Origin of the sequence: Mesorhizobium sp. B1-1-5, assembly GCF_006443065.1 — a bacterium.
Classification (GTDB): Bacteria; Pseudomonadota; Alphaproteobacteria; order Rhizobiales; family Rhizobiaceae; genus Mesorhizobium.
Genome location: NZ_VFWS01000007.1, coordinates 57,672 through 109,595, shown reverse-complemented (window position 1 = coordinate 109,595; position 51,924 = coordinate 57,672). Strand labels below are relative to the sequence as shown.

Below are 51,924 nucleotides of genomic sequence, written 5' to 3'. Positions count from 1 at the left end.
CAGTGAAAGCATCATGAACAGCCTCGATCTCCCTCGCCGCCCCGAAGAAACCCGCGTCGTCGTCGCGATGTCGGGTGGTGTCGATTCCTCGGTGGTTGCCGGCATCCTCAGGCGCGAAGGCTATGACGTCGTCGGTGTGACGCTGCAGCTTTACGACCATGGCGCGGCCACCCATCGTGCCGGCTCCTGCTGTGCCGGACAGGATATCGATGATGCGCGTCGCGTCTCGGAGACGCTCGGCATCCCACATTACGTGCTCGACTACGAGGAACGTTTCCGCAAGGCGGTCATCGATCCCTTCGCCGAAAGCTATGTCGCCGGCGAGACCCCCATCCCTTGCGTGTCCTGCAACCAGACTGTGAAGTTTGCCGATCTTTTGGCGACTGCCCAGGATCTCGGCGCCGACGCCTTGGCCACCGGCCATTACATTCGTTCGCGCGCCAATGGCGCGCATCGTGCGCTTTACCGGCCGGTCGACGCCGACCGCGACCAGAGCTATTTCCTGTTTGCCACCACGCAGGCGCAGATCGATTATCTGCGCTTTCCGCTCGGCGGCCTGTCGAAGCCGCAGGTCCGCGCCATTGCCGAGGAAATGGGCCTGACCGTCGCCGCCAAGCAGGACAGCCAGGACATTTGCTTCGTGCCGCAGGGCAAGTATTCCGACATCATCGCCAGGCTGAAGCCGGCCGCCGCCAACCCTGGCGACATCGTCCATATCGACGGCCGCGTGCTCGGCCGCCATGAAGGCATCCTGCGCTATACGATCGGCCAGCGCCGCGGCATCGGCATCGCCTCTGGCGAGCCGCTCTATGTCGTCCACCTCGACGCCGATCGGGCGCGCGTTATCGTCGGCCCGCGCGAGGCGCTGGAGACGCACAAGATCTATCTGCGCAACATGAACTGGCTGGGCGACGGACTGTTGTCGGATGTTCCGGCCGGCGGTATCGAGCTCTTTGCCAAGGTCCGCTCGACCAGGCCGCCGCGTCCGGCCGTGCTGCATCACCGCGACGGCGTGACCTCTGTCGAGCTGGCCGACGGCGAGTCGGGCATCGCGCCGGGGCAGGCCTGCGTGCTCTATTCAGACGACGGCAACGAGGCGCGCGTCTTCGGCGGCGGCTTCATCGAGCGCTCCGAGCGCGGCGCCGAGGCCGAGGCCATGCTGTCCCGGCTTGCCGCCAGGCCGGCGCAAATCCCGGCCGAGTGACCTAGCTCGCCTTTCCACCAATTTCGTTGAAGGTCAGATCCTCGCCGCAGGTGCATTGAGATTCAGGTCAGGCCGGCATCACCTGAATATCAACGTGCCTCAGGCGGACGATCCTGTATGGATCACCGTGCCGGCGGTCAGGATGCGCAGCACTCTTATCGCTTCCTCGCCGTCGGTGCGCGGTTCGGCGCGCGTCTCGATGCATTGCATGAAATGGGCAAGCTCGCGCGTCAGCGGCATGCCCTCGCCGACGGCCACATAGGCAGGCTCGTTGGCGGTGAAGGCCCACTGGCCGCTGTCCTGCCACACCGCGTGGCGGTAGACGGCAAGCTTGCGCTCCCAGGGCTCGACGTCGTCGAACACCGCCATCGCCTTGGTGCCGACGACCGTCAGCCGCCGCTCGCGATAGGGATTGAGTCGCGAGGCGAAGAGATGGCTGCGCAATCCATTCGGGAAGCGCATATGCAGATGCGCGAAGTCGCTGAGATTGTCGAGGAGTGCTGCCCCCTCGCCCCTCACTTCGATCGGCTCGGTGCCGGTGATGGCGAGGATCATCGACAAATCGTGCGGCGCCAGGTCCCAGAGAGCGTCATTCTCGGTATGAAACTTGCCAAGGCCGAGCCGGTGCGAATGGATATATCGCACCTCGCCGAGCTCGCCATTGTCGATCAGCGCCTTGAGCGTCTCGAATGCGGGATGAAAGCGCAACACATGGCCGACCATGAAGACGCGGCCATTGTCCTTTGCCGCCTTCACCGCGCGCTCGGCGTCGGCGACCGTCAGCGCGATCGGCTTTTCCACCAGCACGTCCTTGCCGCTTTCGACGGCCTGCACCGCGGTGTCGGCATGGAATTGCGGCGGCAGCGCCATGACGATGGCGTCGATGTCGTTACGCTCGAACAGCCTGTCCGGCTCGATTGCCAGGCAATCCTGCTCGCTGGCGAAACCTTCGGCGCGGGCGCGGTTGGCGTCGGAAACGGCATGGAGCGCGCCAAGCGCCTTGAGGGTGCGAATATGGTTGCTTCCCCAGTATCCGCAACCGAGGACGGCGATGCGCGGCTTCATTCGCTCAAACTCTAGAATTTCATGGCCGAGACATAACGACGTGCCCCGACGAACTCAACCCCGGGGCAGACCCTGAGTGTCTGTCCGGCAAAGCTTTTCTGGGATGAGATCATGACGGCCGGATTATGCCTGCATGTCGGCCGCTTCGAAGCTTGACAGGCCGACCCTCCCAACCTTATATCCGCGCGACCTCGGCGAACGCCTTGAAACAACCCATCCGTCCAGGACGGTTTTTCGGGCCATTTGCCACCCTGGCGGGGTAGCTCAGTTGGTTAGAGCACGGGAATCATAATCCTGGGGTCGGGGGTTCAAGTCCCTCTCCCGCTACCAGCCTTTCACTAGCCGTTGATTTCACTAGTAAAAATTGGCCGTCAAGGCCAAACTGGCCGCAACGCAGAGATTAGCTAAGTCTTTGATTTTGCGTTGTTCAGCGAAAGCCGACCCTTCAAGGGACGCGCTTTTGATTCACATCGTCTCCCAAAACCGCTGCGCACCTTTGGGCGACATGCATCAGCTTGGGCAGAAAGCCGAATGCAGCGCCTCGATAACAGTCAGCACTTCCGGCCTGGTGATGCGGTAATAGACGGTCGTCCCTTCGCGACGGGCTTCGACCAGCCCATCGGCCCTGAGCCGCATAAGCTGTTGCGACATCGGCACCTGGTCGATGTCGAGAAGTTCTCGCAATTCGGCCACCGAGCGCTCCTCGTTGCCGAGTGCGCATAGCACGAGCAAACGCTGTGGATGGGACAGGCTCCGAAGCAGCTCGGCCGCCCTGCCTGAGGCCGGGATCAAATCTCTTACATTCATGTTCTTGAATTTATAATCTTTGAATGTTACATGCAAGCTTGCCATTCGGGCTCTTCGACGCCGTCACCTTACAATTGCGTCGCCCCGTTTGGAAATTGAGCCCGATCAACGCGGAACGCGACTTTCCCGCGCAGGATGCCACGAAGATCGAACCAACGGGAGGGTATCATGTCCCACATCGTCGTCCTCGGAGCAGGTCTCGGCGGCACGATCATGGCATACGAAATGCGCGAAAAGCTGCGCCGAGATGACCGGCTGACCGTCGTCACGCTCGGCACGTCTTATTCCTTTGTGCCCTCCAATCCCTGGGTGGCCGTCGGCTGGCGGATGCGCGATGACGTCACCGTCGATCTGGTGGATATCTTCAAGCGTCGCGGCATCGCGCTGCGCCACGAGGGCGCGAAGAAGGTGCTTCCGAAGGAAAACCGCGTCGAACTCAATGACGGCTCCCTCGTCGACTACGACTATTTGATCATCGCGACCGGCCCCGACCTTGCCTTCGACGAAGTGCCGGGTCTCGGACCTGCCGACCATACCCAATCCATTTGCCACATCGATCATGCCGTCGCCACGCGGGCGAGGTTCGACGAATTGGTCCGCAAGCCCGGCCCGATAGTCGTGGGCGCGGTCCAGGGCGCGTCCTGCTACGGTCCGGCTTACGAATTCGCCTTCATCCTCGACACCGCGCTGCGCAAGGCCAAGGTGCGCGACCGCGTGCCGATGACCTTCGTCACGCCGGAGCCCTATATTGGCCATCTCGGCCTTGACGGCGTCGGCGATACCAAGGGCCTGCTCGAGAGCGCCATGCGCGATCGCCACATCAAGTGGGTCACCAACGCCAAGGTGACCTCGGTCGACGCCGGTGTCATGCATGTCGAGGAAGTCGACGACGACGGTGCGACCAAGGCCAAGCATGACCTGCCCTTCGCCTTGTCGATGATGCTGCCGGCGTTCCGGGGTGTCGACGCCGTCAAGGGCATTGAAGGCCTCGTCAATCCGCGCGGCTTCGTCACCATCGACAAACATCAGCGCAACCAGGCTTTTCCGAATGTCTTCGCGATCGGCGTCTGTGTGGCCATTCCGCCGGTCGGCAAGACGCCGCTTCCCGTGGGCGTGCCGAAGACGGGCTTCATGATCGAATCCATGGTCACGGCCACCGCCGAGAACATCGGCGCGCTTCTGCGCGGCGAGGAACCGAGGGCCGTCGCGACATGGAATGCGGTCTGCCTCGCCGATTTCGGCGATGAAGGCATAGCCTTTGTCGCGCAGCCGCAGATCCCTCCCCGCAACGTCAACTGGTCTTCACAGGGCAAGTGGGTGCACGCGGCGAAGGTCGGGTTCGAGAAATACTTCCTCCACAAGGTGCGACAAGGAAAGAGCGAGACCTTCTATGAGGGGCTGGCGCTCGACGTTCTCGGCATCAAGAAACTCAAGGCCATCCACATCGAGCCGGCCGAATAGGCACGGCGGTATCCAGGAGAAAAAGGATCATGACGATAGACAGGGCAGTTCTCATGTTCGCAGGCTTCATGGTGCTGATATCGCTCGCGCTCGGCATCTATTATTCGCCCTACTGGTTCCTGCTGACCGCATTCGCCGGGCTCAACATGATGCAGGCCTCTGTCACGGGTTTCTGCCCGGCGGCGATGGTCTTCAAGAAGCTCGGCTGCAAGTCGGGCGTGGCGTTCAAATAGCGGCACGTCATCGAGCAATTGGCCGCTAGCAGGAAGGCGGCTCAGTCGCCTCCCGGCCCGTTTCAATCGACGAGAGAAGCGTAATGAGAACCATACGATCGGCCCTCGCGAACATTGTTCTGATCGGCGCCGCCGGCCTTGTCGCGGTCGATGCACGTGCCGCCGATTTCATAGTCAAGGCCGCGGCCATCACCGAGATGAAGGCTGTGTATGGACAAGTGGAGAGCCGCACCATCCTGCCGGCCAGGGCGAGGATCTCGGGAACCGTCGCCTCCATCCGCGTCTCGGAGGGCGTCCAGGTAAGCAAGGGCGACGTGATCGCCACGGTTGTCGACGACAAGCTCGCCTTGCAACTCAGAGCCGCCGACGCCAAGATCGCGGCGCTGAATTCGCAACTCGATAGTGCCCGTACCGATCTGCAACGCGCGCAGGACCTGCTCGCCAAGGGTGCCGCCGCCCAAAGCCGGGTCGACGCCGCGAAGACGCAATTCGATGTCGTCACGAACCAGCTGGCGGCTGCGATTGCGGAGAAGGCGGTCATCGAGCAAAGCACCAGGGAAGGCGATATCCTGGCTCCGGCCGATGGCCGGGTGCTGACCGTGCCGGTCGCCACCGGCTCGGTGATCATGGCGGGCGAACCTGCGGCACGGGTGGCGTCGGGCCAGTACTATCTGCGACTGTCCTTGCCGGAGCGGCATGCCGTCGAAATAACGGAAGGCGCCCGCGTCGACATCGGCGAACGCGGCACGGGTACCAATGCCGGCTTCGTCAAGGCTAGCGAGGGGCGGATCGCCAAGATCTACCCCGAGATCGAGAATGGCCGCGTGATTGCCGACGTCGAAGTCGTCGATATCGGGACCTATTTCGTCAATGAGCGCACGCTCGTTTCTATACCGGTTGCCAAACGGATCATGCTGGGCGTTCCGCCCGAGGCACTCAGGACCGTCCACGGCATAGACTACGTCACGATCGAGACGGCGGACGGCCCGCTCGAGGCCGCGGTCGTGTTGGGCGGGAAATTCCAGGACGCCGGCCAGCCGCGCGTCGAAATCCTGAGTGGTCTTGCCGATGGCGACAAGGTCGTCCTGCCATGAAACTCGGCATCGCCGGCTGGCTTACCCGTTCCTTCATCGCATCGCCGCTGACGCCTCTGTTCCTGCTGGCCGCGCTGGCGCTTGGGCTTGTGGCCTTGGTCACGTTGCCGCGCGAGGAGGAGCCGCAGATCTCCGTGCCCATGGTCGACATCCACGTGTCCGCCAACGGCCTGAAGGCCGAGGATGCCGTCAAGCTCGTGACCGAGCCGCTGGAGACGATCATCAAGGGCATAGACGGCGTGGAGCACGTCTATTCCCAAACCATGGACGACGGCGCGCTGGTGACCGCGCGCTTCAAGGTCGGCACCAGCTCTGACGCCGCGATCTTGCGTGTCCACGACAAGGTCCGCGCCAACATGGATCGTATCCCTGTCGGGATTCCGGAGCCGCTGATCGTCGGGCGCGGCATAGATGACGTCGCCATAGTGGTGGTGACGCTGACGCCGGCGCCGCAAGCGGCGTCACGCTACGCTTCGGCGGACCTGACGCGTCTTGCGCATGAGCTGCAGGTCGAGGCCGCAAAGCTTCCCGACATCGGCCTCACCTACATAGTCGGGGAGCAGCCGGAAGAGATCCAGGTCGAGCCGGATCCGGAAAAGCTTTCGCTATATGGCATCACGCTGCAGCAGGTGACGAGCAAGATCGCGGGCGCCAACCGGTCTTTCCAAATCGGCACAGTGCGCGACCAGGGCAATCAGCGTGTGCTGGTGGCCGGCCAGACGCTGCAGGCTTTGTCCGACATCGGTAACCTGCTGCTGACGGCTCGCGACGGCCGGCCGGTCTATATCCGCGACGTGGCCAGTGTCGTGCTCGCGACGTCGCCGGCGGAAAACCGCGTCACCAACATCGTCAAGTCCGACACCGGTCTCGAGCGGACGCCGGCCGTGTCGGTTGCGATCGCGAAGCGACCAGGCACCAATGCGGTCGTCATCGCCGATACGATCGTCAAGCGCCTCGAGCAGGTGCGCGGCCAGGTCTTCCCGAAGGACGTGGAGATGCGCGTGACGCGCAACTACGGCGAGACGGCCAATGAGAAGGCCAACGAGTTGCTCTTCCATCTGGGGCTGGCGACCGTCTCCATCGTTCTCTTGGTCGCCGTCGCCATCGGCTGGCGGGAAGCTCTGGTGGTCGCCGTCGTGATACCCACGACGATCCTGCTGACCATGTTTGCATCGCGCATCATGGGCTACACGCTGAACCGCGTCAGCCTGTTTGCGCTGATCTTCTCCATCGGCATTCTCGTCGATGACGCGATCGTGATCATCGAGAACATCGCGCGCCACTGGGCGATGAACGATGGACGTTCGCGCACCCAGGCGGCGATCGACGCGGTCGCCGAGGTCGGCAATCCCACCATCGTGGCGACGCTGACCGTGGTGGCCGCGCTGCTTCCGATGCTGTTCGTCTCCGGCCTCATGGGTCCCTATATGAGCCCGATTCCGGCCAATGCCTCGGCGGCGATGCTTTTCTCCTTCTTCGTCGCGGTGATGCTGACGCCGTGGCTGATGCTGAAGTTCGGCGGAAAAACCGGCGCGCATGGCCATGCCGGCAGCGCGCATGGCGGCGTGCTGGGGCGGGTCTACATCGCGGTGGCGCGGCCGATCTTGAAGTCGCGCCTCCGGGCATGGACCTTCCTTCTGGTCGTGGGTATCGCCACGATTGGGTCCATGGCGCTGATCTACACCAAGCACGTAACGGTCAAGCTTCTGCCCTTCGACAACAAGACCGAACTCCAGATCGTGGCGGACCTGCCCCGGGGCTCGTCGGTCGAGGACACCAACCGGCTGCTGCAGGCAGCCGTGAACCGGCTGGCCTCGGTGCCGGAAGTGGTTTCGTTCCAGACCTACGCAGGCGCCTCCGCGCCTTTCAATTTCAACGGCCTGGTGCGCCACTACTACCTGCGATCGAGCCCCGAACAGGGCGACATCGCCGTCAACCTGCTTCCCAAGGGCGACCGCAACCGGGCCAGTCATGCCATTGCGCTCGACTTGCGCGATCGCTTGAAGGGAATGGCGATTCCGGCGGGCACGGTGCTGAAGGTGGTGGAGCCGCCGCCGGGGCCGCCGGTGCTCGGCACGTTGCTGGGCGAAATCTACGGCCCGGATGCCGAGACCCGCCGCGCGGTCGCAGCCAAGGTTCGCGAGACCTTCGCAAGCATCCCGTTCATCGTCGACATCGACGACAGCTTCCACAACCAGCCGGAACGGCTCCGGCTTTCGATCGACCAGGACAACCTGGAATATTACAAGGTCGAGCAGGCGGACGTGTACGACACGCTGAGCTATCTCTACGGCGGGACCACGGTCGGCTACTCGCACCGAGGCGGCGGACGCCTGCCGATCCCGATCCGCATCGCCTTGTCCAAGACAAACGGCGTGGTCGATCAGCGCGCCCTGGCAACGCCGGTGGCCGCAAACGCGCTGCCCGGCGCGCGCGATGTTGTCGAGCTTGGCGACGTCGTGCGGGTGAGCCGGGAGCCAGCCTCCTACCCGATCTTCCGCCACAACGGGCGCCCCGCCGAGATGGTGATCGGCGAACTGGCCGGCGCGTTCGAGGCGCCGGTCTATGGCATGCTCGCCGTGGACGATGCGATTGCCAAGGCGGACTGGGGCAACGTCCCAAAGCCGGCCATCGCGCTGCACGGCCAGCCGGACGACGAATCCAAACCCACTCTGTTGTGGGACGGCGAATGGGAGGTGACCTGGGTGACGTTCCGCGACATGGGAGCCGCCTTCATGGTGGCTATCCTCGGCATCTATATCCTGGTCGTCGCGCAGTTCGGATCATTCAAGCTGCCGCTGGTCATCCTGACCCCGATCCCGCTGACACTGATCGGCATCATGCTCGGCCACTGGGCCTTCGCCGCGCCCTTCACGGCAACCTCGATGATCGGCTTCATAGCGCTAGCCGGCATCATCGTGCGCAACTCGATCCTGCTGGTGGATTTCATCCGGCACGCCAGGGGGACCGACGGACCGCTCGTCGGTGTGCTGCTCAAGGCCGGCGCGATCCGCTTCAAGCCGATCCTGCTCACCGCGCTCGCGGCGATGATCGGCGCCGCGGTGATCCTGACCGATCCGATTTTCCAGGGCCTCGCCATATCCCTACTGTTCGGCCTTGCCTCCTCGACGCTGCTGACCGTGCTTGTCATCCCGGCGATCTATGTGGCGCTGCGCGGTGGCCCGCCCGCCGATGCTGGATACAGCGAAGCTGTTGCAGCACCGCTGACTGAGTATCCCGAGCCAGCAAACCGTTAGCAGAGCGTTTCACTGAAACGGCGAACCGCTCTATTTCTTTGTCCTGATGCGATTCCGGACGCAAAACGGTTTCATACTTTTCTTGGAATTTGCTCTAGCTGTGGCGGAACTCGCCGGAGACGCCGAACGCTATCAAGATCGCCGCCAAGACAATCAAAACCGATGGGCCTCCCGTCAAATTGACAATGGCTGCCCAAACACCCACGGCTCCGCCGGCAACGATGGAGCGCAGAATGATGTCAAGCCATTTCGGCACCGGCCGTTCTCCCATCCTGGGATTGGTTGGGGTCAAGCATCAAGCTATCGTGGAGCAGACGGTCCACGGCCGCAAACCGGTCGGACGAAAGATGAGACAGTTCGATTTCTCGGGCGAGATCGGCTGCAAATTCGCGGAACGCCGTGAGATTGATGGCGGGAACACCGATCAGCACCGGCACGGAAAGTTCCAGCGCCTTGGCGATCAAGCCCCTGAAGCCACCGCCTTCGACCTCGGTCTTGCCGAATTTGCAGAGAACCAGAAGATCGGTCTTGCCGGACAACCCTGCCCCGGCGGCTTCGCAGGCGCGGAGCAGGCTGTCGGTATTCAGAACGCAGCCTCGGGCATGGGGACCCCGATCGTCGGATATGCCGTGAAGCTTACCCGAAGCGAGATCCCGCAGATGCATGTCGCATTTCACCCGATCAGGCCTCTTTTCGCTTAGCTGAACAAGGCCGGCCAATCGCATCTCCCGCTCGGCCATGGCGGCAGTTGTTTCCTGCAGGAATGCCTCGAACTCCGTGCCGTCTGAATAGACGATCGCGGTGATGGGGCAGTCAGGACGAACGCCCTGCATCGGAATCTCCTTTGGTTTGATTTTGCCAGCCGGCAGCGGCGCTGGATCGCCCCAATGCGCCGGAATTGAAGGCATCCGACGGCGTCGGCCAACGGAACCATTTGCGATGGCTGTGCGTCGCGCCGCACGGCATTGCGCCTGCGCCGAAGCTGCTGTGGGGCAGTATTGCCGGCACGGTCATGCCTCGACGTCCGGCAGCGTCTTTTCGAGAATCGCGCGCATGGCCGCAAGGCCCGGATCCTGTGCGCGGTTCATGATACCGATGAGTTGCGTCCAAAGATCGTCGGATGCGGTGTCCACGAAATTGCGAACGGCCGAGCCGACGATATCGGCCGGCGAACGACCGGACGCATCCGCGGCGGCGGTCAGCAGCGCAGCCAAGGCCGGCTCATCGAACGCGGCGACGACGGCCATGGCCGATTTCGGATCCTCCAGCGAGGCGATGATATCTCCGAGCATCGCATCCGCCTCACTGCACCAGCGGCGAGGATGCGCCCTCGATGGCAATCCCGACGATGTCCGCCCGGCCGACAAGCAGCGCGACGTATTGCGCCGTCGCCTGCCGGCTGACGTGCTCGGCCAGGTAGGACGCGATGCGTTCGCGCACGTGCTCGAACGGAAGCTGGCGGCCATCGATGCGCCGCGTCAGCCGAATGAGGTGGACGCCGTAACGCGTCTCCACCGGCAAAGAAATCTCACCCGGTGCAAGATCGCCGAGGGCAGCCTCGAATTCCGGCGTCGTGTCGCCGGGCCCGATCTGGCCGAGGCTGCCGCCAACGGTCGCCGATGGGCAATCCGAGCAATCCCGCGCCAGCGCCGCGAAACGCTCGGGCGCCGAGGCCAGGCCGGATCTGAGTGACAGCGCCTTTTCACGCGCGGCGGCAAAGGCCTCTTTGTCATCGCGACAAGCCGCTATGAGAATATGATCGGCTTCAAGGAGCGGCGGCGGCACGAAGCGGCGAAAATTGTTCTCGTAGAAGCGCCGCAGCATCACCTCGTCAGCCTCGGGAACGTGGACCTCGCGCTCGATCAGGCCGCGCACCAGCGCGTCTTCGACGGTCTCCCGGCGTCCATCCTGATCGGCCTGCTGCTCGGGGGCGATACCGAGACGCCGGGCCTCCTGCAGGAGCAGCTCGCGGATGACGAGCGCGCGGGTCGCGGCACGCCAGCCCTCGCCGGGATTGCGGGCGGGAAAATTCTGCACCTCGGCGGCGATCGCCTTGCGCGATATCGCCACACCGTTGACGGTCACCGGCGGCATCGCCACGCGTTCGCCGGATGGCGTCGTGTCGGGAGTCGCGGGCCGGTGTTCGTGCGGATGTTCGGACGATTTGCGCCCGGCCGAATGGTCGATGACGAGGGCGGCCATGGTCTACTCCGCAGGCTGGTGGGAAGGAATGGCGACGGGTCGCCGCGCCGGCGCGGCGGATCGCACCGCCGGCACCGGCGCGGGCGACCGGCGGGTCGACAAGCGTGTGCGCACGACCTGGTAGCCGGGACGGCCGAGATACCAGACCGGCGCGCTCCAGACATGAACCAGCCTCGTGAACGGGAAGACCAGGAAGATCGTCATGCCGAGCAGCAGATGCGCCTTGAAGATCGGGTTGACGTCGGCGACATAGGCTGCGGCCGCCGGCTGCAAGGTGAGAATGCCTTGCGCCCAGTTCATGAATTTCACCATCTCGTGGCCGTCCATGTGGCCGAGCGAGACGAAGATGGTCGAAAGGCCAAGCGCGAGCTGAACCCAGAGCAGCAGCAAAATCGCGATGTCGCCGGGCGCGGACGTTTTGCGGATGCGGGCATCGAACAGCCGGCGATGGGCAAGAAGCGCGATACCGATGAAGCAGGCCACACCGGCGATGCCGCCGGCGGTGATGGCAAGACCCTGTTTGAAGCTGTGCGAAACGCCGAGCGCATCGAACACCCAGATCGGTGTCAGCAGGCCGACGAAATGGCCGCCGAAGATCGCCAGAATGCCCACATGGAACAGGTTGGAGCCCCAGCGGAGCTGGCGCCGCCGCAGCAGCTGGGAGGAACCCGTCTTCCAGGTATACTGCTCGCGATCGAAGCGGATCAGGCTGCCGAGCAGGAAAATGGTCAGGCAGAAATAGGGATACCAGCCAAAGAGCGCGTGGTTGATCGTGTCGGACATGGCTTGCCTCCGTCAGGCCGCATTGTTGCGCGCATCGCGATTGGCGGCGCGCATCTGGATTCTCAGCCGGTCGACGGAACAGCCGTCCGTCGCGTTTCCGGGGCCGAATGCGACCGCGGTCTCTTCCCAGGCTGCGTCGATAGCCGCCAGGTCGTCGGGCTCGTCGATTTCGGCAGCGTCCGCGACCATGGCAGGCTTGCCGGCAAGCGAGCATATGGCCGTGAACAGGGCGGCATAGCCGCCGTTGCGCTTGGCGAGCCGCTCCTCCAGCAGCGAGAAGATGTGGCCGGCTTCATTGAGCAGGCCGCGCGCCTCTTCGAGCGGACGAGCGGAAAGGAACTCCAGGAAGAGCGGGATGAAGTCGGGCAATTCGTTTGCCGCGACGACAAGCCCGCCACGCCGGTAATGTTCGGCAAGGTCGACCATGGCCTGGCCGCGATCTCGGCTCTCGCCGTGGATGTGTTCGAAGAGATGCAGCGAGTGACGGCGCGTCTTGTCGAACAACTCGACGTAGCGCTCCTGCAGGTCGTAGAGATCCAGTGTGGCCAGATCGGCAAGCAAGGATTGCAGCTGCCTGCCCGCTTCGTCCGACACCAATCCCTCGGCCGCGATCGCCGCGGCGATTTCAGGGATCGCCGCGCAAAGCTCCTCGCTCGGGTAGGAAAGCAGCGCCGAGAGCGCCTTGAAGGTTCTGTTCGAATGCGGGGCCATCACGCGATCTCCATCGGGTTTGTCGGCCGCTTGGTCTGTTTGGTGCCGAAGAGGTTCGTCTCCGAGGACCCGCCCGAGCAGCCGTTGCCGAAGGAAAAGCCGCAGGAGCCGCGCAGGTCCTGCGTGTCCTCGCTCCATTCGCGGTGCGATGTCGGGATGACGAAACGATCCTCGTAGTTGGCGATCGCCATCACCTTGTACATTTCGTCGATGGCCGCGCCCGTCAGGCCGACCCGCGCCGCGATCGACTCGTCGAGGCGGCCGTCGATCGTCTTTGCCCGCATATAGCTGCGCATCGCCAGCATGCGTTCGAGCGCGAGGGCCACGGGCTCCTCATTGCCCGCCGTCAGCAGATTGGCGAGATACTGGAGCGGGATGCGCAGGCTGCGCACATCGGGCATGTCGCCGTCGACGCCCATCTTGCCTGCGGCCGCCGCCGACTGGATGGGCGAGAGCGGCGGAACGTACCAGACCATCGGCAGGGTGCGGTACTCCGGATGCAGCGGAAAGGCGATCTTCCACTCCATCGCCATCTTCCAGACCGGCGACAATTTGGCCGCCTCCAGCCAGTTGTTGGGGATCCCGTCGGCCCGGGCCTGGGCGATAACCGCCGCATCGTTCGGATCGAGGAAGACGTCGAGCTGCGCCTGATAGAGGTCCTTCTCATTGGGAGTGCTGGCCGCAGCTTCGATACGGTCGGCGTCGTAAAGGATCACGCCGAGATAGCGGATGCGCCCGACGCAGGTTTCCGAGCAAACCGTCGGCTGCCCCGCCTCGATGCGCGGGAAGCAGAAGATGCACTTCTCCGATTTTCCCGACGACCAGTTGTAGTAGATCTTCTTGTAGGGACAGCCGGAGACGCACATGCGCCAGCCGCGGCACTTGTCCTGGTCGATCAGAACGATGCCGTCCTCCTCGCGCTTGTAGATGGCTCCTGACGGGCACACCGCAGCGCAGGCGGGGTTCAGGCAATGCTCGCACAGCCGCGGCAGATACATCATGAAGGTGTTTTCGAACTGGCCGTAGATGTCCTTCTGGACGCCCTCGAAGTTCACGTCCTTCGACCGCTTCTCGAACTCGCCGCCGAGGATCTCCTCCCAGTTCGGTCCCCATTCGATCTTCTCCATCCGCTCGCCGGTGATGGCCGAGCGCGGACGGGCCGTGGGGAAAGCCTTGGATTCCTTCGCCGTGTGCAGATGCTGGTAGTCGAACGTGAACGGCTCGTAATAGTCGTCGATCTCCGGCAAATCGGGGTTCGCGAAGATGTTGGCGAGGATGCGCCATTTGGCGCCGATCTTCGGCTCGATCTTGCCGTTTTTCTTGCGCCGCCAGCCGCCGTTCCATTTCTGCTGGTTCTCCCATTCCTTGGGATAGCCGATGCCAGGCTTGGTCTCGACATTGTTGAACCATGCGTATTCGACGCCCTCCCGATTGGTCCAGACGTTCTTGCAGGTGACGGAGCAGGTGTGACACCCGATGCACTTGTCGAGGTTCAGCACCATCGCGATCTGAGCGCGGATTTTCATTCTGCGGCCTCCTTCGGCGCCTGGGATGCGAGCGGTTCTTCCAGCCAATCGACATTCGCCATCTTGCGGACGACGATGAATTCATCGCGGTTGGAACCGACGGTTCCGTAGTAGTTGAAGCCGTAGGACTGCTGGGCATAGCCGCCGATCATGTGGGTGGGCTTCAGCACCGTTCGGGTGACCGAGTTGTGGATGCCGCCACGATTGCCCGTCATTTCCGATCCGGGCGTGTTCACGATCTTTTCCTGGGCATGATACATCAGCATCATGCCCGGCTTGACACGCTGGGAGACGACGGCGCGGGCCGTGAGTGCTCCGTTGGTATTGAAGACCTCGACCCAGTCGTTGTCGACGATGTCAGCGGCCTTGGCGTCGGCCTCGGAAATCCACACCACCGGACCGCCGCGATTGAGCGTCAGCATCAAGAGATTGTCGCTGTAGGTGGAGTGGATGCCCCATTTCTGGTGGGGCGTGATGAAGTTGAGGACGATCTCCTTGTTGCCATTGGACCTGAGCCCCTTGACGGCGGAAATCGTCTTGAGGTCGACCGGCGGCTTCCACGTGACGAACCCCTCGCCGAAGGCCCGCATCCAGAGGTGATCCTGGTAGAGCTGCTGGCGGCCGGTCAATGTCCGCCAGGGGATCAGTTCGTGGACATTGGTATAACCGGCGTTGTAGCAGACCTTCTCGCTTTCGATGCCGGACCATGTCGGCGAAGAGATGATCTTGCGCGGCTGCGCCTGGATATCGCGAAAGCGGATCTTCTCGTCTTCCTTCGGCAAGGCAAGATGGCCATGCTCCCTGCCGGTGATTTCCGACAGGGCCTCCCAGGCCTTGATCGCCACCTCGCCATTGGTCTCCGGCGCCAGCATCAGAATGACCTCGCCGGCGTCGATGTCGGTCTCGATCTTGGGCTGGCCCTTGGCCGCGCCACTGAGATGGATGCCGTTCAACGCGCCAAGCGCCTCGACTTCGTGCTTGGTGTCCCAGGCGATGCCCTTGCCGCCATTGCCGACTTTCGTCATCAGCGGGCCAAGCGCCGTGAACTGGGCGTAGAGATTGGGATAGTCGCGCGTGACGAGCGTCACCGACGGCATCGTCCTGCCCGGAATCGGCTCGACTTCGTCCAGTTTCCAGTCCTTGACATCGAGGGCCTGGGCAATCTCGGCCGGGCTGTCATGCTGGATAGGCGAAAGAACCACATCCTGCTCGATGCCCAGGACCTCGGGCGCGACTTCGGAGAAGCTCCTGGCGAGACCCTTGTAAATCTCCCAGTCGGAGCGCGCCTCCCAGGCCGGATCCACCGCCGCCGAGAGCGGATGGATGAAGGGATGCATGTCGGACGTGTTGAGGTCGTTCTTCTCGTACCAGGTGGCCGTCGGCAGCACGATGTCCGAGTAGACGCAGGTGGTCGACATACGGAAGTCGAGCGTCACCAGCAGGTCGAGCTTTCCTTGCGGCGCGATCTCGTGCCAGACGACTTCCGTGTTGCGGACCGCTCCTTCCGGCCCGAGATCCTTGCCCATCACGCCATGCGTCGTGCCCAGCAGATGCTTGAGGAAATATTCATGTCCCTTGCCCGACGAGCCGAGCAGGTTCGAACGCCAGACGAACATGTTGCGCGGCCAGTTGGCGGGATCGTCCGGGTCGTGGCAGGACAGTTCCAGCTCGCCGGATTTCAGCGCCTTGGCGACGTAATCCTTTGGCTCGAGGCCGGCGGCCTTGGCCTGGGCGGTGATCGTCAGAGGATTCTGCCTGAGCTGCGGCGCCGAGGGCAGCCAGCCCATGCGTTCGGCGCGGACATTGTAGTCGATGAAGCTCTTGTTCCAGTCGCCCTCCGGCGCCGTCGGCGACAGTATTTCCGCGGCCGTGAGCGTCTCGTAGCGCCACTGGTCGGTCTGCGCATAGAAGAAGGAGGTCGAGTTCATGTGCCGGGGCGGCCGGTTCCAGTCGAGCGCGAACGCAAGCGGCGTCCACCCGGTCTGCGGCCGCAGCTTCTCCTGCCCGACATAGTGTGACCAGCCGCCGCCCGACTGGCCGATGGCGCCACAGAACACCAGGAGATTGATGATCCCCCGGTAAGTCATGTCCATATGGTACCAATGATTGACGCCGGCGCCGAGGATAACCATCGAGCGGCCGTTGGTCTTTTCCGCGTTGGTGGCGAACTCGCGTGCGACGGTGACGATCGCATCGCGTTTCACACCGGTGACGCGCTCCGCCCAGGCCGGCGTGAACGGCACATCGTCGTCGTAGCTGCTGGCCGTGTGATCGCCGCCAAAGCCGCGGTCCAGGCCATAATTGGCCATCATCAGATCGTGCACGGTGGCGACCGCCACCGTCGAGCCGTCGCCTAGCTTGATCCGCCGGACCGGCAGATTGCGGGTGAGGATTTCACCGTGATCGGTCGAGACGAAATGTTCGGTGGCGCGACCGCCGAAATAGGGAAAATCGACAGCCGCAATCTCGGCCTTCTTGCCGGCAAGCGTCAGCTTGAGGCGGACGTCCTGGCCCTTGCCGTCCTTCTCCTCGAGGTTCCATTTTGCGTTCTCGCCCCAGCGATAGCCGATCGAGCCGCGCGGAGCCACGAGAGCGTTCGTGTTGTCGTCGATCGCAACCGTCTTCCAATCCGGATTGTTGGTTTCGCCCAGGCCGCCGGCTATCTCGGAGGCGCGAAGCAGCCGTTCGGGGACGAGCCGGCCGTCCCGTTCGGTCAGGCGAACCAGGAATGGCAGGTCGGTGTATTTGCGGGCGTAGTCGTCGAAATAGGGCACCGTGCGATCGAGGTAGAATTCGCGAAGGATGACATGCCCCATCGCCAGCGCTAAGGCGGCATCCGTTCCTTGCTTGGGGTTGAGCCAGATATCGGCAAACTTGGTCGCCTCGGCGTAGTCCGGGCTGACGACAGCGCTCTTGGTGCCTTTGTAACGGACCTCGGTATAGAAGTGCGCATCGGGCGTGCGCGTCTGCGGCACGTTGGAACCCCAGACGATGATGAAGCCGGCATTGTACCAGTCGGCGCTCTCGGGAACGTCGGTCTGCTCGCCCCATGTCTGCGGGCTCGCGGGCGGCAGGTCGCAGTACCAGTCGTAGAACGACATGCACACGCCGCCCATCAGCGACAGATAGCGCGAGCCCGCCGCATAGGAGACCATCGACATGGCAGGGATCGGCGAGAAGCCGATGACGCGGTCGGGACCATGGGTCTTCACCGTGTAGGCATTGGCCGCCGCGATGAGCTCGTTCACCTCGTCCCAGGTTGCGCGCACGAAGCCGCCATGGCCGCGGATCGAGATGTAGGACTGGCGCTTTTCCGCTTCCTCGACGATGGAGGCCCAGGCTGCGATGGGCGGCATCTTGGCGCGGGCGGCCCGCCACAGCTTCAACAGCCGGCCGCGGATCATCGGGTATTTCACCCGGGCGCCGGAATAGAGATACCAGCTGTAGGAGGCGCCGCGCGCGCAGCCGCGAGGCTCGTGGTTGGGCAGGTCGGGCCGTGTGCGCGGATAATCGGTCTGCTGCGTCTCCCAGGTGACGATGCCGCCCTTGACGTAGATCTTCCACGAACAGGAGCCGGTGCAATTCACGCCGTGGGTGGAGCGCACAATCTTGTCGTGCTGCCAGCGCTTGCGGTAGCCGTCTTCCCAGGAGCGGTCCTCATTGGTCACGATCCCGTGGCCGTCGGAGAAGGTGTCGACGGTCTTGCGGAAGAAGGTTAGCCGGTCGAGAAAATGCGACATTGCTTTGTCCCTGGTTATTCGGCTGCGGCCGTATGGGCGGGCGCGCCGCGCTTGGCGTGCTCGATGGCGTGGAGAAGGCCGCCTTTGCGGGTATAGACAGCCCAGGTGATGGCAAGGCAGCTCACATAGAACAGCAGGAACGCCCACAACGCGGCATTCGGCGAGCCCGTGAGCGCGATCGAGCTGCCGTAGCTCTTCGGGATGAAGAACGCGCCGAAGGCGGCGATCGCCGAGGTGAAGCCGGTGATGGCGGCCGACTCCTTCTCCGCCTGCTGGCGGCGCGCCTCAGCGTTGGCCTTGGGAAACAGGCGGCCCATCTCCTTGGCCATGATCACCGGGATCATCTGGAAGGTGGAGGCGTTGCCGACGCCGGTGGCGAAGAACAGGATCAGGAAGGAAGCGAAGAAGCCCGTGAACGCGCCCGGCTGGTCCTTGATGCCAATGAACCACAAGACACCCGCAACGCCCGCGATCATCACGACAAAGGCCCAGAAGGTGACGCGCGCGCCGCCATATTTGTCCGCAAGCCAGCCCGTGCCTGAGCGCGAGAGAGCGCCGACGAGCGGGCCGAGGAAGGCGAACTGGAGCGCGTTGACGTCCGGAAACAGCATCTTCGAAAGCAGCGGGAAGCCGGCCGAATACCCGATGAAGGATCCGAAAGTACCGGTGTAAAGCCAGGCCATGATCCAGTTGTGACGGCGCTGGAAGATCACGGCCTGCTCGCTGAACGACGCCTTGGCCGAAGCGATGTCGTTCATCCCGAACCAGGCGGCAAAGGCCGAGAGCACGATGAATGGCACGAAAACGAAGCCGGCATTCTGCAGCCAGAGCGGCGTATCGCCGGCCGGGCCCTTGACCATGGCCGGATCGCCGCCGAGCCAGCCGAATATCCCGGTGGCGATCGCCAGCGGCACCACGAACTGGACGACGCTGACACCGAGATTGCCGAGCCCGGCGTTGAGCGCCAGCGCGTTTCCCTTCTCCGCCTTCGGGAAGAAGAAGGAGATGTTGGCCATGGAGGAAGCGAAGTTGCCGCCGCCGAAGCCGCACAGCAGCGCCAGGATCAGCAGCACGACATAAGGCGTGTCCGGGTTCTGCACCGCATAGCCGATGCCGACCGCCGGTATGACGAGCGACCAGGTCGTCAGCGTCGTCCAGAGCCTGCCGCCGAAGATCGGCACCATGAAGGAATAGAAGATGCGCAGGGTGGCCCCTGAAATCCCCGGCAGGGCGGCGAGCCAGAACAGCTGGTCGGTGGTGAAGGTGAAGCCGACCAGCGGAAGCTTGGCGACCACGACCGACCACACCTGCCAGATTGCGAAGGAAAGCAGCAGCGCCGGGATCGACAGCCACAGATTGCGCTTGGCGATACGGCGGCCGGTTTCAGCCCAGAAGGTCTTGTCCTCCGGACGCCAGTCGGTAAGGCCGCCGCCCGTTCGGGTCTTTGCCACCGGCTCCGGCATTTGCTGCATTTCGGGGAACGGCGGCAGCTTGGCGAGGGCCTCGCCGACGGTTCCGCGCTCCATCTGGCGGATGGCCATATGCATCCACAGCAGCGCGCCGGAGACCAGCAGGAAGAGCGCCATGAAGCAGCTCGTCCAGAGGCCGGTCAGGTCGAGCAGCAAGCCGAACAGGACCGGCAGCACGAAGCCGCCGAGGCCGCCGATCATGCCGACCAGTCCGCCGACCGAACCGACATGATCGGGATAATAGACCGGGATGTGCTTGTAGACGGCGGCCTTGCCAAGCGCCATGAAGAAGCCGAGCACGAAGATCGTGACGATGAAGCCGAAAAGGCCCATCTCGATATGGAAGGACGTCGTCGTGCCGTTGAGGCCGTGCACGATATAGTCGGTCGGCGGATAGGACAGCACGAAGGTCGCCACGACCGAGACGAAGAAGGTCCAATAGAGCACGCGGCGCGCGCCGAAGCTGTCCGAGAGGTGCCCGCCATAGGCGCGGAACACGCTCGCCGGCACCGAGAAGAAGGCGGCGATCATGCCGGCCGTCTTGATGTCGAGGCCGTAGACATTGATGAGATATTGCGGCAGCCAGAGCGCGAGCGCGACGAAGGCGCCGAACACGAAGAAATAGTAGAGCGCGAAACGCCAAATCTGGACGTTCTTTAGAGGCTCTAGCTCGAGCCAAGCGCTTTTCGGCTTGATGCCCGAGCGCCGGCGTTCGACGATGACCGGGTCGTCAGCCGTGGTGAACCAAAAGATGGCGGCCATGACGACGAGAGCAGCCGCCCAGACCTGCGCCACGGCCTGCCATCCGAAGGCGACAAGCACGAAGGGGGCGAGGAATTTGGTGACCGCGGCACCGACATTGCCGGCGCCGAAGACACCGAGTGCCGTGCCTTGCTTTTGCGGTGGGAACCAGCGCGAGACATAGGCGACGCCGACCGAAAAGGAGCCGCCGGCGATGCCGACGCCGAGAGCCGCGACCAGCATCTGCGGATAGGTGTGAGCATAGGACAGCAGGAAGGTCGCGACCGCGGCCGCGAGCATGTTCGCCGTGAAGACGAACCGTCCGCCGTAGCGGTCGGTCCAGATGCCAAGCGCGACCCTAAGCAGGGAACCGGTCAGGATGGGCGTGCCGACAAGCAGACCGAACTGCGTCTCGCTGAGGCCGAGCTCCTGGCGGATGCGAATGCCGATGATGGAGAAGATGGTCCAGACCGCAAAGCAGACCGTAAATGCGGCGGTGCTTGCGCCTAATATTTGACCAGACCTCGGATTCAAAGCCGTCTGCATTGGCGGGTGTCTCCTTGGAGGCGGAGCAATGAAATTCATGCCGGATTGAATTGCTTCATTGGCTGGTTGCGGCATTGATCAGGATCAATCCTGGCGACGATTTCCCAGTCATGAGGCGGTCGGATTGCTTGAAGTCCTCGACGAGCCTGTAGTGGAGCAGATGTCAGGTTCGTAATCGGACGGCGGTCGGAATTCACGCGGCGAAGCCTAGACCGAGAACGACGCCTCCTCTTTGCGCTGGCACAAAGACATCTCGCCTTGCGATGGCACCCGCCGTGGCGGGGTGGCTCCTGCTTTTCTGGATCTGGTAGGCTATTTCGCTCCGGCGCCGAAAAGAGGCCCGCGATAGGCCGCCAGAAACAGGCCAAACGCGACAATCCACAAAGCGCCCGAAAGGCTTGCCAGCAGGCCGAAATAGCCAGGCAGCGCTTCGATCAGCAGGCGTGACAGGCAGCAGGCAGTCATCGCCGCGAGTGCTCCGGTCGCAGACGTCGAGGGCGTGAAGGCGAGCCGGCTATGCTTGCGGGTCATGCTCGCCATGATGGCCAGCGCCATCGTTCCGGTGGCGCCGATGGTCCACGCGTGAAGAGCGGTCGCCTGCTTCACCGTTGCAGGCGCGAAGATATGGATGGCCAGCAATCCAAAACCGACGACGATCCAGCCGTAGCCAATGTGAAGGCCAAGCACCGTCGACGACGACAGGCTGCGCCAGCCTTTCCATTGCGCGGCACGGATCGCTTGGCTGAGAGCGGCGAGAACGCAGGCAATGCCGGTGAGTAGCGCCTCCGGCGCGACTACCCACGAACAAAGCGCAGAAATCGTCATCAGCGCTGCCGTCTGCTCCCTGAAAACAGAGCGGCTGAGAATGATCTGAGCGCCGGCGCTCTCGACATAGGCAACGGTCAACGCCGGCACGACCCGCCCTGCGATGATGATGACGAGGCTGATGATCGAAACGAGCGCCAGTCTCAGCGCAAGTTCGACCTGATACGATGCCGCAACGAGTCCGTTGCTGCCGCAAAAAACGGCCAGGAGAAGCAGTATCTTGATATTGCGGCGATCCCGGCTACCGATCACTGCTCTGGCCGCGATCGACAACAGTGCAAGCATCCAGACGGCCGGAAACGCAAGCCCGAGCGACGGCAACCGCAGCAGGAAGGTGACACGGCCGCAGGCCCACAACAGAACGAGCAGATGTGTCGTGCGCGGCGACGTCACGCGATGTCCCGTCCAGCGCGGCAGCGCGGTCAGCAGGAAGCCGGTCAACACTGCCGGTACCATCCCGAACAGAAGCATGTCGCGATGCCAGTCACCGGCAGAGATTCCTGTCGAGCCGTAGGCTTGCAGCCCGAACGCCGACGGCAACCAGCCACTACCGCCGAGGACGGCATCGACAACAGCCACGAGAAAGAACGGACGGAACGGCAAGTGCACCGGTTTTGTTTTGAAGGCCTTTAAATTGCCGTCGGCGCCCATGCGACCCGTCCTCCGGAATGGCGATACATCTTCTCCGGCGTCGCCCGTCATTAGACGGAACGGCAGAAGGACATGTATGGCGCAATAGGTGCGAGGATCGGTTTGGTGTTTGCTCCAGCGCAAACACTCCCTCACCAGCATCGACTATCTTGAAGATTGTTCTTGAAGCAGCCCAGCGATCTGGTTCCTGGCGTGGGACTGGTCTCGTTCTTCTCGGTCAGGCTGCTCAGGGCGCAGGTCAACTGCACAGCGACTCCAGGCAGCCTGTCTGCGACGGGAGAAGAAGATGATGAAGCACGGCCTTCCCGAAAACAGCGCCGCGGAAATGGCGATCACCGCTGCCCGGCTGGCAGGGTTGATCGACGAGGCCGGGTTGGACTGCCGATGCCGCTCCAAGCTTGACGAGACCTTGTCCCGCTTCGCCCGTTTGGAGATAGGGCCGGCGGCCCGCGGGCATCTCACCAACGCGCGCCGTCAACGTGCACATATCGAGACCATTTTATTGTTCTTGCAGGATCTCGACGACATAGGCGAGGCCGAACGGGACACCAGTGTCTACCAGGACTTCGCCCTTCTCTTTGACGACATCGCGGCGATCGCGATGGATGGCGCGCTTTCGATGCGGCAGCTCGGTCAATTTGCCGCTCTCACCGCAATTGTACGATAGTTGAGACCTAGAACCGGCCGGTCATTGAGCCGGTTTTCTCTTCCCGATTTCGATCAGCCATTCCGGTGGCCCAATCTCGAGACAAACCCAGTCGAGGTCGCCGGCGAAAGACGACTCGAGCTGACGCTTCAATCGGCGGGGATCGAAGTCCAGGATCACCGAGAATGCCTGGCCAGGCTCGAGGCTGTCGAACATCGACATGACGGCCGCCTGTTTCCTTGCCGTATGAAGTCGCCTTACATCATATGGCTCGCCTTGCTGCTCCTCATTGCAATTCGCAGGGGTCTTCCCTCCCATTGGCGGCTCCATCAAAACAACTGGCGGGTTGCGACATTCTTTTCGCCCCACCTGGTCAGCTTGTCGCCGGGGTCAACGCCGGCCCAGTTGACCAGTCGTGCCGCCATCTCGACAAGCATCGCCTCGATCGAAGCCGGCTTGACGTAGAACGGCGGCACCGGCGGCGCGATGATCGCTCCCATCCGCGTCAATCTCAGCATCGCCTCCAGATGCCCTTCATGCAGAGGCGCCTCACGCGGCACGACCACCAGCCGGCGCCGCTCCTTCAGGACGACGTCGGCGGCCCTGGTCAGAAGATTGTCGCCCAGGCCGTGCGCCATCGCCGCAAGGGTTCGCATCGAGCAAGGCACGACGATCATGCCGTCCGTCCTGAAGGAGCCGCTGGCAATGGGTGCTGCCATGTCCTGATGGGAGTGGGTGTGATTGGCGAGTGAGGCAAGCTGCGCCAATCCGTCGGCGCCGAGTTCGTAAGCAATGGTCATGCGCGCGCTCTTCGAGGTGACAAGATGCGTTTCCACCCCACCTCTGACCAGTTGGCGTATGGTCTCGAGGGCCAGCACCGAGCCTGATGCGCCGGTAACCCCCACTATGATCCGTTTCGTCATTTCTGCACCGAAGCGGCTGCCAGCGGGAAAAGCTCATCCCAGCGCTCGGAGACCCTTCCAACGATGTGAGACGACATCTTCAGCTCCTTCCCCCACTCACGGGGCGTTTCGGACCCGATCTTGCGCGTCGCGTCGAATCCGATTTTTCCGCCGAGCCCTTCCAGCGGCGACGCGAAGTCGAGAGTGTCGATAGGGGTTCGATCCAGCGTCATCAGGTCGCGCGAGAAATCCATGCGGGTGGCGACCGCCCACATCACGTCCGACCATGACCGGATGTCGATGTCGTCGTCCACCACGACGACCATCTTGGTCATCGAGAACTGCGGCAGCAGCGACCAGAACCCCATCATCACCCGCCGCGCCTGTCCGGCATATTTCTTGGCGATCGATATGACCGCGATCCGGTAGGAGCAGGCCTCCGGCGGCAGCCAGACGTCGAGTATTTCCGGCATTTGCTGGCACAGCAGCGGCTTAAAGACGTCGAGCAGCGCCTCGGCGAGGACGGACGGCTCGTCGGGCGCGCGCCCGGTGAACGTCGTGAGATAATTTGCGCCGTCCCTCACGCGAATCCGCTTGAGCTTGAAGACGGGAAAATGCTCCGCGCCGTTATAGTATCCGGTGTGGTCGCCGAAGGGACCTTCCTGCGCTGTTTCGTAGGGTGAGACGGTTCCCTCGATCACGATCTCGGCGCTGGCGGGAACATGGAGCTCGATGCTCTTGCATGGCGATAGTGCAACCCGTCGGTCGTTGATCAATCCGGACAGCGACAGTTCAGAGACGCCTTCGGGCGCCGGCATCACCGCCGCTATCAGTGTCGCGGGGTCCGCGCCGATGACCACGGCGACGGGCATCTCGAGCCCCCTCGCCTGCCACATGCGGTGGTGGGCCGCGCCGCCTCGCATGGGCAGCCACCTTACGATCGCCCGGTCCCGGGCAATGACCTGCATCCGGTATACGCCCAGATTGTATCTGCTGGGGTCACCGTCGCCCGGTGGCCGGGTGACGACCACGGGCCATGTGATGAGGGGACCCGCGTCCTCCGGCCAGCAGGTCTGGACGGGAAGGATCGCGAAATCCGGTTCCGCATCCCTCCATAGTCTTGATGGCGATACGATCCTCGGGCGCGCCGCCAACGCGCCGCGCGCCACGGAGAAAATCTGGCGGGCCTGGCGCAAGTTCTGCGGAACCTGGGGGGACCTCATCCACGCCAGCAGAGCGCCGAGCGTTTCCAACCCGCGAACGTCCGTGCCCAGCCCCCAGGCGACACGCTCCCGCGTCCCAAAGATATTTGCTACGACCGGAAAGGACGAACCCACTCCCTGGCCGTCCACCGGCATGGTCATGCGCAACGCCGGCCCGCGTGTCGCGATCACCCTTTTATGTATCTCCGTCAGCTCGAACTGCGTCGATACCGGGGCGCTGATTTGTCGAAGCTGGCCCTTCCCGTCCAGATAGGAAAGAAAGGATCCGAGATCACAGAACTGGGGAAGAAGGCGATAATGCATGGCGAAATCCGGCACGACCGGGTCCGTCGGCCGCATCCTTCTCGCACCACAGCCGCTCGATAACTTTGCGCTAGCGCAAAGAACGAGGCGTTTCTGCACCCTACTATCGGTCGGAAACTCTTATTGCTTGAAGGACTGGGGCGCATATGAGCAGCAACCTGATCAACAACACCCTTGATGCGTGCCGGACCGCAATCGCCGTTTTCAAAGACCGCAGGCGGAACAGGGTAGCCAGAAGGGATTTTTGGGCGCTCGGAACAGACGAGTGCATGGGCCTGCTTGAGGACATTGGGATGTCGCCCAGCGAGTTCGACGACGCCATGCATCTGCCCTATGCCGCGAAGGATTTTCTTACACTGGCGATGCGTTCAGTTGGGATCGATCCCGACAATTTTCATACTCTGGAATTCGCGCATGATCAGTTCATGTCCCGAACCTGTATCACATGTCCCCATCGCCGCAGATGCCACAGCCATCTTGAGGCCTTCGATTTCGAAAGCCACTATCGCGAGTTCTGCCCCAACAAGGATAATTTTTCGAGGCTGCTCAGGCAGCGAATGCGGTCTCTGGATGGCCGTAAACCTTCATGATCGAATGTGAAACGGGCAGCTCTTAAATATGCCGCAGCACAATGCCGGGCCAATCCTGCCGCGATTTGTCCGCCGCCTGTTTCCTACAGTCGCAGGGCTGCCGCTCGGGCCATTGCTGACATTGTCCTTGCGCTCGCTCGCAAGGCGGCGCCCCGGACTTTTCGAGCGCCTGGGCGAGTCCCGTTCGGCCAGCTTCGCTATCGATCCCACCGACCTCGCATTCGCATTCTGCGTGGTCCCGGACGGACAACGATCCAGCGTCCGTGTCGTAAGCAAGGATGAGGCTGCTCGATCGGACGTGCAGATCAAAGGGCCGCTTCTGACCTTGTTGGGCCTGCTTGACGGCACATTGGACGGCGATGCGATGTTCTTCAGCCGCGTGATCTCGATAAGCGGGCGCACGGAAGCCGTGCTTGCCTTGAGGAACACGATAGAGGATGCCGAGCTTCGCCCGGCAGACCTGCTCGGGCTGCACGGCACCTTGGCCCGCTGTGTCGACAAGGGTGTCCTCGGCGCCTTGGGCGCCGCACGGCGATTGACCCACAACAGCCCTAGCGAGGTGCAGCAAGCATGAAGGCACGCATGGAACTGGTCTGTCCGGCGGGAACGCCTGCTACGTTGAGGGCAGCCGTCCAGGCGGGTGCGGACGCGGTTTATTGTGGATTTCGCGATGAAACCAACGCCCGCAATTTTCCCGGGCTCAATTTCTCCCCGAACGAGCTCGCCGAAAGTGTGCGCTTCGCCCACGACCACGGCAGCAAGGTTCTGGTCGCGATCAATACCTTTGCGCGTGTCGACGATGTCGACATCTGGAAGAAGGCTGCGGACGCAGCGGTCAAAAGCGGCGCGGATGCCATCATAGCCGCGGATTTCGCCGTCCTCGATCATGTGGCACGGAACCACAAGCAGATCCGCCTTCACCTGTCGGTGCAGGCTGCCGCGGCAACGCCCGAAGCGATCGGCTTCTATGCGGCTCATTTCGGCATCCGCCGCGTGGTGCTTCCAAGGGTCCTTTCGCTCCAGGAGATAGCGGCGCTGAACCGTGCGATCGGCGTGGAAACCGAAGCCTTCGTTTTCGGCGGCCTTTGCGTGATGATCGAAGGGCGCTGCTATCTCTCGTCATACGCGACGGGAAAATCGCCCAACCTCAACGGCGTCTGCTCGCCGCCCGAGATGGTGAGCTATGACGAAGAGCCGACCGGCACGACGGCGCGGCTGTCCGGCTTCACCATCGACCGGTACGCGCGCGGCCAGCCGGTGGGCTATCCCACTCTGTGCAAAGGCAAATTCAAAGTCGGGGGTAAGACGTCCCATCTGTTTGAGGATCCCGTCAGCCTGAATGCCGGCGGCATGATCGCGGGCTTGAAGGCGGCCGGCGTGACTGCGTTGAAGATCGAGGGACGCCAGCGCGGCAAGGGCTATGTCAGCGAGGTCGTGCGCGCCTTCAGGAAAGCCGTCGACGCGGTCGAACAGGGCGGCGACGCTGTCGATATCGACCGGCTTCTCGCCGGCCAGTCGGAAGGGGCTCGGCAGACGGCCGGCGCTTACGAGAAGAAATGGAGATAGCCGGTGTCCCAAATCGCCCCGACGGAAATGGCCCTGCCGGAAATCGCCCTGCCGAAAATCGCTTTGACGCTTGGACCCGTCTTCTTCCATTGGTCCGCCGACCGTCTCCTGGATTTTTACCGCAGGATCGCGGACGAGGCCCCGATCGAGCGGGTTCACGTCGGCGAAGTCGTCTGCGGAAAACGCATGCCGTTTTCCGATCCTGTGTGGCCGGCGGTCATCGAACGGCTGGAGCGCGGAGGCAAACAGGTGGTGCTATCCACACTGGCCGCGCCGGCAACCGTCCGGGAGCGCAAAGGCCTCGAGGACATTTGCGGAGACGAGCGGCTGGTCGAGATCAACGATGTTTCGGGCCTGCCGTCACGCTCCGGCAAAATCTTCGTCACGGGTCCGTTCCTGAACGTCTATAACGAGGCTTCCGCGAGATTCCTGATCCAGCTCGGCGCTCAGACAATATGCCCGCCCGTGGAATTGTCGGTTGCGGCGATCGGCGCCATGTCCCTGAAATGTCCCGAGGCCGAGTTCGAGATTTTCGCCTTCGGGCGGCTGCCGCTCGCTCTTTCCGGACGCTGCTATCATGCGCGGATCCACGGCCTTCACAAGGATTCATGCCAGTTCACATGCGAAAGAGATCCCGACGGTCTCGCGGTCGACACGCTCGACGACCAGCAGTTCCTCGCCGTCAACGGCGTGCAAACCCTTTCCAATCAGGTTCAGGCTTTCTGCCCCGCGCCCGACGCGCTCGCCTCAAAGGCAATCAGGCGCCTTCGTTTGTCCCCGCAGGCATGCGACATGGTGGAGGTGGCGAGGATTTATAGAAGACTTGCCGACGGCAGGGAGGAGCCCGAAGATGCCCGCTTCTCCCTTTCATGCCTCGATCTGCCCGGCACCCTGGTCGACGGATACGCCTATGCCAGGCCCGGCTGGCAGGTAACGGCGACGGCCTGACGGCAATGACCCGGATCGCGATCGTGACTATATCCGACCGTGCAAGCCGCGGCGAGTACGAGGATCTTGGCGGACCGGCAATCGAGCGCTGGCTTCGCCGTATCCTGGCGGAGCCCTGCGAATTCGTCCGCCGCATCGTCCCCGACGGCCTGGAGAGTGTCCGTGACGTGCTGATTGAGCTTTGCGACCAGGCAGGCGCCGACCTGATCCTGACAACCGGCGGAACCGGCCCCTCGCCAAGGGACCTCACTCCGGAAGCCATGCAACGGGTCATCGCCAAGGAACTGCCCGGTTTCGGCGAGCTCATGCGGCAGGCAAGCCTGCAGCATGTGCGCACCGCCATTCTCTCGCGTCAAACCGCAGGCGTGCGCGGTCGTTCGCTGATCATAAACCTACCCGGAAAACCTGCCTCCATCGACGTGTGCCTCAGCGCCGTCTTCCCCGCCGTGCCCTACTGTCTGGAACTCATCGGCGCGGGCTCGATCGCGGTGCATTCCCCCATCCTTGAGCAGCGTGACTGAGCTGCTGGAGCAATTCCGGATGGAAAGCCGCTGCACACTGAACTGCCCTGGACAGCGGCGCGATCGTCAGCCGCCGCAGCAACAGTCGCAGCCGGATGAATGCAATCTCTTGATCTCCACCCGCCAAATGTCCGGCCCTTGCTGCAGGTATTCCCAACCGAACAGGCCAGGATATCTGACTTCCATCTGGTAGCGCAAAGGGCGTGGGTCATGATCGTTCACGATGACGAAGGATTGGCCCCCGGCCAGTGCCTCGGCGATCGCGAAAATCCGGGCGTGGCGCTCCACGGGCGGGACGGCGCGTACATCCAGCTGGGGTTGTGATGAGACTTCTGATTCAGACATATTCCTAAATCCCGACTTGCTGTGGAAGCGCCGAGCACCGACACTCTTGGCTCGGCGCCAAAAGAATATCTCCGGTCGAATCCGTTTATTTGCCGAAGCGCAAACAATTCGCGGAAAGTGCGGTAGCCCGCCGGATCAGCACGGCGCACAGATGGTTTGCGGCTCAATTATTGGTCGATCTGCTTGAAGAATTCTTCGAAGGCCTTCTTGGCCTTGCCGGGCTGGTTGACCGACTCGGCTGCCTTGAGATTGCTGCTCGGATCGCCGACCACGACGAGCGCAACCATGCCCATGCCATAGTGAGGATTGCATTTGATGCCGTAGACCCCGGATTTCGTGAATGTGACCGAGGTATCCTTGTTCATCTCGCCTTTGAACGGCTGGGCGCCGTCGGGCAGCATGCCGGAAATGGATTCGACGTCGTGCCCCTTGTCCTTGGCTACGAAATGGACGGTGTCGCCGGGCGCTATCTTGAGGAAGGACGGCTCCAGCTGAAACATCCCATGCTTGCCCATGTTCATCATATCGACCTCAACCTCGGCCGCACGCGCGGCACCAGCGGCTATCAGTGTGGCTGCCACGACTGACAGCGCGAGTCTAATCGAACGCATTTTCTTCCATGTCCTTATTTGCCTGGATGAGATCGCTAACGTCGATCCCCGATGAGGGTTTAGACGAAGCTCGCCGGCGAACATTTGCGCTAGCTCAAATTTGCAGCCACTCGCGGGTGGAAATGCGAGGACTTGCCACCACGTTGTCGCTGCCGGATGGAATTCGGTTTCGACATGCATTTGACCTTGATCAAGGCCGCCTCCAGCCGCCGCGATAGGAATGCGGTCAAAGGAGCTTGCTATGACCACTTTGCACGACCTCACCCCGAAGTTCAGGAACATCCGCCTGCTTCTGGCGCGCGAGAAAGGTCATCCGGAAGGAGACCGCGAAGAGGGTTACGACGTGCTTGCGCCGCTCACAGGCGAAGGACGCCTGGATGCACGGGAATGGAAATCGCATCAAGGGATCTGCCGCGTTCGCCGTTTCCGCACCGGCGAGGACGACCTGGTCGGTCGCTTGCGCCGCAAGCCGGGCGGACAATGGTTTTTCGACTATGCCGAAGGCGACCGTGACGACGAGGTTGGCTTTCACCTCGGCGAGGAGCGCTTCGTCACCGGCGAGTATGTCTCCATAAAGCGCAACGGGGCCATGCACACCTATCAAGTCGCCCGCGTCGAGCAGCCATAACATTTTTTTGTTGAAGCCGTCGGAGGGACTCATGTCGCGGCGCATACTTGTCCTCATCGGCCATCCCGACCCGTCCCCCGACCGGCTCTGCCGCGCCTTGGCCTCGGCATATGCTGAAGCCGCGGAGGCTGCGGGCCATGCCGTCCGCGAGATCGATCTGGCCTCGCTGGACATTCCGTTCCTTCGGACGATGCAGGAGTTCGAGCACGGGTCGATCCCCGGCAGCCTCAGGGAGGCGGCCGACGCAGTCGTGTGGGCGGAGCATCTCGTCTTCGTCTTCCCGCTTTGGCTGGGCACCGTGCCGGCAATGCTGAAAGCGTTCCTCGAGCAGGTCATGCGGCCGGGCACGGCATTCGCCTATCCGGAACAGGGTGAGGGTTTCGCGAAATCATTGCTGCGCGGCCGTTCCGCCCGCCTGATCGTGACGATGGGAATGCCCGCGGCCGTCTACCGGATCTGGTTTCTTAGCCATGGAATTGCCGGCGTGCGGCGCGGCATTCTCAACTTTGTCGGGATCAGGCCGGTGCGCGAAACATTGCTCGGCATGGTCGCGAACGCCAGCGACGTGAAACGGGCGAGCTGGCTAAAGCAGATGCAGCGGCTCGGCGCGCGCGCCGTCTAGAGCATGATGCCGAAAAGTGTGGAGGGGTTTTTCGGACGACATCATCTCTTTGATCTAGAGCCGGCCGGACCCGTCATGGCCGCAGGACGGCGGCGCCGCTCAGCCTGCCCATTCGCAAATCATCCAGCGCCCGGTTTGGCCTGCTCAAGCGGATAGACCTTTGTATGCGTGAGCACCTGAGCGCGCTGCGCTATCGGAAAGAACTCCTCCGCGTCGCGCCGCGTAAGATTGGCGCAACGGGAATGGAAACGCGCCGGTCCGGCATCCGTTCCTAGCGCGAGTGCCTGACCTTGACCGGGTGCGGCCGTACGTGACGGCCAAGACCGTAGTCCACCGAAGCGTCGTTGCGCTTCCCAGCGGAAAGCACTTCGAGATAAAGGCCTGCTGCGGCAAGATAGGCCAGGCCCAGTATCCCGGCCCAGATTTCGATCGTGTCGGAAGTCATGTTCAGGCACCCCGGGTTGATTGGTTCGACCGGATGATCGCCGAACCAATTCATCCGGGCTTTGATCGCGGTCAATTGCACAGGACGAAAGCCTCGCCGGTGCCCAATCTGGTGATTTCGGGACAGCCCTACGTAGTTTCCCGTAGGGAGATAACCGAATTTCGACATGGCTGGATTTGCGCGATTTCTGTTGTCGCAGATTCACCGAGACCACAGCCATGCACGCTCAAGCTTCCGCCAAGATCGAACTGCAGTCCTATCTCTCCCATCAAAGCCCAGCGTCCGTCTTTGAAGGGCCGATGACGCCGGTGAGCTTCTTCCCGTCAGGGGCCGAAATCTACGCCCAGGGCGAAAAGGCGGGCGCCCTCTACCAGGTCGAATTCGGCGCCGTACGCATCTATCGCCTGCTCGCCGACGGCCGCAGACAGATCAGCGCGTTCCATCTGGCGGGAGAGACATTCGGCTTCGAGGCCGACGCCACGCACCACTTCTTCGCCGAAGCGATCAACGCGACCGGCGTCCGGGTCCATCGCACTCCCTCGGGCATGGACATGTCGCGCCAGCTCCTGCCTCTCGCGCTCAAAGGCCTGACCCGGGCGCAGGAACATCTCCTGGTGCTTGGCCGCCAGAACGCCATCGAGCGCGTCGCGGCATTCCTCGTCGAGATGGCGGAGCGCCAGCGCGGGTTGCGGCAGGTGGAACTGCCGATGTCGCGCAACGACATCGGCGACTATCTCGGCCTCACCATCGAAACCGTCTCGCGGGTCTTCACCCGCCTGAAGGAGAAAGGCGTGATCCGCCTGCTCAGCCTGCGCAGCATTGAAATTCTCAAGCGCGAGACATTGCTGGCGATGGGGGAATGAGGCCATTCGGGCCAATCGCCCGCTCCTCAATCCGAAAGGGACGACAATGAAAACCACGCTTGCAACCCATAGCGGATTTCGCTTCGAGGTGCGTTGTGCACGCCCTGAGGACGAGCCGCTCGTCGCGGAGTTCTTCACTCATGTGACGCCGGAGGATATGCGCTTCCGCTTCCTCGGCGCTGTGCGGCAAGTGTCGCATGAGCGCCTGGTGGCGATGACCCGGTCCGACGATCCGCATATCCATAATTTTCTCGCCTTCTCGACCGACGGAATGCTGATCGCGATGGCGACCCTCGCCGCCGATCCGGCCGACAGGCGTGGCGAGGTCGCCATCTGCATTCGCGAGGACCGTAAGCATCTCGGCGTCGGCTGGGAATTTCTCGGCTATATCGCGCACTATGCCGACGACCATGGCATCGAGACGATCGAGTCGATCGAGAGCCGCGAAAACCGCGCGGCGATCGAACTCGAGCGCGAGATGGGCTTCACTGTCGCGACGGATCCTGACGATCCGACGCTTGTCCTGGTCCAGCGGAAGCTCGGCGCCACGTTGGCGAATTAAGATCCTGCCATTTCCAGCCGTATGGGAGCCCGCTGACAGGGTCGTGGAGATCGGCAGCGGGCGCAAATGGCTGCCTCCGAGGGATCGGCCATCCACCTCAATCGACAGCTCCGGCATGTGAGGGGCGTTCCGCCAATAAGCGGGAGACTGTTCCGCTCAGGCGGTTTCGACACCGAGCAGTTCTGCCGCCACCGCGCGTTCTTCGTCGGCTGGGATGACAAGCACATCGACACGGGAATTCGCGGCACTCACAAGGTCTTCGCCGCTGCCATTCAAACCGTCATCCATAGCGACGCCCAGCCATGCGGCAGCCTCGCATATCCGCCGCCGGATCGCCGGCGCATGCTCGCCGATGCCGGCGGTGAACACCAGCGTGTCGAGCCCGCCCAGCGCAGCCGCCAGTGACCCGATCTCTCGCCCGACCCGATAGACGAACAGATCGACAGCGCGGATTGCCGCCGGGTCCTTCGACGCCAGCAGCGTCTGCATGTTTCCCGAGATGCCAGATACGCCGAGAAGCCCGGACTTCTCGTAAAGCAAGGTGGACAGTTCGTCGGAGGGCAGCTTCCTGTCTTGCAGAAGGTGCAGGAGGACGCCCGGATCGATCGCGCCGCAACGCGTGCTCATGACCAGGCCGTCGAGCGTCGAGAAACCCATGGTGGTGGCCTGGCTTGCTCCTGCCTTCATCGCGCAAAGGCTCGCGCCGCTGCCAAGATGGGCGACGACGGCGCGGCCACCCGCGCCGGCGCCGTAACGCGCGCGGAGCTCGTTGGCGATATGGCTGTAGGAGAGCCCGTGGAACCCATAGGACACCATGCCCTGCTCCGACATCTCGTGCGGCAGGCCATACAGTCTTGCGATCTGAGGCTGCGTGGCGTGAAAGGCGGTATCGAAGCAGCCGACCTGCATGGCGCCGGGCAGAAGACGGTGGGCCAGATCGACGAGCTCCAGGTTGATCGCCTGATGAATTGGAGCGAGCGGCTCGAGCTTGCGCAAGGCATCGAGCGTGGCCTGATCAAGCAGCGTTGCGCGGGCAAACTCCCGACCGCCATGGACGATGCGATGCCCGACCCTGCTCACTCGGCGCAACAGGCCGCGGTCCGTCAGATAGGACGCAACGGCTTCGAATGCCTCGCCGACGGAGATCGCTCGTTCGCCGAGGCTCTTGTCGAACGGCGGCGTCGTTGCCGTGGGCGCGACATGGAGTCTGGGCCGCTCGCCGATTGACGAGACGCTGCCACGCATCAGCAGATGAAGCTCGCGGCGTCCTTGAAAAGCGGCGAACTTCAGGCTCGATGAGCCGCCATTGAGGACAAGAGTGACATCAGTCATGTTCGACCGGTTCCAGCCGGTTTTGCGGGTCGGTCCTGTCAGCCTGGCGCTTCGGCATCGGCTACTGCTCCCATTTCCAGCCGAGGATCTCCGGCATGTCCTGCCCGTGCTCGCGGATATAGGCCCCGTGCTCGATCAGCTTGCCTTCCATGGCCTGTTTCAGCTGGATGTGCGCACCGGCCGGCTCGGGAATGCGGTCGAGCACGCCGAGCACCAGATGATAGCGGTCGAGCCCATTAAGCACGGTCATGTCGAAGGGCGTCGTCGTCGTCCCTTCCTCATTGTAACCGCGCACGTGGATGTTGTCGTGATTGGTCCGCCGGTAGGTCAGGCGATGGATGGTCCAGGGATAGCCGTGATAGGCGAAGATGACGGGCTTGTCGCTGGTGAACAAAGCATCGAACTCGCGATCCGACAGCCCGTGCGGATGGTGTTCCCTTGGCTGCAGGGTCATCAGATCGACGATGTTGACCACACGGACCTTGAGGTCGGGAATGTGCCGTCTCAGGATTTGAACGGCGGCTAGCGTCTCGAGCGTCGGCACGTCTCCGGCGCAGGCCATCACCACATCCGGCTCGGCCCCGCCGTCGGTCGACGCCCAACCCCATATGCCGATGCCGGCGTTGCAGTGGACCTTCGCCTCGTCGATGGACAGCCACTGCCAGGAATTGGCTTTGCCGGCGACGATGATGTTGATGCGGTTCCATGTCCGCAGCACATGATCGGTCACGCAGAGCAGGCTGTTGGCATCCGCCGGCAGGTAGACGCGCACGACATCCGCCTTCTTGTTCAACGCCACATCGATGAAGCCCGGATCCTGATGGCTGAAGCCGTTGTGCTCCTGCTGCCAGACATGGCTGGACAACAGATAGTTCAGCGATGCGATCGGCCGCCGCCAGGCAAGCTTGCGGCAGGCATCGAGCCATTTCGCATGCTGGTTGAACATGGAATCGACGATATGCGTGAAAGCCTCGTAGCAGGAGAAGAGGCCGTGGCGCCCGGTAAGAAGGTAGCCTTCCAGCCAACCCTGACAGGTGTGCTCGGATAGAATTTCCAGAACCCTGCCTTCTCGACCGAGATGCACGTCCTCGGGCAGGATCTCTTCCATCCAGGCACGCTCCGTCACCTCGAAGACGTCCTGCAGCCGGTTCGATGCCGTCTCGTCGGGCCCGACGATGCGGAAGTTCCTGGTGCCTTGATTCAATGCCATGACGTCACGCAGGAAACGCCCCATCACACGGGTCGACTCCGCCTTGACGCTTCCAGGGCGCTCAACTGAAATCGCGTGCTCTTGCAAGGCAGGCAGTTCGAGAGACCGTCGCAGCAGGCCGCCGTTGGCATGCGGGTTGGCGCTCATGCGCCTTTCACCTTTTGGCGCAGTAGCGCGGACCGCAGCCACAGGCGCGCCGGCGGCGTCGAAGAGCTCTTCGGGCCGGTAGCTTCTCATCCATTCCTCGAGCATCCTCAGATGCGCGGGGTTTTCGGCGAGGCCGGAAAGCGGGACCTGGTGGGCGCGCCAGAATCCTTCGGTCTTCAGCCCGTCGACCTCCTTGGGACCGGTCCAGCCCTTCGGGCTTCGCAGCACGATCATCGGCCAGTTCGGCCGCGGCTGCGCGGTCTTTGCTCCGCTACGAGCCGTGTCCTGAACAGCCTTGATGCGGTCGAGCGCATCGTCGAGCACGAGCGCCATTCGCTCATGCATCCACGCCGGATCGTCGCCCTCGACGAACAACGGCTCGTAACCATAGCCGACGAACAAGGCACGCAGCTCTTCTTCGGGAATGCGAGCGAGAATAGTGGGATTGGCGATCTTGTAGCCGTTGAGATGGAGGATCGGCAGCACTGCGCCGTCAAGCGCCGGGTTGAGGAACTTGTTGGAGTGCCAGGAGGTGGCAAGCGGTCCGGTTTCCGCCTCGCCGTCGCCAACCACGCAGGCGACGACAAGGTCCGGGTTGTCGAAAGCCGCCCCATAGGCATGCGAAAGCGCGTAGCCAAGCTCGCCGCCTTCATGGATCGAGCCGGGCACGTCGGGAGCGGCATGGCTTGGGATGCCGCCCGGAAAGGAGAATTGCCGGAAGAGCTTCTTCATTCCAGCCTCGCCCGGCGCGACGTCCGGATTGATCTCGCTGTAGGTGCCTTCGAGGTAGCTGTTGGCAACCATCGCGGGTCCGCCATGGCCCGGACCGCAGACATAGATGACATTGGCGTCGCGTTGCCGGATCACTCGGTTCAAGTGCGCATAGATGAAACTGAGGCCCGGCGATGTGCCCCAATGGCCGAGCAGCCGCGGCTTGACGTGCTCCAGCCGAAGCGGCTCGCGAAGCAGCGGATTGTCGAGCAGATAGATCTGCCCGATCGTCAGATAGTTGGCGGCACGCCAGTAGGCGTCGATGTCGTGCAGTTCCTGTGCGGACAAGCGATTGGTGCTGGGACGCTCGGTCATTTTCCGACTCCTTCGCTGGTGCCAGACCCACCCGGCTGAAGCTGAACGCTTGAAGGCCGCCACCGGTTCACCACTGGTCGGTATCAACAACGGTGACTTTCGATTTATCCGGGCATGACCGATCGAGCTTTGATCCATCGCAAATGCCGCTCGACTGCGACCAAATTCCAAAGCCCGGTTGCGTCGCAAGACAGCGCCGTCTTTGTTTCAAAGCAACGAACGCGTCGGGTGGCTCAGGCAGATTGTTGCATCCAAATGCGGACAATCTGCATGAAGCGCAAACTGAACGACGATGCGACGATGGACGGGATCATGCGCGCGACCCCGGCAACGATCCGCGTCGTTCTCCAGCACGGAATGCTTTGCGTCGGCTGCCCGATCGCTGCCTTTCACACCCTTTCCGAAGCGGCGCGCGAGCATGATTTGGACGAGGACCAACTTCGCCGCGACCTTGAGGCAGCAATCAAAAGCGGTGACGTGGATTAGCTTTTCGATCCACGCGCTTCGGCGACCACGACGAGCCGATGAGGCTCGACCACGACGACCCTCTGGCGCCCGCTTTTCACCAGCCCCTGGTCTTCCCAGGCCGAAAGTAACCGGCTTACCGTGTGAAGCGTCGTGCCCGTCATCTCCGCGATATCCTGGCGCGAAATCGGAAAATCGATCAGGATTCCTTCCTCGATCTTCTTTCCCGATTGTTTGACCAGCTTGAGCAATGCATTGGCGACGCGCTGCTCGACCTGCTCGGTGGACATTTCGATGACCCGCGTGTGGGCATCCTGCAGCCTGCTTCCCACCATCCTGTAAGTATTGGCGCTGAGGCTCGGAAAACTCGTCGCGAATGTCGGCCAGAGATGGCTTGGCCAGGCAAGCACCACACAATCGGCGGCGGCGAGGGCATTTGCCGGATAGGTCGTCCGGCCAAGCGCGCCGGCGATCCCCATCAGCTCGCCGGGGCCTATGTATCGCACGGTCACCTCGTGCCCGGCAGGGGTCGATTTCACCACGCGCACATGGCCGTCAAGCAGCAGGAAGAACGAACGAGCCTCCTGTTCCTGCTCGAACACCGATTGACCCCTGGCGATCCGAATCGACCTTGCCTGTCCAACGATGCGATCGAGATCGGCGACGGCGATCCCCTCGAAGACGGACAGTCCGGCAATCAGCGATCGGTCAAGGCTTGCCAACTGGCTTTTCTCCCGCTTTCAACAACGCAACGCGCTCAAGGCCCCGCGACCGGACTTTGTCACGGACCGCAGCCCGTCGACAAGTGAAGCTCCCGTCGCTGCCGCCGGCCATTCACGCGCCTGCTTTGATCTAACGCAAATTCCATCCTTCCGGGCCGGGATAGAGATGGGATCGAACAGGCAGCAAGCCTGGTCACCGATGAGGCATGCCATGGCAATTCCGCGGACGCGGCCAAGCGTCTATCCGGCAATTTTCTCCTACGGGTTTCGGCCCTTCTTTCTGCTCGGCTCGCTGCAGGCAGGCACAGCTATACTTTTTTGGCTGCCTCTCTATTACGGCAAGCTCGAGACCTTCAGCACCTTCCTGCCCCTGGACTGGCATGTTCACGAATTGCTCTTTGGCTATCTGCCGGCAGTGGTGACGGGCTTCCTGCTGACCGCAATTCCGAATTGGACCGGTCGGCTTCCGGTTCAGGATCTCCGTCTGCTGGCCCTCGTGCTGCTCTGGATTGCGGGCCGGGCGGCCGTGTTCTTTTCGGCGGAAACGGGCTGGCTCCTGAGCGCCGTCATAGACTGCTCCTTTCTTCTGGCGGTGGTGGCTGCCGCCGCGACGGAGATCGTTGCCGGGCGAAACTGGCGGAACCTCAAGGTGCTGCTGCCGGTCGCGACCCTTTTTGCGGCAAATGTCATGTTTCATGCCGAAGCGCATTACCAAGGCATCTCCGACATGAGCCGGCGCCTCGGTCTTGCAGCGGTCGTCGTCCTCGTCATGATTGTCGGCGGGCGGATCGTTCCGAGCTTCACCCGCAACTGGCTGGTTCGCGAGAAGCCGGGCCGGCTCCCGGCATCGTTCGGCAGGTTCGATGTCGGAACCATCGCGCTGTCGGCTGCCGCGCTCGCCGCGTGGACGTTTTTTCCTGACACCATCGCGACCGGCGTGTTGCTGATCGCCGCAGCGATCTTTAACGCCGTCCGGCTTGCCCGCTGGGCGGGCTATCGGACCCTGCCAGACCCTTTGGTTCTGATCCTGCATGTTGCCTTCGCCTTCGTGCCGGTTGGACTTCTGCTTGCCGGCTTGAGCGCCCTCGCCCCGGAAAGGATTCCGGCGATGGCCGGCATTCATGCCTTTGCGGTGGGAGCGATCGCCTCCATGACGCTTGCCGTCATGACCCGCGCCACGCTTGGCCATACTGGCCGCGAATTGAGGGCAAGCGCCGGCACCTGCGCGGTTTTCGCCGCCATCATCGTTGCCGCCATCCTGCGCGTGGCCGCCGGCATGGCGCCTGCCATGGCAATTCTCCTCCATCTCTCGGCGGCGTTCTGGATTGCAGCCTTCATCGGCTATGCGGTGCTGTTCGGCGGCATGCTGATGCGGCCGCGACTCAATGCGCGCAGCAGGACTCTCTCTTGAGGAAGCGCATGTTGTGGAGGGCATCCACCGGGCCTACATGTCGAACGTCATCCGCGACGGCGGCGGCGCGATTGTCTGGTCGGGGCCGCCTGACATTTAGGCCTTCCATGTCCGTGACCGCCGCCGCTGCGGGTCGCCACTCATCGCCTGGGATTGACCTGAGTTCTCGAGAAACAAGGAACCCGTATGACTTCGAAGTCCGTCTTGCTTGATAGGGTTCGCCCTGCCGCCGAACAGCCTCTGCTTCGCCCCGGCGTCGATCGGGCGTCGATAGGAAAACTGGTTCGCGAATTCTATTTCAAGGTGAGAAAGGATGGGCGGCTCGGGCCTATCTTCGCCGGCGAAATTGTCGGCGATTGGGAGCCTCATCTGGAGAAGATGACGGACTTCTGGTGCTCCGTCATCTTGAAGAGCGGCGACTATAACGGCCGGCCGGTCCCCGCTCACCTGAAGCTCAAGGACGTCACCGAAGCCGATTTCGACATCTGGCTGGCTCTCTTTCGCGAAACGGCGGCAGAGCTGTTCGCGCCCGGCATCGCGGCGGTGTTTGTCGAGCGGGCGGAGCGGATAGCGGCGAGCCTGAAGCTCGCCATGTTCTTTCGCCCAGGCTCCGCGGCGGCCCCGCCAAATGCTGCGGGCTCGACTTGATTTTACGTAAGGACTGCAGCTGTCGGGTTCCGTAGTTTGCCTGGATGGTCCTCAATCTCTGCGTCGGCACGATCGTCATCAGCCTGACGGTGCTGATCCACACGTTCGGTCTTATCGCGATCACGCGCATGATGGCGCGTCTTGTGCCGCTCTTGCGCATGCACGGTCGGCGTAGCCGGATCATCGCCATGATCAGCGTGGTGATGGGACTTTTCGCGGTCATGACGGCGGAAGTCTGGCTTTGGGCCGGTCTGTACCGATTGCTCGGAATCCTGAGCGATTTCGAGACGGCGCTCTACTTTTCGACCATCACCTTTTCGACGGTTGGCTACGGAGATGTGGTGCCTGCCCACGGGTGGCGCATCCTGGCGGCGCTGGAAGGCATCAACGGCTTTCTGCTGATCGGCTGGTCGACTGCCTATCTGATCGCGGCCGGCACCCGTGTCGGTCCCTTCAAGGTCGGCGAGCACTTCTGATGCGCAGTTCCGGCCTCAAACCGCTAACGAGTGCCTGCCGGTTCCATTGTTGAGATATTTGTCGAACTTGGCCGCCACCGTCCGCACGAGCGGACGGCTTTCCTGCGGCACGACGAAGTTTTCGCCGTCGAGCCGGAGCAGTTGGCCGGCGCCGCCGATAGCCAACCGGCTCGCCTCGCAGAGCAATGTTTGGCCGACCGCTCCGAAGCGTTTGACAAGCTCTGCCGCCGAGAAGGTGAAATTGCACATCAGACGCTCGATGATCCACCCTCGCGCCAAATCGTCCAGACTGAATTCGACGCCTCGGGCTATTGCCAGCCGTCCGGAATTCACGACCTTTTCGTACTCGCCCGTCGCAACGATGTTTTGTGCGTGGCCCTGGCGATACCGGCTGATCGAGGAGGGACCGAGGCCGATCAGGGTTTCGCACTGGTCTTCGGTATAGCCCTGGAAATTGCGGCGGATCTTGCCCGCGCGCGCGGCAACCGCCAGCATGTCCTGCGGCCTGGCGAAATGGTCCAATCCCAATGCCTCATAGCCGGCATCGACAATCAGCCGAGCGGCAAGCTGCGACTGCGCTAGGCGCGCGGCGGAATCGGGCAGCCAGGCTTCATCGATCATCGTCTGGTGCTTCTTGAACCAAGGCACATGGGCGTAGCCGAACAGGGCCAACCTGTCCGGCGCCAGGGTCAGCGCCTGGGCGACGGTCACCGCAACGCTCTCGCAGGTCTGGTGCGGCAGCCCGTAGAGCAGATCCAGGTTGACGGAAAGAACGCCCCGCGCACGCACCGCATCGACAATGCCTTTGGTCAGCGCGAAACTCTGCTCGCGATTGATCGCCTTCTGCACCCTGGGATCGAAGTCCTGGACACCAAGGCTGGCTCGCGTCATGCCGATGGCCGCGAAGGCGTCGAGCCGCCCCTCGTCCATATCGTTTGGGTCGATCTCGACGCTGAGGCTGGCATCGTCGAGGAAGTCGAACCGATCCCGCAATGCCTTTCCAAGCATGAGGATGTCTTCGGGCTTGAGCATTGTCGGGGAACCGCCCCCAAAGTGAACAGCTCGGACCCTGCCCCTGCCGCTCACAAGGCGGCCGACCGTTTCGATCTCCTTGTGAAGCGAACGCAGGAAGGTCGCGACGGGCGCATAGTGACGCGTCTGCTTGGTATGGCAGGCGCAGAACCAGCACAACCGGTCGCAATAGGGGATGTGCACATAGAGCGATATCTCGTCATCGCCCTCCAGCGCATTCATCCACCCGCGAACCGTCACTGCGTCAACACCGGGATGAAAGTGGGGTGCCGTGGGATAGCTCGTGTAACGCGGCACGTTGTCGCCAAGGCCCGCTGTTTGAGTTGGGCTCGGGGAATGGACGGGAGCGGCGGGAGCGGTCATGACGGCCAAACTGCCCGAACGACGCCGGCAAAACCTTGATTTCGATCAAGGCGGCCACTGCCGAGGCTATGCTCCAGCGGTCGCTGCAACCCTCCCCAAACAAAGGCTCTTCACGTTTGACTTGAATCAAGGCCGGGCGACGGAAAATCCCGAAATGGTGCCGCGAGCGGGAATTCCGCCGAACCTTTCGAGACGAGATCGGGGACTTGCGATGAAATATGGCACGGAGATGGTCCTTCTAAGCCTGTTTGCGTTTGGCGCCGTTGTAGCCGCCGGCTTCGGCGTGGATGAACCTTTCCGCCAGCATATGTGGGTTTTGTTCTTCGCCGTCGCTGGCTTCACCGCGATCCTGTTACGCAACTCGGACTTCAAGCCAGCCTTGCCGGTCGACCCGGAAGCTTACATGGATGGACCGGTCCGCTACGGCGCCATCGCGACGATGTTCTGGGGTGTCGTCGGCATGACGGTCGGCGTCATTATCGCGCTTCAGCTCGCTTTCCCCGATCTTAACATCCCACCCTGGTTCAATTTCGGCCGTCTGCGTCCGCTGCACACCTCCGGCGTCGTCTTTGCCTTTGGCGGCAACGCGCTGATTTGCACCTCGCTTTACGTCGTCCAACGCACCTGTCGGGCGCGGCTGTTCGGCGGCAATCTGGCCTGGTTCGTCTTCTGGGGATATCAGCTTTTCATCGTCATGGCTGCGACCGGATACCTGCTCGGCATCACCGAGAGCCGCGAGTACGCCGAGCCGGAATGGTATGTCGACATCTGGCTGACGGTTGTCTGGGTCGCGTATCTGATCCTTTTCCTTGGCACCATTTTGAAGCGCAAGGAACCGCACATCTACGTCGCCAACTGGTTCTACCTGTCCTTCATCGTCACCATCGCGATGCTGCACGTCGTCAACAATCTGTCGATGCCGGCATCATTCCTGGGATCGAAGAGCTATTCGGCCTTCTCTGGTGTCCAGGATGCGCTTACACAATGGTGGTACGGGCACAATGCGGTCGGCTTCTTCCTCACCGCAGGCTTCCTGGGCATGATGTATTACTTCGTGCCTAAGCAGGTGAACCGGCCGGTCTATTCCTACCGCCTGTCGATCATCCACTTCTGGGCGCTGATCTTCCTCTACATCTGGGCGGGCCCGCACCACCTCCACTACACCGCCCTGCCCGATTGGGCTCAGACGCTGGGCATGGTGTTCTCGATCATGCTGTGGATGCCCTCCTGGGGCGGCATGATCAACGGCCTCATGACCCTCTCCGGGGCCTGGGACAAGATCCGCACGGATCCGATCGTCCGCATGATGGTTGCGGCCATCGCCTTCTACGGCATGTCGACCTTCGAAGGGCCGATGATGTCGATCAAGACCGTCAACTCGCTGTCCCACTATACGGACTGGACGATCGGCCACGTCCATTCGGGCGCGCTCGGCTGGGTCGGCCTGATCTCGTTCGGCGCCATCTACTATATGGTGCCGAAGCTATGGAACCGACCGCGGCTCTACTCGACGCGGCTTGTCACCTGGCACTTCTGGCTGGCGACGCTGGGAATCGTCGTTTACGCGGCCGTCATGTGGGTGTCCGGCATCATGCAGGGCCTGATGTGGCGCGAGTACGACGAACAAGGGTTCCTTGTCTATTCCTTCGCCGAGACCGTCGCCGCCATGCACCCCTACTACGTCATGCGCGCCACCGGCGGCGCCATGTATCTCGCCGGCGCTCTGATCATGGCCTGGAACATCACCATGACCATCCGCGGCTACCAGCGCGAGGAACAACCTCTGCCGGGCGCCGCGCCCGCCCTCCAGCCTGCCGAATGAGGAGCCAGACATGGGCCTGATGGACAGACACGCTCTGATCGAGAAGAACGCAACCCTGCTTCTCGTCGGATCCCTGCTGGTCGTGACAGTCGGCGGCATCGTCGAGATCGCGCCGCTCTTCTATCTCGATAACACGATCGAGAAGGTCGACGGCATGCGGCCCTACTCGCCGCTGGAACTGGCCGGTCGCAACATCTACGTGCGCGAGGGCTGCTATCTCTGCCATAGCCAGATGATCAGGCCGTTCCGGGACGAGGTGGAACGCTACGGCCACTACAGCCTGGCGGCGGAGTCGATGTACGATCACCCGTTCCAGTGGGGATCCAAGCGGACCGGACCCGATCTCGCTCGCGTCGGCGACCGCTACTCCAACAGCTGGCATGTCCAGCACCTTAGCGATCCGCGTTCCGTCGTGCCCGAGTCGGTCATGCCGAGCTACGCGTTCCTGAAGGACACCCCGATCGAGGTGAAGAACTTCTCGACGCATCTGGTCGCCAACAGGCGCGTCGGTGTCCCCTACTCCGACGACATGATCGCCAATGCCAATGCGGATCTGACGGCGCAGGCCGATCCCAATGCAGACACGTCAGGCCTGGAGAAGAGATACCCGAAGGCCAAGGTCGGCGATTTCGACGGCAACCCCCAGCAGGTCACCGAGATGGACGCCCTGGTGGCCTATCTCCAGATGCTCGGCACCTTGGTCGATTTCAAGAACTACGACGAAGCCGCCGGCTACCGCTGAGGAGAAACAACCGATGGACTACAATTTGATGCGGGAGTTCGCCGACAGCTGGGGCCTGCTCGCAATGGCCCTGTTCTTTGTCGGCTGCATTGCTTTTGCGTTCCGCCCGGGCGGCAAGTCGCATGCCGATCACGCCGCACAGATTCCTCTCCAGGACGACTGATCATGAGCAACGAGCATGTCGACGAAATCTCCGGCGTCACGACCACCGGCCATGAGTGGGACGGGATCAAGGAGCTCAACAATCCCCTGCCGCGCTGGTGGGTGATAACCTTCTACATCACCATCGCCTGGGCGGTCGCCTACACGATTGCCTATCCCGCTTGGCCGATGCTGAGTTCCGCCACCAAAGGCGTCCTGGGCTTTTCCAGCCGCAACGATGTCAAGAACGAGATGGCGGCCGCGGAAGCCACCAAGGCCAAATATGTGGCGGCAATACAATCCAAGACGGTTTCGGAGATCGCCGCAGATGACGCATTGCGCGAATTTGCCGTCGCGGCGGGCGGTGCCGCATTCAAGGTCAACTGCGTGCAGTGCCACGGCTCCGGCGCCCAAGGATCGACAGACTTTCCGAACCTCAACGACGACGATTGGCTCTGGGGTGGCAAGGCGGAGCAGATCCAGCAGACGATCACCCACGGAATCCGGTTCGCGGCTGATGCCGACACCCGCCAGTCGGAGATGCCTGCCTTTGCCGATGTGCTCAAGCCGGAGCAGATCGCCGAGGTCAGCGCCTTTGTCGCCAGCCTTTCGGGACCGCTGCGGGACAAAAGCCTGATCGAGCCCGGCGCCAAGGTTTTCGCGGACAATTGCGCGGCCTGCCACGGCGACAACGCGAAGGGCAACAGGGACCTCGGAGCACCTGATCTGACGGATGCGATCTGGCTCCACGGTTCCGGCGAAGCCGCGATTGCTTCTCAGGTGCGCACGCCGAGGAACGGCGTGATGCCGGCCTGGGTCGGCCGGCTCGGCGAGACGACGGTCAAGGAACTGGCTGTCTATGTCCATTCGCTTGGCGGCGGAGAATAGGAGCGGGGCCTATTCTCGGCCCTCAGCCGCTCAAGCGACGAGGCCCGGCCATGCCGGGCCTCGACTTGCTTCTGATGACTCAAATTTGACCTGCATCAACGCGCGGCGCGCAAGCGATTGCAACACTGCTGGAGACAGGCGGCGTCATTCGCCGCGATTGGAGATCGTCGTGCTGGATCAGGCGCAGGTGGAACGGCTCGATGCCGAAGCGGTCAACTCGGCAAAGACGCGACCGCCGCTTTACGCCGCGCGCAAGAAGATCTTTCCGAAGCGGGCCTCCGGCCGTTTCCGCCAGTTCAAATGGCTGGTGATGGCGATCACGCTCGGCATCTATTACCTGACGCCATGGCTGCGCTGGGATCGCGGCCCGTTTGCGCCCGATCAGGCCGTCCTGATCGACTTGGCCAATCGCCGGTTTTATTTCTTCTTCATCGAGATCTGGCCGCAGGAATTCTATTACGTCGCCGGCCTTCTCATGATGGCGGGCGTTGGGCTTTTCCTGATCACATCGACCGTCGGGCGAGCCTGGTGCGGCTATGCCTGCCCACAGACCGTCTGGGTGGACCTGTTCCTTGTCGTGGAACGCGCGGTTGAAGGCGATCGCAACGCCCGCATCAAGCTGGAAGCCGCACCCTGGAGCGCTCGCAAACTTGTCCTGCGCGCATCCAAGCACGCGATCTGGCTCATCATCGCGGTTGCCACCGGCGGCGCCTGGATCTTCTACTTCGCCGACGCGCCGAAGCTGCTCGGCGAAGTCGTCACCGGGACGGCCGCGCCCGTGGCCTATGTCACCATCGCCGTCCTGACCGGCACCACCTATGTCTTCGGCGGACTGATGCGCGAGCAGGTCTGCACCTACATGTGCCCATGGCCGCGAATTCAGGCCGCCATGCTCGACGAGAATTCGCTGACCGTCACGTACAATGACTGGCGCGGCGAACCGCGTTCGCGCCATGCAAAAAGGGCTCTCGCCGCCGGTTTGCCGGCCGGCGATTGCGTCGACTGCAACGCCTGCGTTGCCGTCTGCCCGATGGGAATCGACATCCGCGACGGGCAGCAGCTCGAATGCATCACCTGCGCGCTCTGCATCGATGCCTGCGACGGCGTCATGGACAAGCTCGGTCGCGAGCGCGGACTGATCTCCTATGCAACACTGGCGGACTACAATGCCAACATGGCGGTGGCGACCGCGGGTGGCACAAGTCAAGTCAATCCATCGCTGGTAAGAACAACGAGCGGCGCTTTCGTCGACGGCCTGGCGCATTTCCATCTGGGCAAGATCTTCCGGTTGCGCACCTACATCTATCTCGTTGCATGGTCGGCGATCGGCCTGGTGCTCGTCTATTCGCTGCTGACGCGCGAACGGCTGGAGCTCAATGTCCTGCATGACCGCAATCCTCAGTTCGTGACGCTCTCGGACGGCTCGATCCGCAACGGCTACACGGTCAAGCTGCTCAACATGATACCCGCGCCGAGGACGATCGAGGTCATGCTGCAGGGTCTCGACGGCGGCGAGATGAGCATTGTCGGTGTCGACCAGGCCCCTAGCCGCTCATTTTCCGTTGCGGTCGAACCCGACCGGCTAAAGGTGCTCAAGGTCTTTGTTCGACAACCGGCAGACCGGATCAGAGAGCCGGCGCAGAGCTTCGAATTTCGCATCGAGGACAAGGCGAGTTCGGAATCGGCCGAATACACCGCCAGCTTCAACGCACCGGAGAACGACAAATGAGCACCGGTTTGCAGAAGTCGCGCGAGTTCACCGGCCGGCACATGTTGATCGTGATCGTGAGCTTCTTCGCGGTGGTGATCGGGGTCAACGTCACGATGGCCACGCTCGCCCGAAAGAGTTGGACCGGCCTCGTTGTCGAAAACACCTATGTGGCGAGCCAAAAGTTCAACGAGGAGGCTCGGAAAGGACGAGCGCAGGCGGCACTAGGCTGGACAGGCAAGCTGACCATCGCCTCCGGAGAAGTCCGCTACAGCCTTGTCGATGAACACGGCAAAGCGCTGCAGCTGCACGGCGTCAGAATATTGTTCCGGCACCCGGCTTACGAAGCGGAAGACGAAGCCCTGACGCTTGCCGCACCGGCGGGTGCCAGTCAGGGGAATGCACAAGAGTTTGCCGTGCATCACACGCCAAAGGACGGCGTCTGGATCGTCGAGATCGATGCCGACGCGGGCCTTGCCGCTCCATTTCGCGACGTCCGCCGCCTCATGATCGCGAACGGAGCCCTGCAATGAGCTGTTGCGCGCCGGGAGCCGAGATGGCTCTTGAGGTCGTGGACGCGGCATCCGCTGTGCCCTCCGGCGACGAGATAAAACTGGCTAGCCGCGCACTGGACGGCGGCTATCGCCAGACGGATCTGTCAGTTCCGTCCGTTCATTGCGCGGGCTGCATCCAGGCGATCGAGGCGGCCCTGGCGAAGCTCGAAAACATAGAGTCCGCCCGCGTCAATCTCTCAACCAAGAGGGTATCCGTTCGCTGGCGCGGGGAACAGGTTCCGCCGTTTTTCGCAACGCTTTCAAGGCTTGGCTATCAGGCGCATCTGTTCGACCCGGAAATCCAGGAAAAGGACCGAACCCTATCGGAGCTGATCCGCGCCGTCGCCGTCGCCGGCTTCGCGGCAGGCAACATCATGCTGCTGTCGGTATCGGTCTGGTCCGGCGCCGAGGGCGCGACGCGGGATCTGTTTCATTGGCTGTCCGCGTTGATCGCCATCCCGGCCCTGGCCTTCGCCGGCGGCATCTACTTCCGCTCAGCCGCGAACGCGCTGCGCCATGGCCGCATGAACATGGACGTGCCGATCGCGGTGGGTGTGTCGCTGGCTTACGCGATGAGCCTCTACGAGACCATCAACCACGGCGAGCACGCCTATTTCGACGCCTCGGTGTCGCTGCTCTTCTTCCTGCTGATCGGCCGCACGCTGGACCATGTGATGCGCGAGCGCGCGCGGACCGCAGTCGATGGTCTGTCAAGGCTCGCGTCGCGGGGTTCGCTTGTCCTGACGGATGACGGCACGCGCGAATACGTGCCCGTCGCCGAACTGATGCCGGGAATGCGCCTGCTCATCGCGGCCGGAGAACGCATACCGGTCGACGGCGATGTACTCAGCGGAAGCTCCGACCTGGATTGCTCGATCGTCTCCGGGGAGAGCGCGCCAAAGACCGTCGGCGCCGGCGCCCATGTGCAGGCCGGCACGCTCAACCTGACGGGTCCGCTGACGATGCGGGCGACCGCCGCCGCGAAGGATTCCTTCCTGGCGGAAATGGTTCGACTGATGGAGGCCGCCGAAGGTGGCCGCTCACGCTATCGACGCATCGCCGATCGCGTGTCGGCGCTCTACGCGCCCGTGGTCCACCTGGCGGCCTTCGCGACATTCCTTGGCTGGATGGCCGCGTCCGGCGACTGGCACCGCGCCATGACCATCGCCATCGCCGTGCTCATCATCACCTGCCCCTGCGCGCTCGGCCTTGCGGTGCCGATCGTCCAGGTCGTTGCGGCCCGACGTCTGTTCGAGGCCGGCGTCATGGTCAAGGACGGTTCGGCCATGGAGCGTCTCGCGACGATCGACACGGCTGTGTTCGACAAGACCGGAACGCTGACGCTCGGGCGCCCAAAACTGGTGAATGCGTCATCGATCGATCCAATCATGCTTGCGATCGCGGCGGACATGGCGGCCCATTCCCGCCATCCGTTCTCGAGGGCAATCGCCAGTTACGTGGGGTATTCCGGCCGGCCCGTCGTCGAAACCGTCAGCGAGCATCCGGGCTTCGGCATCGAAGCCATTACGGAGGGGAATACGTGGCGCCTAGGAAGGCGCGGATGGGCGGGCTGGAAGGCTCGCACCGGCGGGGAAGGCAAGCTCGGCGGCTATGGCGGCACGGTGCTCTCAAAGAATGGAAACATCGTTGCGTGTTTTGCTTTCGAGGACGCGCTGCGACAAGACGCCAGGGCAGCGATCCGGCAGTTGAAGTACGCCGGCATGTCGGTCGATATGCTGTCCGGAGATACCGCGAAGGCCTGTGGCGAGGTTGCCAAATCACTGGGTGTCGACAGTTTCGCGCCGGCGCTGCTGCCCTCGGGAAAGGTCGAGTGGATCGAGGCGCTGACCCGCGCCGGACACAAGGTGCTGATGGTGGGCGACGGCCTCAACGACACACCGGCCTTGCGCGCGGCGCATGTTTCGATGGCTCCGGCAACCGGGGCCGACATTGGCCGCCAGGCAGCGGATTTCGTCTTCCTGCGCGAAAGCCTGCTTGCGGTCCCTCTGGCGGTGGATGTCTCGCGCAAGGCCGGCCGGCTCATTCGCCAGAACATCGCCATCGCGATCGTGTACAACGCCTTTGCCGTTCCGATCGCCGTTCTGGGCCACGTGACGCCGCTCATCGCGGCGATCGCAATGAGCGCCTCTTCACTGATCGTGATTGCAAACGCGATGCGGCTTCAGGCAACGGCGAAAGCGGCACCTGAAGCTGCGCCGGCCCGGCGCCGCACCGATGTCGTCGACGCTGCCCGCCCATGACCACGCTCGTCTATCTCATTCCGGTAGCCCTGTTCCTGGGAGCGCTCGGTTTGTCCGGCTTCCTGTGGGCTTTGCGCAGCGGCCAGTATGAGGATCTCGATGGAGCAGCAGAGCGGATACTGATCGAGCCTGATCGCCGAGACGGCGAAGGCCGGCAATCAAACTGACATGGATCAAGGCGGCGTCGCTCTCGATGTCCGAAAAGCGGCTGACGAAAGCGGGAGATTTCGATGCGGGCTCGGGACATCATGACGACGCCGGTGGTCACAATCACCGCCTCTGCCTCGGTTGCCGAAGCGGCCGATCTGATGCTGACAAGGAACATCCGCTGCCTGCCGGTCGTGGGAGACGATGGATCGCTGGCTGGCGTCATCAGCGAAGGCGATTTCCTGCGCCGGGGCGAGCTTGGCACCAGACGTGCGCGGCCTCGCTGGCTCGAGGTTCTTGTCGGTCCAGGCAAGCTCGCCGACGAGTATGTCCGTTCGAGCGGCCGGCGGGTGGACGAGGTTATGACCGCCGGCGTCGTTTCGGCAGCGCCTGGTGCCTCGCTCGCCGAGATCGTCGAGCTCATGGCGACCCACGACATCAAAAACGTCCCTATCCTTGATGCGGGCGAGATCGTCGGCATCGTCAGCCGCTCCGATCTGATGCGTACTCTCCTTCGCACTCTGCCCAAATCAGGCGCTGCGACCGTCGACGACGAGGTCATCCGCAGGAACATTCTCGCCGAGTTGCGGGGGCAATCCTGGAGCGTCAGTGGCGACCTTATCGGCGTCACCGTCAAGAAAGGAGAGGTCGAGCTGAATGGCGCTATTTTCGACGAGCGCCAGCGAAAGGCGGCTGTCGTTGCCGCGGAGAACGTGGCCGGGGTCAAGACAGTCACCGACAAGCTCTTCTGCGCCGGACCGTTGTCGGTCTTGCTCCTCTCCTGACGAGGGTCGGCGTTTACGCCCGATGGGCGTCCCGACCGTGGGCTGCATCGCGAACGGCGCGCTCAGGGCTCCCAGCGTCAAGGTTCAATCAACGGACGGACTGCAATCGAGCGATCAAGTCGCTATTGCGGCAGTAGGCCGGCGGATGATCGGCATGCGCGGTTTCGTCGAGCCAGGCGGCGCATTCGTCCTGGTGGCCGCAAGACCGGCACCGATCGACGGCACGACTGGTGACGGCTGCGTGATCCGCCACAACTTTCAGCTGCCTCTCGACGCCCATCTTCTGCATCATGCGTTCCATCAAGGCGGTTCTAGCGTCGGCCTCGAGCAGATATTCGAGAAAGCTCATGTGGTCACACTCCTCGGACCGCAAATCATTGCCATGTCAGCGGCGTGCGACATTGATCTCGATCAACGAGCGACCAGTAGGGGCGCTCAACATGACCAGGAGAGCGGCTGGCCGATCGCGACCGGCTCGCCATGGCTGCTGGCTGGTCTGTGCCATCTGCCGCTCCGATCGCCATGACGGCAAAGTCAATTCGAAAACAGGCGGCTGATATCGCTCTCGCCAATCAGCGAGCGCGTGATACCGCCAAAGGCCCATTCCCTGAGCCGGCTATGACCATAGGCGCCGCAGACGATCAGATCGGCGTTGACAGAGCGAGCAAACGCCATCAGCCCCTCGCCATTGGCGGCACCGGCGATCACTTCGGTTCGCGCCATGATGCCATGCTGCTCCAGAAACACCGCAACGTCGGCGAGGCTGTCTCGAACATCCGTTCCCGGGGCGGCTTCCATTGTGGCGACTACAACCTCTTTGGCCTTGGAAAGGAGCGGCAAGGCATCGGACAAGGCTCGTCGTGCTTCCCGGCTGTCCTTCCAGGCGACCAGCAC

Annotated in this window: 51 protein-coding genes, 1 tRNA gene and 1 pseudogene (1 of these 53 cut by a window edge); 29 read left to right on the top strand and 24 right to left on the bottom strand. The window is 62.7% G+C overall.

Annotated features, from left to right (window positions below):
* Positions 1-13 precede the first annotated feature (13 nt).
* On the top strand, positions 14-1,204 hold the full coding sequence (mnmA, locus tag FJ980_RS05040; RefSeq protein WP_140541835.1) for a tRNA 2-thiouridine(34) synthase MnmA: 1,191 nt from the start codon (positions 14-16) through the stop codon (positions 1,202-1,204).
* Between the two features lie 99 nt (positions 1,205-1,303).
* Here the strand turns inward: mnmA and FJ980_RS05035 are convergent, their stop codons facing one another.
* A complete protein-coding gene (locus tag FJ980_RS05035) occupies positions 1,304-2,269 on the bottom strand; it encodes a Gfo/Idh/MocA family oxidoreductase (RefSeq protein ID WP_140541834.1) in 966 nt (321 codons plus the stop codon).
* Positions 2,270-2,522: 253 nt separating this feature from the next.
* Between FJ980_RS05035 and FJ980_RS05030 the strand changes: the two genes are divergently transcribed.
* Positions 2,523-2,599, top strand: a tRNA-Met gene (locus FJ980_RS05030).
* A 180-nt stretch (positions 2,600-2,779) separates the two neighbouring features.
* Here the strand turns inward: FJ980_RS05030 and FJ980_RS05025 are convergent.
* Positions 2,780-3,076 (bottom strand): metalloregulator ArsR/SmtB family transcription factor, encoded by a 297-nt coding sequence (locus tag FJ980_RS05025; RefSeq protein ID WP_140541845.1) that lies wholly within the window; start codon positions 3,074-3,076, stop codon positions 2,780-2,782.
* Positions 3,077-3,244: 168 nt separating this feature from the next.
* On the opposite strand from FJ980_RS05025, the gene FJ980_RS05020 reads away from it, so the two are divergent.
* The 4 genes from FJ980_RS05020 to FJ980_RS05005 all read left to right on the top strand — a co-directional run bounded on the left by FJ980_RS05020 (position 3,245) and on the right by FJ980_RS05005 (position 9,121).
* Positions 3,245-4,537 (top strand): FAD/NAD(P)-binding oxidoreductase, encoded by a 1,293-nt coding sequence (locus tag FJ980_RS05020; protein ID WP_140541833.1) that lies wholly within the window; start codon positions 3,245-3,247, stop codon positions 4,535-4,537.
* A gap of 29 nt (positions 4,538-4,566) precedes the next feature.
* Entirely contained in the window at positions 4,567-4,770 is a 204-nt protein-coding gene (locus FJ980_RS05015; RefSeq protein ID WP_140541832.1) for a DUF2892 domain-containing protein, read from the top strand.
* Positions 4,771-4,853: 83 nt separating this feature from the next.
* Positions 4,854-5,864 carry an efflux RND transporter periplasmic adaptor subunit gene (locus tag FJ980_RS05010; RefSeq protein ID WP_140541831.1) on the top strand — a complete coding sequence of 337 codons (1,011 nt, stop codon included), beginning with the start codon at positions 4,854-4,856 and terminating at the stop codon, positions 5,862-5,864.
* Positions 5,861-9,121, top strand: coding sequence for an efflux RND transporter permease subunit (locus tag FJ980_RS05005; RefSeq protein ID WP_140541830.1), 3,261 nt, complete (start codon positions 5,861-5,863; stop codon positions 9,119-9,121). The genes FJ980_RS05010 and FJ980_RS05005 overlap by 4 nt, the downstream gene beginning before the upstream one ends.
* 239 nt (positions 9,122-9,360) lie before the next feature.
* Here FJ980_RS05005 and FJ980_RS05000 read toward each other — a convergent pair whose 3' ends face one another.
* From FJ980_RS05000 to FJ980_RS04960, 9 genes are all read right to left on the bottom strand, one after another.
* Entirely contained in the window at positions 9,361-9,954 is a 594-nt protein-coding gene (locus tag FJ980_RS05000; RefSeq protein ID WP_181181106.1) for a DUF2478 domain-containing protein, read from the bottom strand.
* Between the two features lie 177 nt (positions 9,955-10,131).
* Complete coding sequence (locus tag FJ980_RS04995) at positions 10,132-10,368, bottom strand: hypothetical protein (protein ID WP_246676312.1); 237 nt, start codon at positions 10,366-10,368, stop codon at positions 10,132-10,134.
* A gap of 55 nt (positions 10,369-10,423) precedes the next feature.
* A complete protein-coding gene (locus tag FJ980_RS04990) occupies positions 10,424-11,323 on the bottom strand; it encodes a peptidylprolyl isomerase (RefSeq protein ID WP_140541827.1) in 900 nt (299 codons plus the stop codon).
* A gap of 3 nt (positions 11,324-11,326) precedes the next feature.
* Positions 11,327-12,106 (bottom strand): respiratory nitrate reductase subunit gamma, encoded by a 780-nt coding sequence (gene narI / locus FJ980_RS04985; protein ID WP_140541826.1) that lies wholly within the window; start codon positions 12,104-12,106, stop codon positions 11,327-11,329.
* Positions 12,107-12,118: 12 nt separating this feature from the next.
* Positions 12,119-12,817 (bottom strand): nitrate reductase molybdenum cofactor assembly chaperone, encoded by a 699-nt coding sequence (gene narJ / locus FJ980_RS04980; RefSeq protein WP_140541825.1) that lies wholly within the window; start codon positions 12,815-12,817, stop codon positions 12,119-12,121.
* Positions 12,817-14,343 carry a nitrate reductase subunit beta gene (gene narH, locus FJ980_RS04975; RefSeq protein ID WP_140541824.1) on the bottom strand — a complete coding sequence of 509 codons (1,527 nt, stop codon included), beginning with the start codon at positions 14,341-14,343 and terminating at the stop codon, positions 12,817-12,819. The genes narJ and narH overlap by 1 nt, the downstream gene beginning before the upstream one ends.
* Positions 14,340-18,083 carry a nitrate reductase subunit alpha gene (locus FJ980_RS04970; protein WP_140541823.1) on the bottom strand — a complete coding sequence of 1,248 codons (3,744 nt, stop codon included), beginning with the start codon at positions 18,081-18,083 and terminating at the stop codon, positions 14,340-14,342. The genes narH and FJ980_RS04970 overlap by 4 nt, the downstream gene beginning before the upstream one ends.
* 14 nt (positions 18,084-18,097) lie before the next feature.
* A complete protein-coding gene (locus FJ980_RS04965) occupies positions 18,098-20,839 on the bottom strand; it encodes an MFS transporter (RefSeq protein ID WP_140541822.1) in 2,742 nt (913 codons plus the stop codon).
* 312 nt (positions 20,840-21,151) lie between these two features.
* Positions 21,152-22,315, bottom strand: a complete 1,164-nt coding sequence (locus FJ980_RS04960) for an NnrS family protein (protein ID WP_140541821.1) — start codon at positions 22,313-22,315, stop codon at positions 21,152-21,154.
* 286 nt (positions 22,316-22,601) lie between these two features.
* Here FJ980_RS04960 and FJ980_RS04955 point away from each other — a divergent pair, with 286 nt between their 5' ends.
* Positions 22,602-22,982: a hypothetical protein gene (locus tag FJ980_RS04955; protein WP_140541820.1), complete on the top strand. Its 381-nt coding sequence runs from the start codon at positions 22,602-22,604 to the stop codon at positions 22,980-22,982.
* A 21-nt stretch (positions 22,983-23,003) separates the two neighbouring features.
* Here the strand turns inward: FJ980_RS04955 and FJ980_RS04950 are convergent, their stop codons facing one another.
* Genes FJ980_RS04950 through FJ980_RS04940 form a run of 3 tightly spaced genes read right to left on the bottom strand, consistent with a single transcriptional unit; the run spans position 23,004 to position 25,425 of the window.
* On the bottom strand, positions 23,004-23,279 hold the full coding sequence (locus FJ980_RS04950; protein ID WP_181181105.1) for a DUF2249 domain-containing protein: 276 nt from the start codon (positions 23,277-23,279) through the stop codon (positions 23,004-23,006).
* Positions 23,280-23,290: 11 nt separating this feature from the next.
* Entirely contained in the window at positions 23,291-23,884 is a 594-nt protein-coding gene (locus tag FJ980_RS04945) for a UbiX family flavin prenyltransferase (RefSeq protein ID WP_140541818.1), read from the bottom strand.
* Complete coding sequence (locus FJ980_RS04940) at positions 23,881-25,425, bottom strand: UbiD family decarboxylase (RefSeq protein ID WP_348640646.1); 1,545 nt, start codon at positions 25,423-25,425, stop codon at positions 23,881-23,883. Before FJ980_RS04940 ends, FJ980_RS04945 begins: the two co-directional genes overlap by 4 nt.
* A 110-nt stretch (positions 25,426-25,535) precedes the next feature.
* Here FJ980_RS04940 and FJ980_RS04935 point away from each other — a divergent pair, with 110 nt between their 5' ends.
* Genes FJ980_RS04935 through mog form a run of 5 tightly spaced genes read left to right on the top strand, consistent with a single transcriptional unit; the run spans position 25,536 to position 29,014 of the window.
* Positions 25,536-25,979: a hypothetical protein gene (locus tag FJ980_RS04935; protein WP_140541817.1), complete on the top strand. Its 444-nt coding sequence runs from the start codon at positions 25,536-25,538 to the stop codon at positions 25,977-25,979.
* Between the two features lie 28 nt (positions 25,980-26,007).
* Positions 26,008-26,553, top strand: a complete 546-nt coding sequence (locus FJ980_RS04930; protein ID WP_140541816.1) for an SCP2 sterol-binding domain-containing protein — start codon at positions 26,008-26,010, stop codon at positions 26,551-26,553.
* A gap of 8 nt (positions 26,554-26,561) precedes the next feature.
* Positions 26,562-27,545: a peptidase U32 family protein gene (locus FJ980_RS04925; protein WP_140541843.1), complete on the top strand. Its 984-nt coding sequence runs from the start codon at positions 26,562-26,564 to the stop codon at positions 27,543-27,545.
* Between the two features lie 3 nt (positions 27,546-27,548).
* Positions 27,549-28,493, top strand: coding sequence for a U32 family peptidase (locus FJ980_RS04920; protein WP_246676310.1), 945 nt, complete (start codon positions 27,549-27,551; stop codon positions 28,491-28,493).
* Positions 28,494-28,498: 5 nt separating this feature from the next.
* Positions 28,499-29,014 carry a molybdopterin adenylyltransferase gene (mog, locus tag FJ980_RS04915; protein ID WP_140541815.1) on the top strand — a complete coding sequence of 172 codons (516 nt, stop codon included), beginning with the start codon at positions 28,499-28,501 and terminating at the stop codon, positions 29,012-29,014.
* A gap of 66 nt (positions 29,015-29,080) precedes the next feature.
* Here the strand turns inward: mog and FJ980_RS04910 are convergent, their stop codons facing one another.
* Together FJ980_RS04910 and FJ980_RS35915 are read right to left on the bottom strand one after the other, a co-directional pair.
* Entirely contained in the window at positions 29,081-29,359 is a 279-nt protein-coding gene (locus FJ980_RS04910) for a DUF2249 domain-containing protein (RefSeq protein WP_140541814.1), read from the bottom strand.
* A 167-nt stretch (positions 29,360-29,526) separates the two neighbouring features.
* Positions 29,527-30,219, bottom strand: a complete 693-nt coding sequence (locus FJ980_RS35915; protein WP_348640645.1) for a pseudoazurin — start codon at positions 30,217-30,219, stop codon at positions 29,527-29,529.
* On the opposite strand from FJ980_RS35915, the gene FJ980_RS04900 reads away from it, so the two are divergent.
* Both FJ980_RS04900 and FJ980_RS04895 read left to right on the top strand, forming a co-directional pair.
* Positions 30,212-30,598 (top strand): hypothetical protein, encoded by a 387-nt coding sequence (locus FJ980_RS04900; RefSeq protein ID WP_140541813.1) that lies wholly within the window; start codon positions 30,212-30,214, stop codon positions 30,596-30,598. The genes FJ980_RS35915 and FJ980_RS04900 overlap by 8 nt on opposite strands.
* 31 nt (positions 30,599-30,629) lie before the next feature.
* Positions 30,630-31,220: an NAD(P)H-dependent oxidoreductase gene (locus FJ980_RS04895; protein WP_140541812.1), complete on the top strand. Its 591-nt coding sequence runs from the start codon at positions 30,630-30,632 to the stop codon at positions 31,218-31,220.
* Between the two features lie 73 nt (positions 31,221-31,293).
* Here the strand turns inward: FJ980_RS04895 and FJ980_RS04890 are convergent.
* Positions 31,294-31,453: pseudogene (locus tag FJ980_RS04890) on the bottom strand (alcohol dehydrogenase); the annotation flags it as partial.
* 38 nt (positions 31,454-31,491) lie between these two features.
* Positions 31,492-31,665 (bottom strand): hypothetical protein, encoded by a 174-nt coding sequence (locus FJ980_RS34590; RefSeq protein ID WP_181181108.1) that lies wholly within the window; start codon positions 31,663-31,665, stop codon positions 31,492-31,494.
* 218 nt (positions 31,666-31,883) lie between these two features.
* On the opposite strand from FJ980_RS34590, the gene FJ980_RS04885 reads away from it, so the two are divergent.
* Positions 31,884-32,528 carry a helix-turn-helix domain-containing protein gene (locus tag FJ980_RS04885; RefSeq protein WP_140541811.1) on the top strand — a complete coding sequence of 215 codons (645 nt, stop codon included), beginning with the start codon at positions 31,884-31,886 and terminating at the stop codon, positions 32,526-32,528.
* Between the two features lie 46 nt (positions 32,529-32,574).
* A complete protein-coding gene (locus FJ980_RS04880; RefSeq protein WP_140541810.1) occupies positions 32,575-33,090 on the top strand; it encodes a GNAT family N-acetyltransferase in 516 nt (171 codons plus the stop codon).
* A 156-nt stretch (positions 33,091-33,246) separates the two neighbouring features.
* Here FJ980_RS04880 and FJ980_RS04875 read toward each other — a convergent pair whose 3' ends face one another.
* Both FJ980_RS04875 and FJ980_RS04870 read right to left on the bottom strand, forming a co-directional pair.
* Complete coding sequence (locus FJ980_RS04875; protein WP_140541809.1) at positions 33,247-34,422, bottom strand: acetate/propionate family kinase; 1,176 nt, start codon at positions 34,420-34,422, stop codon at positions 33,247-33,249.
* Positions 34,423-34,483: 61 nt separating this feature from the next.
* Complete coding sequence (locus FJ980_RS04870; protein ID WP_140541808.1) at positions 34,484-36,865, bottom strand: phosphoketolase family protein; 2,382 nt, start codon at positions 36,863-36,865, stop codon at positions 34,484-34,486.
* 270 nt (positions 36,866-37,135) lie between these two features.
* On the opposite strand from FJ980_RS04870, the gene FJ980_RS04865 reads away from it, so the two are divergent.
* Complete coding sequence (locus FJ980_RS04865; protein ID WP_140541807.1) at positions 37,136-37,351, top strand: DUF1858 domain-containing protein; 216 nt, start codon at positions 37,136-37,138, stop codon at positions 37,349-37,351.
* Here FJ980_RS04865 and FJ980_RS04860 read toward each other — a convergent pair.
* Positions 37,348-38,052, bottom strand: a complete 705-nt coding sequence (locus FJ980_RS04860) for a Crp/Fnr family transcriptional regulator (RefSeq protein ID WP_140541806.1) — start codon at positions 38,050-38,052, stop codon at positions 37,348-37,350. The two genes, FJ980_RS04865 and FJ980_RS04860, sit on opposite strands and share 4 nt — an antisense overlap.
* Positions 38,053-38,263: 211 nt before the next feature.
* On the opposite strand from FJ980_RS04860, the gene FJ980_RS04855 reads away from it, so the two are divergent.
* The 3 genes from FJ980_RS04855 (at position 38,264) to FJ980_RS04840 (ending at position 40,587) form a co-directional block, all read left to right on the top strand.
* Positions 38,264-39,463, top strand: a complete 1,200-nt coding sequence (locus FJ980_RS04855; RefSeq protein WP_140541805.1) for an NnrS family protein — start codon at positions 38,264-38,266, stop codon at positions 39,461-39,463.
* Positions 39,464-39,649: 186 nt separating this feature from the next.
* Positions 39,650-40,111: a group III truncated hemoglobin gene (locus tag FJ980_RS04845; protein ID WP_140541804.1), complete on the top strand. Its 462-nt coding sequence runs from the start codon at positions 39,650-39,652 to the stop codon at positions 40,109-40,111.
* 44 nt (positions 40,112-40,155) lie between these two features.
* Complete coding sequence (locus FJ980_RS04840) at positions 40,156-40,587, top strand: potassium channel family protein (RefSeq protein ID WP_140541803.1); 432 nt, start codon at positions 40,156-40,158, stop codon at positions 40,585-40,587.
* Between the two features lie 15 nt (positions 40,588-40,602).
* Here the strand turns inward: FJ980_RS04840 and hemN are convergent, their stop codons facing one another.
* Positions 40,603-41,982 (bottom strand): oxygen-independent coproporphyrinogen III oxidase, encoded by a 1,380-nt coding sequence (gene hemN / locus FJ980_RS04835; protein ID WP_140541802.1) that lies wholly within the window; start codon positions 41,980-41,982, stop codon positions 40,603-40,605.
* A 211-nt stretch (positions 41,983-42,193) separates the two neighbouring features.
* Between hemN and ccoN the strand changes: the two genes are divergently transcribed.
* The 9 genes from ccoN (at position 42,194) to FJ980_RS04790 (ending at position 51,030) form a co-directional block, all read left to right on the top strand.
* Complete coding sequence (gene ccoN, locus FJ980_RS04830; protein ID WP_140541801.1) at positions 42,194-43,804, top strand: cytochrome-c oxidase, cbb3-type subunit I; 1,611 nt, start codon at positions 42,194-42,196, stop codon at positions 43,802-43,804.
* A gap of 10 nt (positions 43,805-43,814) precedes the next feature.
* On the top strand, positions 43,815-44,546 hold the full coding sequence (ccoO, locus tag FJ980_RS04825; protein WP_140541800.1) for a cytochrome-c oxidase, cbb3-type subunit II: 732 nt from the start codon (positions 43,815-43,817) through the stop codon (positions 44,544-44,546).
* A 13-nt stretch (positions 44,547-44,559) separates the two neighbouring features.
* Positions 44,560-44,709 carry a cbb3-type cytochrome c oxidase subunit 3 gene (locus FJ980_RS04820; protein ID WP_140541799.1) on the top strand — a complete coding sequence of 50 codons (150 nt, stop codon included), beginning with the start codon at positions 44,560-44,562 and terminating at the stop codon, positions 44,707-44,709.
* 2 nt (positions 44,710-44,711) lie between these two features.
* Positions 44,712-45,575: a cytochrome-c oxidase, cbb3-type subunit III gene (ccoP, locus tag FJ980_RS04815; protein WP_140541798.1), complete on the top strand. Its 864-nt coding sequence runs from the start codon at positions 44,712-44,714 to the stop codon at positions 45,573-45,575.
* 169 nt (positions 45,576-45,744) lie between these two features.
* Entirely contained in the window at positions 45,745-47,304 is a 1,560-nt protein-coding gene (gene ccoG / locus FJ980_RS04810; RefSeq protein ID WP_181181104.1) for a cytochrome c oxidase accessory protein CcoG, read from the top strand.
* Positions 47,301-47,816, top strand: a complete 516-nt coding sequence (locus FJ980_RS04805) for a FixH family protein (protein ID WP_140541797.1) — start codon at positions 47,301-47,303, stop codon at positions 47,814-47,816. The genes ccoG and FJ980_RS04805 overlap by 4 nt, the downstream gene beginning before the upstream one ends.
* The gene (locus FJ980_RS04800; RefSeq protein WP_140541796.1) at positions 47,813-50,098 is read left to right on the top strand and encodes a cation-translocating P-type ATPase; all 2,286 of its coding nucleotides are present in this window, start codon (positions 47,813-47,815) and stop codon (positions 50,096-50,098) included. Before FJ980_RS04805 ends, FJ980_RS04800 begins: the two co-directional genes overlap by 4 nt.
* Complete coding sequence (gene ccoS, locus FJ980_RS04795) at positions 50,095-50,265, top strand: cbb3-type cytochrome oxidase assembly protein CcoS (protein WP_140541795.1); 171 nt, start codon at positions 50,095-50,097, stop codon at positions 50,263-50,265. Before FJ980_RS04800 ends, ccoS begins: the two co-directional genes overlap by 4 nt.
* A 63-nt stretch (positions 50,266-50,328) precedes the next feature.
* Positions 50,329-51,030 (top strand): CBS domain-containing protein, encoded by a 702-nt coding sequence (locus FJ980_RS04790; RefSeq protein WP_140541794.1) that lies wholly within the window; start codon positions 50,329-50,331, stop codon positions 51,028-51,030.
* Between the two features lie 88 nt (positions 51,031-51,118).
* Here the strand turns inward: FJ980_RS04790 and FJ980_RS35270 are convergent, their stop codons facing one another.
* Positions 51,119-51,310 (bottom strand): DUF6455 family protein, encoded by a 192-nt coding sequence (locus tag FJ980_RS35270; protein ID WP_246673396.1) that lies wholly within the window; start codon positions 51,308-51,310, stop codon positions 51,119-51,121.
* Positions 51,311-51,564: 254 nt separating this feature from the next.
* Positions 51,565-51,924 carry the end of a universal stress protein gene (locus FJ980_RS04780; protein WP_140541792.1) on the bottom strand. It continues 450 nt past the right edge of the window, so only the last 360 of its 810 coding nucleotides appear in the window; its start codon lies off the right edge, out of view; it ends in the stop codon at positions 51,565-51,567.

Bases quoted from the DNA above. Each gene is read 5' to 3' on its own strand.
- mnmA (WP_140541835.1), top strand. From the start codon at position 14: ATGAACAGCCTCGATCTCCCTCGCCGCCCCGAAGAAACCCGCGTCGTC.
- FJ980_RS05035 (WP_140541834.1), bottom strand. From the start codon at position 2,269: ATGAAGCCGCGCATCGCCGTCCTCGGTTGCGGATACTGGGGAAGCAAC.
- FJ980_RS05025 (WP_140541845.1), bottom strand. From the start codon at position 3,076: ATGAATGTAAGAGATTTGATCCCGGCCTCAGGCAGGGCGGCCGAGCTG.
- FJ980_RS05020 (WP_140541833.1), top strand. From the start codon at position 3,245: ATGTCCCACATCGTCGTCCTCGGAGCAGGTCTCGGCGGCACGATCATG.
- FJ980_RS05015 (WP_140541832.1), top strand. From the start codon at position 4,567: ATGACGATAGACAGGGCAGTTCTCATGTTCGCAGGCTTCATGGTGCTG.
- FJ980_RS05010 (WP_140541831.1), top strand. From the start codon at position 4,854: ATGAGAACCATACGATCGGCCCTCGCGAACATTGTTCTGATCGGCGCC.
- FJ980_RS05005 (WP_140541830.1), top strand. From the start codon at position 5,861: ATGAAACTCGGCATCGCCGGCTGGCTTACCCGTTCCTTCATCGCATCG.
- FJ980_RS05000 (WP_181181106.1), bottom strand. From the start codon at position 9,954: ATGCAGGGCGTTCGTCCTGACTGCCCCATCACCGCGATCGTCTATTCA.
- FJ980_RS04995 (WP_246676312.1), bottom strand. From the start codon at position 10,368: ATGGCCGTCGTCGCCGCGTTCGATGAGCCGGCCTTGGCTGCGCTGCTG.
- FJ980_RS04990 (WP_140541827.1), bottom strand. From the start codon at position 11,323: ATGGCCGCCCTCGTCATCGACCATTCGGCCGGGCGCAAATCGTCCGAA.
- narI (WP_140541826.1), bottom strand. From the start codon at position 12,106: ATGTCCGACACGATCAACCACGCGCTCTTTGGCTGGTATCCCTATTTC.
- narJ (WP_140541825.1), bottom strand. From the start codon at position 12,817: ATGGCCCCGCATTCGAACAGAACCTTCAAGGCGCTCTCGGCGCTGCTT.
- narH (WP_140541824.1), bottom strand. From the start codon at position 14,343: ATGAAAATCCGCGCTCAGATCGCGATGGTGCTGAACCTCGACAAGTGC.
- FJ980_RS04970 (WP_140541823.1), bottom strand. From the start codon at position 18,083: ATGTCGCATTTTCTCGACCGGCTAACCTTCTTCCGCAAGACCGTCGAC.
- FJ980_RS04965 (WP_140541822.1), bottom strand. From the start codon at position 20,839: ATGCAGACGGCTTTGAATCCGAGGTCTGGTCAAATATTAGGCGCAAGC.
- FJ980_RS04960 (WP_140541821.1), bottom strand. From the start codon at position 22,315: ATGGGCGCCGACGGCAATTTAAAGGCCTTCAAAACAAAACCGGTGCAC.
- FJ980_RS04955 (WP_140541820.1), top strand. From the start codon at position 22,602: ATGATGAAGCACGGCCTTCCCGAAAACAGCGCCGCGGAAATGGCGATC.
- FJ980_RS04950 (WP_181181105.1), bottom strand. From the start codon at position 23,279: ATGGGAGGGAAGACCCCTGCGAATTGCAATGAGGAGCAGCAAGGCGAG.
- FJ980_RS04945 (WP_140541818.1), bottom strand. From the start codon at position 23,884: ATGACGAAACGGATCATAGTGGGGGTTACCGGCGCATCAGGCTCGGTG.
- FJ980_RS04940 (WP_348640646.1), bottom strand. From the start codon at position 25,425: ATGCGGCCGACGGACCCGGTCGTGCCGGATTTCGCCATGCATTATCGC.
- FJ980_RS04935 (WP_140541817.1), top strand. From the start codon at position 25,536: ATGAGCAGCAACCTGATCAACAACACCCTTGATGCGTGCCGGACCGCA.
- FJ980_RS04930 (WP_140541816.1), top strand. From the start codon at position 26,008: ATGCCGCAGCACAATGCCGGGCCAATCCTGCCGCGATTTGTCCGCCGC.
- FJ980_RS04925 (WP_140541843.1), top strand. From the start codon at position 26,562: ATGGAACTGGTCTGTCCGGCGGGAACGCCTGCTACGTTGAGGGCAGCC.
- mog (WP_140541815.1), top strand. From the start codon at position 28,499: ATGACCCGGATCGCGATCGTGACTATATCCGACCGTGCAAGCCGCGGC.
- FJ980_RS04910 (WP_140541814.1), bottom strand. From the start codon at position 29,359: ATGTCTGAATCAGAAGTCTCATCACAACCCCAGCTGGATGTACGCGCC.
- FJ980_RS04900 (WP_140541813.1), top strand. From the start codon at position 30,212: ATGACCACTTTGCACGACCTCACCCCGAAGTTCAGGAACATCCGCCTG.
- FJ980_RS04895 (WP_140541812.1), top strand. From the start codon at position 30,630: ATGTCGCGGCGCATACTTGTCCTCATCGGCCATCCCGACCCGTCCCCC.
- FJ980_RS34590 (WP_181181108.1), bottom strand. From the start codon at position 31,665: ATGACTTCCGACACGATCGAAATCTGGGCCGGGATACTGGGCCTGGCC.
- FJ980_RS04885 (WP_140541811.1), top strand. From the start codon at position 31,884: ATGCACGCTCAAGCTTCCGCCAAGATCGAACTGCAGTCCTATCTCTCC.
- FJ980_RS04880 (WP_140541810.1), top strand. From the start codon at position 32,575: ATGAAAACCACGCTTGCAACCCATAGCGGATTTCGCTTCGAGGTGCGT.
- FJ980_RS04875 (WP_140541809.1), bottom strand. From the start codon at position 34,422: ATGACTGATGTCACTCTTGTCCTCAATGGCGGCTCATCGAGCCTGAAG.
- FJ980_RS04870 (WP_140541808.1), bottom strand. From the start codon at position 36,865: ATGACCGAGCGTCCCAGCACCAATCGCTTGTCCGCACAGGAACTGCAC.
- FJ980_RS04865 (WP_140541807.1), top strand. From the start codon at position 37,136: ATGAAGCGCAAACTGAACGACGATGCGACGATGGACGGGATCATGCGC.
- FJ980_RS04855 (WP_140541805.1), top strand. From the start codon at position 38,264: ATGGCAATTCCGCGGACGCGGCCAAGCGTCTATCCGGCAATTTTCTCC.
- FJ980_RS04845 (WP_140541804.1), top strand. From the start codon at position 39,650: ATGACTTCGAAGTCCGTCTTGCTTGATAGGGTTCGCCCTGCCGCCGAA.
- FJ980_RS04840 (WP_140541803.1), top strand. From the start codon at position 40,156: ATGGTCCTCAATCTCTGCGTCGGCACGATCGTCATCAGCCTGACGGTG.
- hemN (WP_140541802.1), bottom strand. From the start codon at position 41,982: ATGACCGCTCCCGCCGCTCCCGTCCATTCCCCGAGCCCAACTCAAACA.
- ccoN (WP_140541801.1), top strand. From the start codon at position 42,194: ATGAAATATGGCACGGAGATGGTCCTTCTAAGCCTGTTTGCGTTTGGC.
- ccoO (WP_140541800.1), top strand. From the start codon at position 43,815: ATGGGCCTGATGGACAGACACGCTCTGATCGAGAAGAACGCAACCCTG.
- FJ980_RS04820 (WP_140541799.1), top strand. From the start codon at position 44,560: ATGGACTACAATTTGATGCGGGAGTTCGCCGACAGCTGGGGCCTGCTC.
- ccoP (WP_140541798.1), top strand. From the start codon at position 44,712: ATGAGCAACGAGCATGTCGACGAAATCTCCGGCGTCACGACCACCGGC.
- FJ980_RS04805 (WP_140541797.1), top strand. From the start codon at position 47,301: ATGAGCACCGGTTTGCAGAAGTCGCGCGAGTTCACCGGCCGGCACATG.
- FJ980_RS04800 (WP_140541796.1), top strand. From the start codon at position 47,813: ATGAGCTGTTGCGCGCCGGGAGCCGAGATGGCTCTTGAGGTCGTGGAC.
- ccoS (WP_140541795.1), top strand. From the start codon at position 50,095: ATGACCACGCTCGTCTATCTCATTCCGGTAGCCCTGTTCCTGGGAGCG.
- FJ980_RS04790 (WP_140541794.1), top strand. From the start codon at position 50,329: ATGCGGGCTCGGGACATCATGACGACGCCGGTGGTCACAATCACCGCC.
- FJ980_RS35270 (WP_246673396.1), bottom strand. From the start codon at position 51,310: ATGGGCGTCGAGAGGCAGCTGAAAGTTGTGGCGGATCACGCAGCCGTC.